The organism is Enterobacter cloacae complex sp. 6730903, from assembly GCF_048283985.1.
GTDB classification, from domain to species: Bacteria; Pseudomonadota; Gammaproteobacteria; order Enterobacterales; family Enterobacteriaceae; genus Enterobacter; species Enterobacter hormaechei_C.
Genome location: NZ_JBLVXX010000037.1, coordinates 1 through 55,790 on the forward strand (window position 1 = coordinate 1; position 55,790 = coordinate 55,790).

Below are 55,790 nucleotides of genomic sequence, written 5' to 3' on the forward strand. Positions count from 1 at the left end.
GCAGTAAAGCGACTCTTTTACTGCCGTCAAATATCACATTCCATTCTGGAGAACGGACGGGAACTCAGATACCAGCCACATATCTGACTCTTCAAACATTTCTTCAAGCATGCGGTTCAGCTTTTCACGATCACTTTTGCTGGCGTTGCTGTTTAAGGCGTTCGCCTGCATCGGCTTAACCTTCACTTCTGCGTCAGGGAAAATCTGGTGCACCCGTTTCGTCAGTTCTGCCAGAATAATCTCTCTGGCGCCTACCAAACCATCAACATTACGCTTGTCATAGACCAGCTCAACGAACATAAAGACCTCCGGAAACGACTGTATTTTTAAAGAGAATTTATACTGGTTATTTATACAGTGTCAACGGTTAGGTATATAGCATTTCAGAAGAGAGCTATGGGGCATGGGTGGGGCATAAAGTTACCGCGAAACGACGTTAGTACATTGCACATGACAAATCGTATCGCGGCAACATAGCAGAAGTTACCGCACATCAATCCAACATCAAGCCACTTCATTAAAAGACTTAATAGTCTCCAGATGAAGATCGCCTGAAGTACCGGATTTCCGAGGAAAGGGATCAGGGTAATGACGTCATGGCTGCTTAACGAGCTGCCGATCCCCAGCATGATCCCGCAAAAAGAGAGAAGCGCCACGGGCAGCATAAAGGTTTTACCCAGTTGCTGGAAAAACTCCCACAGCGATATTTTTTGTGCTGCTTTCGTCGTCATAAAACGACTCCTTAAATGGTAGAAAGAGATTTAACGACCTCGATGGGGCGAGAAGATAAAACGTTTTATCAAACTTTAGTGCGCGCTAAATCACATTCTCAGGCTTTTACTGGTAGTATAAAGATAACGTATTGATAAAACGTTTTAGCGATCTCATTATCAAGGAGTCACGCCACCACATGGCTGTAGCGAAAAAGATCACCATCAACGATGTCGCGCTGGCGGCGGGGGTTTCCGTCAGCACCGTTTCGCTGGTATTGAGCGGGAAGGGGCGCATCTCTCCTGCAACGGGTCAGCGCGTCAACGAGGCCGTTGAGCAGTTAGGCTTTGTGCGTAATCGCCAGGCGTCGGCGCTGCGCGGTGGGCAAAGCGGGGTGATAGGGCTGATCGTTCGCGACCTCGCGTCGCCGTTTTATGCGGAACTGACCGCCGGGCTTACCGAGGCGCTTGAAGCGCAGGGGCGAATGGTTTTCCTGCTCCACGGTGGGCGCGAACCGGAGCAACTGCTCTCCAGGCTGGATATGCTGCTGACGCAAGGGGTGGATGGGGTGATCGTGGCCGGCGCGTCCGGCGTGGGCAGTGAATTGTGTGAGCGCGCGGCGCAGAAAGGCGTACCGCTGGTGTTTGCGTCGCGCGCCAGCTATCTCGACGAAGCCGATACCCTTCGGCCGGATAACATGCAGGCCGCGCAAATGCTGACCGAGCATCTTATTCATCGCGGCCATCAGCGCATCGCCTGGCTCGGCGGTAAAAGCTCGTCCCTGACGCGTGCCGAGCGGGTGGGCGGTTACTGCTCCACGCTCATCAAATACGGCCTGCCGTTTCACAGCGAATGGGTGGTGGAGTGTGAATCCAGCCAGAAAAAAGCCGCAGAAGCCATCGGCACGTTGCTCCGCAACAGCCCGACCATCAGCGCGGTGATTTGCTATAACGACGTCATTGCGATGGGGGCGTGGTTCGGTTTGATCCGCGCAGGACGCCAGAGTGGTGAGGGCGGGGTAGAAACGTTCTTCGGCCATCAGGTGGCGCTGGGGGCGTTTGCGGATGTCGGTGAAAATGCGTTAGACGATCTCCCCATCGTCTGGGCGACGACGCCGGCTCGTGAAATGGGGTACACCCTGGCAGACAGGATCATGCAGCGCATTGAAAATACGGACGTGCAGGCCGGGCATCAGATAGTGGCTGCGCGGTTAGTGACGGTGAAGTAAACGCTTTGCTTGCACGGGCCTACAACGGCTCAGGATCGTAGCCCGGGCAAGCGTCAGCGCCACCCGGCAATAAAAAACCCCTCATGCGAGGGGTTTTTCGTTTACTGCTGCGGTACTGCTGGCGGCGCTGCCGGTTCAGCCGGTTCCGGCATGCCCAGCGTCGGCATACCAAACATACCGACAAACTCTTCCAGCGGCATTTTGTCGCCGTTGAGCGTCACCTGACCATTAGCATATTGCAGGCTGGTGGAAATGGTGTTGTCTTCCACCTTCGTGATGCGGAACATCTGGCCCATCGCCGCCAGGCCTTTCACCTGTTGGTTCGCCAGTTTGCCTGCATCTTCTTCACCATACCCTTCAAGTTTCGCAATCTGGGTCATGAACTCGGTTGCCATATCCATCGGGATGGTCAGCTTGCTGTCGAGCGATTTCACGCTGCGGTCAACTTCCTGCGCCAGGGTCTGCGGTTCGCCGGTCGCGGCGGCCGGATCCTTCAGGAACAGCGACAGGTTGAAGTTGGTTTCGCCTTTGCCGTTTTTCCAGCTCAGTGGCGCAACGGTAATCACCGGCTCGCCCTTCAGCAGGATCGGCAGGTTATTAAACAGCACCGTCATCGCCTGTTGCTGGTACGCCTGCGGGTTCTGTTGCAGGGCGGCATCGGTCAGCAGAGCCTGGCTCTCTTTGCTGTATTTCTGACTGAATTCGTGCCACGCCTGGCCGTCAATGTTGCCGATTTTCAGCGACAGCTTACCGGTACCCAGATCCTGATTCTGTACTTTCAGGCTTTTCAGGCTGTAATCCAGCTGGGTATTGATGCTTTTACCGTCTTTGGACACGTCCGACTTGCCGTCCAGATCCATGCCTTCCAGCACCGCCATCTCTTTGCCTTCGATCGCAATGGCAATCTTATCGAGGCTCAGTTTCTGGTCGCCGATACGCTCATCAAAATCGGTCATACGGCTATTGCCGCTGGCTTTCAGATTGTTGAAGGTAAGCTGCACCTTCTGGTTATATTCATTGACTGAATTCACCAGGCCGCTGGCGGCATCGCCGGTCAGGGAGACATTCTTGCCGTCGCGATCGGCATCAAGCTGGAAATTACCGCCGCTGAAAGCGACTTTATCGGTGCCTTGTTCGTAATTCAGGGCTTTCAGGTCGATGTCGGAATGCGTATCACCGGCATAGCTGATGCGGGTATTGATCTCAAACGGCGACTCATTTTTCGCCATATCGAAGATCGGCTTCGTCACCTCGTTATTCACCAGTACGGTCCTGGCGGATGCCATAGAGGGGATCAGGTTAAACTTTTTCAACTGCGCCAACGGGAACGGACCGTGGCTGACCACTTCATCCAGCACCACGCTCTGGCCCGGTTTCAGCCAGGCGTTCTGATTACCCGCAACCGGCTTCACCACCACCTGCATATGGCTGGTAAACACGCCACGCTGGTAGTTCTGGTAGCTCAGCTCCAGACCTGCTTCAGGCGCGCTGCGCTTAATCTCGCTGTTTGCCTGCGCCATCATCTCTGCCAGACGGCTTTCCAGCTGTTTCCCGGTATACCAGGATGCACCCGTCCAGATCACGCCTAAAGCAACAATCACTCCTACCGCTACGACCGATTTTTTCATTGCGATTATCCCTAAAATGAAACCAGGCGGTTAAAACCGCCTGGTGTTACAACGCCTGTTACTAGCTTAGCAAGAGTTGTTAAAAAATTCAGTAAGTCCCTAAAGCTTATTAAAAACACGCGCCAGGCGACCGGTGCCGCTCACCCGGACAGGCGACTCGTTTGCCGCGACAAAGGCGGATTCACCCGGTTTAAGCACCAGACGCTCGCTATCTTTGTGCAACGTCGCTTCGCCTTCCACACAGAACAGGATCGCGGCGCTCTCCTGTGCAATGGCGGTTTCGTCTGCGCTGAGGTCGTGCAGCGAGAAGGCAAAATCGTCAACCGGAATCGGGAAGTCCAGCTCTGCGCCGTTTTTCACCGGCTGCGTAAGCAGCTCCGCAGCAGGTTTCGCCACGAACTTCACGTTGGCAACCAGCTCAGGGATGTCGATGTATTTTGGCGTCAGGCCCGCGCGCAGTACGTTATCGGAGTTAGCCATCACCTCCAGCGCCACGCCGTTCAGGTAGGCGTGCGGTGTTTCAGCGAACAGGAACATCGCTTCGCCCGGGTTGAGCTTCACCACGTTCAGCAGCAGCGGAGAGAAAAGGCCGCTGTCGTCCGGATAAAACGCGGAAATTACGCGAATGGTGTCCCATGGCTCACCCTGCTGGCTGTTCAGCGCGGCTTTCAGCACCGCCAGCGCGTGGGATTTTTCCTCGCCCTGCATATTCAGCAGGCTGGCAAACAGTTCGCTCAAGGCCTCTGCGTTCGGGTTTTCCAGGAAGTGGGCGATCGCGTTGTGAGCCCCGGCGACCGGTTGCAGCAGGGAGATGATCTCGGAAAACTCGCGGAAGGCATTCATCGCCAGGAAAGGGGTAAGGGCGAAAACCAGTTCCGGCTTGTGGTTAGGATCTTTGTAGTTACGCTCTGCGGCGTCTAACGGAATACCGGCGGCATTTTCTTTGGCAAAGCCCAGCTCAGAGGCTTTTTTGTTCGGGTGGACCTGAATAGAGAGCGGCTGGTCGGCGCACAATACCTTGAACAGAAACGGCAGCTCACCAAAACGATTCGCCACTTTATCGCCGAGCAGTGCGGCTTTGTCGGCGTCGATGACGTCACGCAGGCTGCGAACCTGGCCGCTGGCATCTTCAATTTTTGAGCTGCTCTTCGGGTGCGCGCCCATCCACAGCTCTGCCATCGGCAGGTTGTCCGGGTTGGCGATACCGTAGAGATCCGTTAACGCAGTTTTACTTCCCCAGGCGTAGTTTTGCACTGAGTTGATGAGTTTTTGCATTATCAAGCCCTGATTCATATGTGGAATTAACTCCGCGTATTAAAGCAATAAACCGAATGGAAGTAACCTGCGGATGTAAAAAGTCGTACTAGTCTCAGTTTTTGTTAAAAAATTGTGTAGGATAAGCTGACTCGCTTTTAAGCCGGGCAGCGGAACATCTGCCCTGAATAAACAGACCGAAGCAGTAAGTGAGAGAACAATGTCGAATAAACCCTTCCATTATCAGGATCCTTTCCCCCTCAGTCAGGATCAGACCGAGTATTACCTGTTAACCCGCGATTACGTTTCTGTCTCTGAGTTTGAAGGGCAGGAGATCCTCAAAGTTGACCCGCAGGCGCTGACGCTGCTGGCGCAGCAAGCCTTCCACGATGCTTCCTTTATGCTCCGTCCGGCGCATCAGCAGCAGGTTGCCGATATTCTGAGCGACCCGGAAGCCAGCGAGAACGACAAATACGTCGCGCTGCAATTCCTGCGTAACTCTGATATCGCGGCGAAAGGTATTCTGCCGACCTGCCAGGACACCGGCACGGCGATTATCACCGGTAAAAAAGGCCAGCGCGTCTGGACCGGCGGCGGTGACGAAGCGGCGCTGGCGCGCGGCGTTTACAACACCTACACCGAAGACAACCTGCGCTATTCGCAAAACGCGGCGCTGGATATGTATAAAGAGGTGAACACCGGCACCAACCTGCCTGCGCAGATTGACCTCTACAGCGTCGACGGTGACGAGTACAAATTCCTCTGCATCGCCAAAGGCGGCGGTTCAGCCAACAAAACCTATCTTTACCAGGAAACCAAAGCGCTGCTTACCCCGGGCAAGCTGAAGAATTATCTGGTCGAGAAGATGCGCACCCTCGGCACCGCGGCCTGCCCGCCGTACCATATCGCGTTTGTGATTGGCGGTACGTCTGCTGAAAGCACGCTGAAAACCGTTAAGCTGGCCTCAACCAAATACTACGATGGCCTGCCAACGGAAGGTAACGAACATGGTCAGGCGTTCCGGGACGTGCAGCTTGAGCAGGAACTGCTGGCCGAAGCGCAGAATCTGGGCCTGGGCGCGCAGTTTGGCGGCAAATACTTCGCGCATGACATTCGCGTGATCCGCCTGCCGCGCCACGGTGCTTCCTGTCCGGTGGGGATGGGCGTTTCCTGTTCAGCGGACCGTAACATCAAAGCTAAGATCAACCGCGACGGCATCTGGATCGAAAAGCTGGAGAACAACCCGGGCAAATACATCCCTGAAGAACTGCGTAAAGCGGGCGAGGGGGAAGCGGTTCGCGTTGACCTGAATCGTCCGATGAAAGAGATCCTCGCGCAGCTTTCGCAGTATCCGGTTTCAACGCGCCTTTCCCTGAACGGGACGATTATCGTGGGCCGCGACATCGCCCATGCGAAGCTGAAAGAGCGCTTGGACAACGGCGAAGGGCTGCCGCAGTACATTAAAGATCACCCGATCTACTACGCTGGCCCGGCAAAAACGCCTGATGGATATGCTTCCGGCTCGTTAGGCCCAACCACGGCGGGCCGTATGGACTCCTACGTCGACCAGTTGCAGGCCAACGGCGGCAGCATGATCATGCTGGCGAAAGGCAACCGCAGCCAGCAGGTGACGGACGCGTGCCACAAGCATGGCGGCTTCTACCTCGGCAGCATCGGTGGCCCGGCGGCGGTGCTGGCGCAGGGCAGTATCAAGAGCCTGGAGTGCGTGGAGTACCCGGAACTGGGTATGGAAGCGATCTGGAAAATTGAAGTGGAAGACTTCCCTGCGTTCATCCTCGTGGATGACAAAGGTAACGACTTCTTCAAACAGATCCAGTCTTCCCAGTGTTCGGCGTGTGTGAAGTAAGTCTGTAAATTGCCGGGTGGCGCTGACGCTTACCCGGCCTGCATTCTCGCAGGTCGGGTAAGGCGCAGCCGCCACCCGACATCAAAAAGAGCGCACAAAGCGCCATAACGTTTCTCAGAAGTCATCAATACTTATCTCTTAAGCATGTGAGCAATCCCATCTTTGTTATCAAGGAGTAAGTAATGACAATGCATCGCCGCGAGAAAGACTCCATGGGCGCCATCGACGTCCCGGCCGACAAGCTATGGGGCGCACAAACCCAGTGTTCGCTGGATCATTTCCGCATTTCTACAGAGAAAATGCCCGTCTCGCTAATCCAGGCGCTGGCGTTGACCAAACGCGCTGCCGCCAAAGTCAATCAGGATCTGGGCCTGCTGGATGCCGATAAAGCCACCGCCATCATCAATGCCGCCGACGAAGTGCTGGCGGGCAAACATCCCGACGAATTCCCCCTTGCCATCTGGCAGACCGGCTCAGGCACCCAGAGCAACATGAACATGAACGAGGTGCTGGCGAACCGTGCAAGCGAGCTGCTTGGCGGCGTGCGCGGCATGGAGCGCAAGATCCACCCGAACGATGACGTGAACAAAAGCCAGAGTTCCAACGACGTGTTCCCGACGGCCATGCACGTGGCGGCCGTCATCGCTATCCGCGAGCAGCTTATCCCGCAGCTCAACGTGCTTAAATCTACGCTTAACGAGAAAGCGCAGGCCTTCCGCGACATCGTTAAAATTGGTCGTACGCACCTTCAGGACGCCACACCGCTGACGCTCGGCCAGGAGATCTCCGGCTGGGTGGCAATGCTGGAGCACAACCTTAAGCATATCGACAATAGCCTGCCGCATCTGGCGGAGCTGGCGCTCGGCGGGACGGCGGTAGGCACTGGCTTAAACACCCATCCCGAGTACGCGGTGCGCGTGGCCGAAGAGCTGGCGAAGATCACCGGGCAGCCGTTTGTTACCGCGCCGAATAAATTCGAAGCGCTGGCGACCTGTGATGCCCTGGTGCATACCCATGGCGCGCTGAAAGGGCTGGCGGCCTCGCTGATGAAAATTGCCAACGATGTGCGCTGGCTGGCCTCCGGCCCGCGCTGCGGCATCGGCGAAATCAGCATTCCGGAAAACGAGCCGGGCAGCTCCATTATGCCGGGTAAAGTGAACCCGACTCAGTGCGAAGCCATGACCATGCTGTGCTGTCAGGTGATGGGTAATGACGTGGCGGTTAACATGGGCGGCGCGTCGGGTAACTTCGAGCTTAACGTCTATCGCCCGATGGTGATCCACAACGTACTGCAATCGATTCGTCTGCTGGCCGATGGCATGGAGAGCTTTAACGAGCACTGCGCGGTGGGCATTGAGCCTAATCGCGAGCGAATCAGCCAGCTGCTGAATGAGTCTCTGATGCTGGTAACGGCGCTGAATACCCATATTGGTTATGACAAAGCGGCCGAAATCGCTAAAAAAGCGCACAAAGAGGGGCTTACCCTGAAAGCCTCTGCGCTGGCGCTGGGCTACCTGACGGACGCCGAGTTTGATGCCTGGGTCCGCCCGGAAGCGATGGTGGGCAGCCTCAGGTAATCACTGCGCCACATACAGGTGCAGCCGCGGAATAATCAGCTGTAGCGGCTGCGCCTGGGGTTTATAGCGATGCTGAACGTTTTCAGCATCGTAGTTCAGCAGTTCCCCGATATCCGGCACCACCGCACCCTGATCGGCATCATAGAGCGCAATCAGCGGCGTCGGGCAGGCGTATTGCACCTGCTTTTGTTGCCCGGCGTACCAGACGCGGGCGATAGGCTGCACCTTCACCGGACGCTTTATTTTAAGACGGGTATCAGCTGGCAGGGAGGCAATGCTGTGGTATTCCTGCTCCAGCCGTTCAATCCACTGTTCCCGCGACCACGGGGCGACCGTTCGCGGCGATTTCAGGCTTTTCTCCAGCTGAGCCAGGATCTCATCGCGCGTGAAATTTTTAATGATGTGCTTGTTGGCCCAGCCGAAGCGCAGCGTGGCGGGGTGGCGCAGTACCGTCAGCGTGCGGTAAGCATTCAGGGTGATCAGCCCCGGAAGCTGGCGATGCACCCATTCAAAACGGGCAGCCGGCGCCAGCCCGGACTCAACGGTTACAATCTTCTCGAAGGCGGCTTTCAGGGTATTGATATGCGTAATCTGCGCCTCAATTCCTTCACGCGTTGCGGCATCCGTTTGCAGACAGATGACGCCGGGCAGGCGAACGGCGGCCTTACTGCTGCGATTTTCGGACTGCTGCTGGATGAAAAGGCGACGATAGTGCTGCAACGTCAGTTCCAGCGCTGCCTTGCCAATATGCTGCGTCACCTCAATGGTGTTCAGCGGGTCGTGCTCGGCGCCTTTCGCTACCTCGGGCAGGGAAAAGACGCGGGCGGCCAGCAGTCGGCAGTCCTGAAGTTGCCCCGTCAGGGTCAGTAACGCCTGCTCTATTTCCCGAAATGTGGTGTTAAGCCTTTCAATGAGATCGTAAGTTGCCATGGTAGCCCCTAATTAGTTACAACATACTACTGATATAGCACAACACGCCGGGTCAGGCCAGCGTGCGGTTTAGGTCAGGCAGGTACGGGAAGGGGAATATTGTGATAGATCGGCCAGCTAAAGACGAAACGGGCCCCACCCAGCTCGCTCGCTTCGCAGCGAACCGTACCACCCATCGCCTGGGCAATAGAACGGACAATAGCCAGCCCCAGACCACAGCCGCCGGTAGCCCGATCGCGGCTGGGATCGAGGCGCACAAACGGCTCGAAAACTTTTTCACGCTCCGCCGGCTCAATGCCGGGGCCATCGTCTTCTACACACAGAATCGCCTGGCTTCCCTGCAAATCTAAACCTATGCGCAGCGTCGTTTCGCTGTAGCGCATGGCGTTGTTCATCAGATTATCCAGCACGCGTTCCATCAGGCGCATGTCCAGTGCGCCGTACGCGCCGGGGGTAATGGCTGCCAGCAGTTTTCGCTGAGGGTTAACGCTCTGCACATCGTTAATATGCGTCTGTAGCCAGACGGGGAGATCCGGTGTACTGAGGTGCAACTCCGTCTGAGGCCGATCGAGGCGGGCATAGGTCAGCAGCTCTTCAATCAGCGCTTCAAGCTGGCCAATATCCCGATTGAGCGCCTGCGATTCCGCCCCGGTGAGGTTCTCGCTCATCTCCAGGCGATAACGTAGGCGTACCAGCGGCGTGCGCAGTTCATGCGCAATGCCGTCGATCAGCTGCTTCTTGCTGGCAATCAGGGCGTTGATATTATCGGCCATCTGGTTGAAGGCAATACCGAGACGGTCAAAACTGGAACCGCTGTCGAAATGGATGCGTTCAGTTAAATGACCCTCGCCAAAACGCTGTGCGGCGGATTCCAGTTTCAGCATGTCCTGCCAGTGCGGTCGCATCCAGATGAACACAGGGAAAGCGAGCGAGATGGCAATAAAGCCCAGCAGGGCGAGATCCAGCAGGCGCATCTGGTGCAGGTAATAGAGATAGGGCACCGGCCCGACGGCAAGGACATAATGGCTGCGTGGAATACGCTGAATGAAGGTATATTTCTCGTCCAGTGCGACGATGTCTCCGTCGCGCAGACGCTGCATCGCAGGCGGCGCCAAATCAAAATCCTTCATGGGTTCGATACGCAGATCAAACGACAGATTCAGATCCAGCTCTTTTAACGTGCGCGCCCAGTCATGAGGAGGAATTTCTCGCAGCTCGCTACGCATCAGGTAGAGCGAGCTTTTCATCAGATCGTCCAGGGATTGCCTGCCCGCGCGCTCTGCGGTGAATTTGTAGACCAGCCCGACCAGCATGGTCATCACCAGAAAGCAGACAAACAGCAGGAGATAAAACTGCACAAACAGCTTTTTCATTGGATAGCACCGCTAAATCAATCAATTAAGAACCTGGCTTTACTTCGTCAGCCCTGCGTGGACAACCATATCACCACAGGAGCGAAGAAGGTTGATGATACACTTTCTTCGAAAACAGAGGGAGCAAAGTGAATAGCACGATTATGCGGAATAGTTACATTTAAAGAGCAATGTTGTAAAAAAGCCTGCATTAAGCAGGCAATAATAATGATGGAGAGTATTTTTTATCATTCTGAGTGAAATAAATGCTGTGTTATAAACCGGACGCGTGTCAGAAAATATTATAAATATTGTTTGGCAACATCAGATATGTCCTGAGAGGTAAGTTCTCTGTCTGAAGCAACATAGAGAGAATCATGATCGCCGGTCAACGATGGAAAGCTTGCAGTCATGATCTGAAGATTAATTTCTTCGCCATTCGGATAAGTCTGGCGTACAGACGTTATGCCCTTAAGCACGATAATGACTTTGCTGGGATTGGCATTAAAAAAAACGATCACCTTTTTCATATATCACTCTGCATCTCTTTGTGATTGGGCAAGGTATGAATGTTCCAGAAGTGAGACTACCTTCCATTTTTTGCGCGCTTTGGGAAATAAAAGCAAGCAATATCCTGCCTTAACGTGTATGGTGGCACTCCTTTTCATTCAGGAGCAGCCTATGTCGGGACGTAAAAACTCGCAACTCCGTCGCAATTATTTAGTCAAATGTTCATGTCCAAACTGCGCTAAAGAGTCAGAGCACAGTTTCACTCGCATACAAAAGGGGGCCCAACTTGTCTGTCCCTACTGTAGCGCTTTGTTTAAATCCTCCCAGCGTCTCTGAAGAAATACGTATACAATAAGTGGAAGAGATGATGCTTTTGAGATCGCCTGACCTCATTAACAAGGCCCGGTCTGGTCAGGGAAAACTATCATCGTTATCGCAGGTCCTTGTTAATATCATTTATCGCAAAGCGTTACATTCGCAGCAGCAGGGCCTTTATCGCCGCTTACGATGATAAATTCGACTTTCTGACCTTCAAAAAGTGTTTTGAAGTTCTCTCCCTGAAGGGCAGAGAAATGCACGAAAACATCTTTGCTGCCATCTACAGGGGAGATAAAACCAAAGCCTTTATCTTCCTTAAACCACTTAACCAGACCTAAAATTTTTGATGACATAAAGACCCCATTTGAACATTTTCGAAGTGATAGAAAAGCTAATAAACATATAATGCTAAGGTATGGACTCAAAAGGAGGGGATATCAGCGATAGCGCCTGGTTATGAGAATTGTCATGCAAGGTGTCAAACTATTATTGGATCGGACTAACGAGACCATTAATGCACGGGCAGGGTTAATTAGCAATTTTTATTTTGGCCTTCCGGATGGCTTTCTTAAAAGTGCACGATAAAAATTAATTTCGTACACGAAGCCAGAGTTGCCAGGCGTGACTACAGCCCAAATGTCCCTACAGGAGCATTTGGGCTGTAGTCACGGAGATTTATCCGGACAAAGGCAGCGCAGCAGAAATATTAATTATCATGAACTCAATATTTCCGATTTTCGCTAATGTCTGGATTTACCTGTGCTGACAATCAGTGGGTTGGTGGCAAACCCATGCGGGCATTTCCGCGCGTTGCAATGCACCGCGTATGTGCATATCTCCTCTTGCTGGTTTCGATTGTATGGGCAGGCCATCTTGTTTTTAATTTCACTCCACAACATTTCGTTGTAAGGGGATATGTTGTATATCGATATAGGCTTGAAAACACCATTAATGAAGACGCCATTTTTTGTCGGATATATCCTGTCGCCGGGGTACAAATAGACATCGCTTTCATACCAAATGATGAGTTTCAAGAACTTGAGTCCCAAGATGCTTGAATAAACGATTCCCGTGTTAGGACAAATTACCGAGCTAATGACTCTCCATGACATTGCTATACCTCTTTCATTAAATAATTGAGAGAGTATAAGGTTTAGCATGAGAATTAGATTTCTGCAAACGCGTAAGCCATTGAAAAAGATCGATATTATTTATATGGTTGCCATTATCCCCTTTGTTTTCATAAGGATAAGATAATGATTAAGTCAATTGTAAAGATTATTTTTAGCTCAATGTGCATTTAAGTGACGGATTTTTGATCGATGATAGTGCCCGATCTGCTGAATATATATTGTACTATAGCAATCAAATACATTAGGACTACTTTTGTTTAGGCGAAAAATGCCCATCAAAATAGAACTGGAGAGAGGAAGCAGACCAGGGGATATTTCATAACTGACGATGCATATAATCGATAACTTTCGACGAATACCGATAACAATTCCGATGCATCGTGAGTTATTTTTCGAATATTCCTGTTTGCACCTTTTTCAGGTTTCCCAGGCGTGCGGTGCAAACAGATAGCCCTTATTGCGTACGGTTTTAATGCGGTAAGGTTCCGTGGCGTTATCCAGCAGTTTTTTACGCAGACGCGAAATCGCCACATCAACGCTACGATCCATTCCGTCGTAACTTACGCCGCGCAGATTTTTCAGCAATGCATCCCGGTCCATAATTTGCCCGGCATGGGTTGCCAGCTCCCACAGCAGGTCAAAATCTGCGGTTGAGAGCGCAATCAACTCTCCGGAAAGCATAACCTGTCGGTTGACCGGATCGATAGAAAGCGTGCCGAAGCGCATCGCTTTATGCGGCGTTAAAGACGGGGCAGGCGCTTCACGCTCAGCGCTGGCACGCTGACGCAGATGCAGGCGCAAACGGGCAAGCAGAACCGCCGGCGGCGTGGTTTTCAGGATGTAGTCATTCGCACCCATCTCAAGCGACAGAATATGGTTCATATCGCTGTCGAGAGAGGTCAGCAGCACGATCGGGCCGTCCCACTTCGTGCGCAGATCCCGGCAGAGCGTCATACCATCTTTCCCGGGCAGCATGATGTCCAGCAACACCAGGTCCGGATTTTCGCGGGTGACGACGTCTTCAGCGCGATCGCCACGAGGCTCGACAACCACTTCCATATCATGTTTACCCAGATAAGCGGCGATCAATTGTCCCACTTCGGGTTCATCTTCAACATAAACAATCTTATTCATACAACGTCTGTCATCGCGAAAAACGTCAACATACACCGCGCAACCTTAACCTTCCATTAATCTTTCAAAATTAGCCGGAGTTCCGTTATCCTGCACGGGAATGTTATTTGATTGTTAAGGGAAAAGAATGGGGCTGGTGATAAAAGCCGCGCTGGGTGCGCTGGTCGTGCTGCTGATTGGGGTGCTGGCTAAAACGAAGAACTACTACATTGCCGGGCTGATCCCGTTGTTTCCCACCTTTGCGCTAATCGCGCATTATATTGTGGCCTCTGAGCGGGGTATTGAGGCGCTGCGCGCCACCATTGTGTTCGGGATGTGGTCGATCATCCCGTATTTTATCTATCTGCTGTCGCTGTGGTACTTCACCGGTTTTCTGCATTTGCCCCTGGCGCTGGGCGGGGCGGTGGTCTGCTGGAGCCTCAGCGCCTGGGTGCTCATCTTCTTCTGGAGCCGCTTTCACTAGCGCAGCGGGCGGCCACCGTCCACGGCAAACGTTCGGCCCGTGACGTAACAGCTGGTCAGCAGATAATCGACCAGGTCGATCACCTCTTTCTCGCCGGGCGCAATTTTCATCAACGACTTGTTGAGCGCCTGCTGACGATACTCGGCATCATCGCCTTCGTTAAATAAAATCATCGCCGGAGCAATCGCGTTGACCTTTACCTCGGGCGCCAGCTTGCGCGCGAACGAGCGGGTCATATTATCCAGCGCGGCTTTGCTGGCGGCGTAGGCGATGTGTTTGTCGCTTCCTCGCTCTACCACGTAATCGGTGAAATGGATAATGTCGCCTGCGGCATGGCCGTGTCCGCGCAGCAGATCCTGTAGGGCGTGGTTGAGCAGATAAGGCGCATTAACGTGGATCTGCATCATGCAGGCGAGCGTTTCGCTGAGCGAATGTCCTGCTTTTTCGGGAAGCCAGGTACTGGCGTTGTGAATAACCGCCCGCAGCCCGTGGGTGGTCGATTTCACTTTGTCCGCGAAGGCGAGAATACCTTCATCCGTGGAGAAATCCGCCTGAATGCAGACTGCTCCGGCATTTCGTAGCCCTTCAATGGAGGGATATTCCGTGCGGTAACTGACGATAACCGGATGGCGAAGGTTGAGAAAGTGATGGGCGAGGGCGAGGCCGATGCGACGGCCTGCGCCAGTGATCAATATTGGGCGTTGCTGCGTGTGTCCCATCGTAATCTCCTTTTCAGTTCAACAATGGGACAGGCGACGCTATCCCATTAACATCCACGTTGCCGGTACGGCAGCGACTAACAGCAAACCTATCAACGCCATTTCGCGGCGCTTAAGGGCATTATCAAGCTGATGCGTACGGCGAGCGTAGATAAACACCAGCAGGCCTGGGGCGTAGAGCACCACGGACAGCAGCAGATGCATCGGGCCGGAAGCATACAACAACCATAGACCGTAAATACAGGCGCCGACGCCTACCGCATAGTGTGCCGGGCGGGTCGCAATTTTTAACAGATATGCGCCCACTAAGAAATAGGGTACCAGAATCATCTCGGAGGCGATGGTCAGCAGCGTGTTATAGTCCGATCCTGTGAGCCAGATCAGCACCAGACAGACCTGCACGCTGATGTTGGTCAGCCACAGAGAGGCCGATGGCGCACTGTTTTTGTTCTGACGGGCAAACAGGCGCGGGAACGCTTTATGCGTGGCGGCCAGGAACGGGACTTCCGCTGCCATAATGGTCCAGCTCAGATAGGCGCCGCAAACGGAGACAATCAGACCCGCTGCGATAATCACGTCCCCCCAGGGACCCAACATTTTCACCATCAGCCCGGCCATGGACGGGTTACGCATTTCCGCCAGTTCAGGGCGGGCCACCACGCCGAGCGACAGCAGCGTCACCAGCAAATAAACGCCCAGCGCCGCCAGTACGGCCAGCAGCGTGGCGCGTCCCACGTCGCGCTTGTTACGCGCGCGGGCAGAGACCACGACGGCACCTTCAACGCCGATGAACACCCACAGGGTGATCAGCATGGTATTTTTCACCTGTTCCCAGACGGGAACGCCCAGCGCAATGCCGCTGAAATCGAGCGTAAAGACATCGAGACGGAAGGCGAGGAAGGCCAGCACGACGAACAGGCCAAGCGGCACCAGCTTGGCCAGCGTCGCCACCAGGTTAATGCTGGCCGCGGTCTGGACGCCGCGCAAAATCAGCCAGTGAACAATCCACAGCAGCACCGAGGCGCCGACGATAGACTGCCAGGTATTGCCGTCGCCAAACAGGCGCAGTTCGGGCGTGTCGGTAAAGAAGCTGAGCGCCGAGAAGACGATAACCAGATAGGAGACGTTGGCGATCACCGCGCACAGCCAGTAACCCCAGGCGGAGCAGAAGCCGATCAGCTCGCCGAAACCTTCCCGGGCGTAAGTGAATATTCCGCCGTCCAGATCCGGTCGGATACGGGTCAGCAGCAGCATGGCGAACGCCAGCAGCAAAATCCCGACACCGGTAATGCCCCAGCCAATCAGTAATGCGGCCGGGCTGGCGACGGCCGCCATGTTCTGCGGCAAACTGAATACGCCCGCGCCCAGCATTGAGCTCAATACAAGTGCAGTTAAAGCACTCAGGCCAAGTTTCTTTTCCATTGGCTTCCTGTTATGAAAAGTCCAAATCCAGAATAATTATTTCGCTAAGGCGCATAAAAATGGTGGATCACGCTAAGGCGCGGGATTTTACGGAGTGTGAAGGATGCATGCAATGACGTGTGGCAGAAATCAGAAAAAAAGTAACAAAAAAGGCGGCACTGCGCCGCCTTTATGAAACCGTTTTGTTACTTGTACAGATCGGCGCTGATGGTCAGGTTGTTACCACGTTCCTGCCACTGGCGGGTGATGTGGTAATACTTCGCGCCTTTCTTCGCAGCACGCTTCGCCACCTGATAGGAGATTTCCGTCATGTTGCCATAGTTGCCCGTAAACTTGATGCTGTCGAACGGCACCATCTGCGCGGCAGTGGCTTTGTTCAGCTCTTCAATTTTCGTGCCGTCTGGTAACGTAACGGTATAACGACCGCCTTTAGTGGATTGGGTTTCAAAGAAACGACCCACTTCAGCGCTTGGTGCCGCAGACGTTGCTACGCCCGGGATTTCCACTTTCTTCGCTTCTTCACCGCCTTTCGCTAACGCGGCACGACCCGCATCTGAATCCGCTGGAATGGCATCCGGGCTTTGCACGACGCGTTTTTTCGCATCTTGCTTATAGATGAAGGCGGTAATGCGCTGGTTTCCGCCCTGGTTGGCATCAACCTGACGCACGATATAGAACGCGTAAGCGCCTTTTTCTCTCGCGGCTTTGGTGATGGCATCGTTAACTTCAGGCTGGCTGCGGTAGAAGCCCTGAACGGTCACGGTGTCATACGGTTCCAGCTGAACAGCCTGATCTTTCGGCAGTTCAACAATGCCGTTAATCACGCGGTTTTTCTGTTCATCTGCTTTTGGGGCATTCTCTTTGTACAGCGCAATCGTCACGCGCTGGTTGCCGCTGTTGCCCTGATCGGACTGGTCAACAACGTAAAACGAGGCAGCGCCGTTTTTATCGGCGGCTTTTGATGCAGCGGCGACGGCATCGCCAATTGAGTTATAGCGACCCACAATGACCGTATGGTCAAAAGGTTTTAACGCTGCCGCTTGCTCCGGCGTCAACTCTGTCGCGGCATTCGCAGACAGGGCGGTCGCGGAAAGAAGTGCGGACGCCAGGAGTGTGTTCTTAAGCTTCATAAAAATAATCCTTCGCCTTGCGCAAACCATGTACTGGTGTTGTTGTTAATTTGAGACGGTCCCGATTATGGCATTTAACACCCGTCGCTGTCTGCGGCATTTTTCACAGCCTGTGCTCACCAAAGGACCTGATTCGATAACATTTTGTGATATGTGGAAAAAACAGGCGTTTCACAAGCAAAACTGATTAAGCATATGACTTTTACAAGTTAATTTAATGTTAATGAGTTGTTCTTTTATGGCGCTATATCATGTTTTTACCGCTTCGCTTGCGCGATTTATCGGTCCTGAAGGCGAATTTAAGGTAAATATCTCTGTCAGTGACCCCGATCGCTTATTTTTCACAGATAAAGTAAGAAATAGTGTTTTCTGGCGGTAGATCACGGGCGCTATTTTCAGTAGGTTATAGAAAGTTTGTTACTGTTTTATTTTCCGGGGTTAATCATTCTCCGTCGTTATCTCGATGGTGAAAATTGATACAAACCGCGGGCAATTATCGACAAACCATCATCAAAAACCGATGGAAGGGAAAACTATGCGTATTGGGGTACCAAAAGAACGGTTAGCCAATGAAACCCGCGTAGCGGCAACACCAAAAACGGTGGAGCAACTGCTTAAACTGGGTTTTACCGTCGCGATTGAAAGCGGCGCGGGCAAACTGGCGAGTTTCGATGACGAGGTCTTTACTCAGGCTGGCGCGGACGTAGTGGACGGTGCTGAGGTCTGGCAATCACCCATCATTCTGAAGGTCAACGCACCGGAAGAGAGTGAAATTGAACTGTTGAACGCGGGCACGACGCTGGTGAGCTTTGTCTGGCCAGCCCAAAACCCGGAGCTGATGGAGAAGCTGGCAGCACGCGGTGTCACCGTGATGGCGATGGACTCCGTGCCGCGTATTTCGCGCGCGCAGTCTCTGGATGCGCTGAGCTCCATGGCGAACATTGCCGGCTATCGCGCCATTGTCGAAGCTGCGCATGAGTTTGGTCGCTTCTTTACCGGTCAGATTACGGCGGCAGGTAAAGTACCACCCGCGAAGGTGATGGTGATTGGTGCCGGTGTGGCAGGTCTTGCCGCTATCGGGGCCGCAAACAGCCTGGGCGCTATTGTTCGCGCGTTTGATACCCGGCCGGAAGTGAAGGAGCAGGTGCAGAGTATGGGCGCCGAATTCCTTGAGCTGGACTTCAAGGAAGAAGCGGGCAGCGGTGATGGTTACGCGAAGGTCATGTCTGAAGCCTTTATTAAGGCGGAAATGGCGCTCTTTGCGGCGCAGGCAAAAGAGGTGGACATCATTGTCACCACCGCGCTTATTCCGGGTAAACCGGCGCCGAAGCTGATCACCCGTGAGATGGTGGATTCCATGCAGCCGGGCAGCGTTATTGTCGATCTGGCGGCGCAAAACGGCGGTAACTGTGAGTATACCGTGCCAAACCAGGTCACGACGACCGCGAACGGCGTGAAGGTGATCGGTTATACCGACCTGCCAGGGCGTCTGCCAACCCAGTCCTCTCAGCTGTACGGCACGAACCTCGTTAACCTGCTGAAGCTGCTCTGCAAAGAGAAAGACGGCAACATTACCGTTGATTTTGATGATGTAGTGGTGCGTGGCGTTACCGTGGTGCGTGAAGGGGAAATCACCTGGCCTGCACCGCCGATTCAGGTTTCCGCTCAGCCTCAGGCTGCGCCGAAAGCGGTGCCAGAGCCCGCGGAGCCCGCAAAACCTGCGTCGCCGTGGCGCAAGTACGCCATCATGGCGCTGGTCATTATCCTGTTTGGCTGGCTGGCGGACGTCGCGCCAAAAGAGTTCCTTGGCCACTTCACCGTCTTCGCGCTCTCCTGCGTGGTGGGTTACTACGTCGTGTGGAACGTCTCCCATGCGCTGCATACCCCGCTGATGTCGGTCACCAATGCCATCTCCGGGATTATCGTGGTCGGGGCATTGCTGCAAATTGGTCATGGCGGCTGGATCAGCTTCCTGAGCTTCATCGCAGTGCTGATCGCCAGTATCAATATTTTCGGTGGTTTCACCGTGACTCAGCGCATGCTGAAAATGTTTCGTAAAGGCTAAGGGGTAGCATATGTCTGGAGGATTAGTTACAGCCGCATACATTGTTGCTGCAATCCTGTTTATTTTCAGTCTGGCGGGGCTTTCCAAACACGAAACGTCTCAGCAGGGAAATAACTTTGGTATCGCCGGGATGGCGATTGCGCTGATTGCCACCATCTTTGGGCCGGACACCGGCAACGTGGCGTGGATCCTGGTGGCGATGATCATCGGCGGCGCGATTGGTATTCGTCTGGCGAAACGCGTTGAAATGACCGAGATGCCGGAGCTGGTTGCCATTCTGCACAGCTTCGTGGGTCTGGCGGCGGTGCTGGTGGGCTTCAACAGCTACCTGTACCACGAACCGGGCCTGGAGCCGATTCTGGTGAACATCCACCTGACGGAAGTGTTCCTCGGCATCTTCATCGGTGCGGTAACCTTCACCGGGTCGATTGTGGCGTTCGGCAAGCTGCGCGGGAAGATCTCTTCCAAACCGCTGATGCTGCCTAACCGCCATAAGCTGAACCTGGCGGCGCTGGTCGTTTCCTTTGTGCTGCTGGTGGTCTTCGTGCGTACCGAAAGCGTAGGCTTGCAGGTGCTGGCGTTACTGGTGATGACCATCATCGCGCTGGCCTTCGGCTGGCATCTGGTGGCGTCTATCGGCGGGGCAGATATGCCGGTGGTGGTTTCCATGCTGAACTCCTACTCCGGTTGGGCGGCGGCGGCGGCAGGCTTTATGCTGAGCAACGACCTGCTGATTGTCACCGGTGCGCTGGTCGGTTCTTCCGGTGCGATCCTGTCTTACATCATGTGTAAGGCGATGAACCGTTCGTTTATCAGCGTCATCGCGGGTGGCTTCGGTTCTGACGGCTCATCAACCGGTTCTGATGAGGAAGTGGGTGAACACCGTGAAATCAGCGCGGAAGACACCGCAGAGATGCTGAAAAACTTGCATTCCGTCATCATCACCCCAGGCTATGGCATGGCGGTGGCGCAGGCGCAGTACCCGGTGGCGGAAATCACCGAGAAACTCCGCGCGCGCGGCATCAAGGTTCGCTTTGGTATTCACCCGGTGGCGGGGCGTCTGCCAGGCCACATGAACGTGCTGCTGGCGGAAGCGAAGGTGCCTTACGACATCGTGCTGGAAATGGACGAGATCAACGATGATTTCGCCGACACCGACACCGTGCTGGTGATTGGCGCCAACGACACTGTTAACCCGGCGGCGCAGGACGACCCGCGTAGTCCGATTGCGGGTATGCCTGTTCTGGAAGTGTGGAAGGCGCAGAACGTCATTGTCTTCAAACGCTCTATGAACACCGGCTATGCTGGCGTGCAGAACCCGCTGTTCTTTAAAGATAACACCCACATGCTGTTTGGCGACGCCAAGGCCAGCGTGGATGCGATCCTGAAAGCGCTGTAATTGCGCTTCATCCTGAAAAACCGCCCCCTGGGGCGGTTTTCTTATTTCTGCGGCCAGCTTTTCTCCTCTGTCTATACTTTACCCTTTGTGTAATACGAGGAGGTGTAATGCGATTTTTGTCCCGCTTCGACATCATCGAGCTGATGATGACGCCATCTTTCTGGATCGGCGTCGCCACGGTGGTCTTTGTGACTCTGCTGGTGTACTGGCTGCTGACGCGCCTGATCGCCTTCGTTAAGAAAGGGATCACCACCTGGGGCGACAAGCACCCCAGCACCAACCGGATGCGCTTTATCCTGACGGATATGCTTAACCGCACCAGCCGCGTCCTGCTTTTTATCGTGGCACTGTTATTCAGCCTGCGTTTCGTCGACTTACCGGATCATCTCTTTGGTACCGTGAGCCACGCCTGGTTCCTGGTCTTCGCTATCCAGGTGGCGCTGTGGATGGATCAGGGGGTGGTGTCGTGGCTTCGTCACGTCATGCTGGCGCCGGGAAGCCATAAAAACCCGGTGACGCTGGTGATCACGGGGCTTATCCTCCGTGCCATTGTCTGGTCAGTGATGCTGCTGTCTATTCTTGCTAACGCGGGCGTCAACATCACTGCTCTGGTTGCCAGCCTTGGGGTAGGGGGTATTGCAATCGCCCTCGCGGTGCAAACGATCCTGAGCGACGTATTTGCATCGCTTTCCATCGGTTTTGATAAGCCGTTCGAAATCGGCGATTTTGTGGTGTTTAACGATGTCGCCGGGACGGTAGAGCACATTGGCCTGAAAACCACCCGTATCCGCAGCCTGAGCGGGGAGCAGATTGTCTGCGGGAACGCCATCCTGCTGCAACAGACGCTGCATAACTACAAGCGGATGCAAACGCGCCGGATTGTTTTTACTTTCGGGGTCGCCAGCGACACGGCGCCGGAAAAACTGCGTTCAGTGGGTGAGATGGTCAAACAGATCATTACCGACGTCGGGGAAACGAAGTTTGACCGCGCCCATTTCCTGGGCTTCGATCGCGATCGCCTGACCTTCGAGGTGGTCCATATTGTTAATACGGCGGACTACAACAAGTACATGGATATTCAGCAGGAGATCAATATTCGTATTCTGGAGGGGCTGAACCAGCAGGAGATCAAGCTGGCGCTGCCGAGCATGGTTCTGCACGCGCCCTGGATGAATGCCGGCGACGAGGCACCGACGCAGCGGTTGAGCGAAGCGCAATAAAAAAAGCCCGCCGTTACCGGCGGGCTTTCATTTTGGGGTCAATCGTCTTCCTCATCGTCCAGCTCAACCGGCGTCTGATACTGATCCGGTTTGATGACCAGAAGATCGCAGCGCAGATGGTCGATCACCTGCTCGGCGGTATTTCCCAGGAACGCGGCAGAAATACCGGTCCGGCCAATGGTGCCCAGAACCACAATCCCGGCCTGCAAATGCTCCGCCAGATCCGGAATAACCTCTTCCGGTAACCCTTTTTCTACGTGCGTCATATTCTCATCGATACTGAATTTCTGGCGCAGCGCTTTCATGGCCAGCAGATGCTGACCGCGAATCGCGTCGTTATACACGCTCGGGTCAAATTCAGGCAGCTCGATGGCGATATTGATTGGCGTAACCGGATAGGCGCCCACCAGATGGACTTCGGTGTGGTTAACCTGGTCGGCAAGCTGAAGCGTCTCCTTCACCAGCTTCTCGTTCAGCGAATTGTGATAATCCTCTTCGCTGGCCAGATTCACCGCCACGACGGCTTTCCCGCCCTCAGGCCACGGCTGATCTTTCACCATCCATACCGGGCAAGGGCATTTGCGCAGCAGATGCCAGTCGGTCGGGGTGAAAATCACGGATTCCAGTTTGTCATGCTGGTGCGCCATTTTCAGCAGCAGGTCATGCCCACCGGCCACCACTTCCTGAATAATGGCTTCGAAAGGTCGGTTGTGCCAGACCACTTTGATATCAATCGGTACGCCCGCTTCCAGGTAATATTTCGCCTGCTCGCGGATCCACGCGGTACGCTGGCTGATCACTCCCTGACGCATAGCGGTGCGCTCGTCAGGCGACAGAAGGGTGGTCATCTCGTATGAGAAGTCATAAATCGGCAAAAAGGCTTTAATTTTGCCACCAATCCGTTGATGTAAATACACAGCACGTCGTAATGCCGGCTGATCGTCCTGATTAGGATCGATAGCTACCAGCATGTTTTGATACTTTGCCATACAGGTCTCCTTACTACTGTCACCACAGTCTGTAAGTAAAAGAGTAACCTATATATCTTGAATGAAACAGGGGGGAAGTTTTTGCCAGATCAATAATCATGAAAATTTATCGACCTGGCATAAGATATCCGGGAGAGTTATGCCACGTTACGTGAGTGACCCGCCAGAATGGCCAGCGCCTCACCGTTTTCGATGGTGATGTACTTACCTTTAACCGCCAGCATTCCGCTCTTCTGGAAGCGACCCAGCAGACGGCTGATGGTTTCCACGGTCAGGCCCAGATAGTTACCAATATCGCCGCGCGTCATGGTCAGACGGAATTCACGCGGGGAGAAGCCACGCTCCGCGAAACGGCGGGAGAGGTTATAGATAAAGGCGGCCAGACGCTCTTCGGCATTCTTTTTGGAAAGCAGCAGGATCATATCCTGATCGCCTTTAATCTCACCGCTCATCAGACGCATCATCTGCTGACGCAGGTTCGGCATCTTACCGGACAGATCGTCCAGCGTCTCAAACGGAATTTCGCAGACCATAGAGGTTTCCAGCGCCTGAGCAAAGCTCGGGTGATGGCCACTGCCGATGGCGTCAAAGCCGACTAAATCGCCTGCCAGATGGAAGCCGGTGATCTGCTCGTCGCCCTGTTCGGTAATGGTGTAGCTTTTGATGGTGCCAGAACGGATAGCATAGAGCGATTTCAGTTCGTCTCCCGCCTTAAACAGCGTCTGCCCTTTCTGAATAGGCTTTTTGCGCTCGATGATATTGTCAAGCTGATCGAGTTCATGCTCATTCAGAGTAAACGGGATACAGAGCTGGCTGATGCTGCAATCCTGGCAATGGATAGCACAACCGCCAGACTGAATGCGTCGTATAATTCGCTTTTCCGGGATCATAGGTTTGCTCAAGCCTTAATTGATATTGGTCAATTTTAACATCTTTTTGGTAAGGACGTAAGTCTGGCAAACCTCCAATAAAGACAAGAGACGGCAGCGTGTTGCCATCTCCTTGAAATTCCACAGAATGATTAAGGATTATGAACCTAACAGGAAGAAAATTAAGCACAAAAAGCCTGGGAATTACAGCAGAAAATACCCTTCGTGACGCAGCAGCCACTCTTTGCGCTGTACGCCCCCGGCATAGCCGGTGAGGGTGCCGTTGCGCCCGATCACGCGATGGCAAGGCACCACAATGCTGACGGGGTTAGAGCCATTTGCCGCACCGACCGCGCGCGCCGCGCCGGCACGGCCAAGCTGTTCTGCCAGCTGACCGTAGTGCATCACCTGCCCGCAGGGAATATTACGCAGCGCCTGCCACACCTCGCGCTGGAAAGGGGTGCCCGCCGTGGCGGTTGGCAGGGTATTAATAATGCTGAGATCGCCCTCGAAGTAGGCCGTCAGCTTATCGCTCAGCCCGCCAGGATTACGGGCAGTAATACGCTCGTAACCCTCGGCGCGATAATGGATGTTGAGCAGCTCTACCATCCGGTCGCTGTGCTCTTCCCATTCAACCGCGCGCAGATTGAACGCTTCATCCGCGATAACCCACAGCGGCCCCAGCGGCGTCGCAATCTTATCTTCGAGTAATCTCAGCATCAGTACTCCTTAGTTCAGCCTCGGGTAAACACCCGGTCCAATCGGCAGGCCGACAAGATACCACGCCACCAGCATCACCAGCCATACCCCTAAGAAGATAAGCGGATAGGGCAGAACCAGCGAATAGTAGGTACCCAGCTTAGCCTCCGGCCTGTAGCGTTGCAGGAAGCCTAAAACAGCGGAACGAAGGGTGACACGGGCGCCAGCGGGATCACCGAGGAATCGGCGACACGGAACAGGATCTGGGCGAACGCAGGATGGAAGCCGAGCATCATAAACATGGGGACAAAGATGGGCGCCAGAATCGACCAGATGGCCGACCCGCTGGCAATAAACATGCACAGCAGGGACGACAGCAGCGCCAGGCCGACAAACGCCGGAACACCGCTCAACCCCGCCGCCTCCAGCGCGTCCGTCAGGCTCACGGCCATAAACTTGCCCATGTTGCTCCAGTTAAACATGGCGACAAACTGCGCCAGCGGGAACACCATCACGATAAAACCCGCCATCTCCTTCATCGGCTCGATCATCAGGTGCGGCAGATCTCCCTGACGGCGGATTTTGCCGGTGGCGATGCCGAACGCGAGCGAAACGACGAAGAAGAAGAGAATTATCAGCGGCACAATGCCCTGAATAAACGGCGAGGGCAGTACGGTGTGTTTGATCGGATCGCGCAGCACGCCATTCTCCGGCACCACCATCAGCGCCACCACCGCAATGAACGCCAGCGAGACGATCCCGGCTACGCGCAGGCCGAACTGCTGCTCTTTGCTCAGCGTCTCCAGCTTTTCATCGCTCCGGCCTTCCCATTTACCCAGGCGCGGCTCAATGATCTTATCGGTAATCAGCCCCCCGACAATTGTCAGGACAATCACCGAACTGGCCATAAAGTACCAGTTGTCGATCACGCTGACGTGCATAGTCGCATCGATGGTGCTGGCTGCCTCTGTGCTGATGCCGGAGAGCAGCACATCGGTGGTCACGATCAGCAGGTTAGCGGTAAACCCACAGCCGACGCCCGCAATCGCCGACAGCAGGCCCGCAACAGGATGACGGCCAACGGCGAGGAAAATCAGCGCCCCCATCGGCGGCATGATCACCAGCGCCGCGTCGGACGAGATATGGCTGAAGAAGGCAATAAACAGCACCATATAGCTGGCATAACGCGCGCTGACGTGCGAGGCCATTTTCACCATCAGCGCAGGTAGCAGACCCACGCGTTCGGCCAGTCCCGCGCCTAACACCAGCGCCAGGATGGCGCCCAGCGGCGCAAAACCGCTGAAGTTTTTAATCACGTTCGGCAAAAACCAGTGCAACCCTTCAACGCTGAGCAGGTTTTTCACTGCCACCATGCTGCCGTCGGCCGGGCTGCGCACGCTCACCTCAAAGGCGGACAGCACGGCCGTCGCGGCCATCAGGATGACAATTAAATAGATAAAAAGCAGGAAAGGGTGCGGCACTTTATTGCCGATCCTTTCAACCCAGCCATAGAGCTTACCGGATGGGGAATGCGAAGGTATGGAAGACATACTCATGGGCGTTCCTCGGGACTGTTGTTGTGTTGTGTTTTTTTATTTTAAAGGTGACGGTGTCACGCCCTGCGGGATCGGACACTCGTACGGTTTTTCTGTTATGTGTTGTTCGAACTCTTCCCGGCATTTTCGCAGCAGGTCGGCATCCTGAAGCAGATGCAGCGCGGTCGCGCCCATCACTTTTCCGGCCAGCAACATGCCTTTGTGGGCAATTGAGGTACGCCCCTGCGCCACTAATTGCCAGGTATGCAGCGGGGTGCCCACGGTAAAACAGGGGCTAAAGCACTGTGCAACAGGCATCTTCCAGCTGACATCCCCCACATCGGTGGAGCCTGCCAGCACGTTATCGGTGATGGCGTAAGGGGCAACTTCATCCACCAGCAGCGTCTCCTGATGGCGTCGGGCAAACGCTTTTCCTTCTTCGGCCCCCGTTGCGGCAATGTTTTTCAGGCTGTTTTGCAGGTCGTTTGCCGTGAGCGTGGCGCGGATTTCACGGGCGAATTCGCGTTCCTCTTGCGTCCAGGCTGGCGTGCCGTAATGCTGCAATGCGCGGTACATCGCCGCTTCGAGCGTACGGTTCGGCAGATAGCTGGAGCAGGCTTTATCAAAGCGGCACTCGACGGTGGTTTCGGTCATCATCGCCGCGCCCTGGGCGATTTTCTCGATGCGCGCGTAGATCTGCTGCGCATCGGCCATCTCCGGGGCGCGGATCAGGTACAGCACCTCGGCCTGGGCCTGTACAACGTTGGGCGAAATCCCGCCGGTATCGGTGATGGCGTAATGAACGCGCGCTTTTTCTATGATGTGTTCGTTGAGGAAGTTTGTACCGGTGGTCATCAGCGTCACGGCATCCAGCGCGCTGCGCCCCAGATGTGGGGAGTTTGCGGCATGAGCGGCGATCCCCTTAAACCGCCAGGCGGCCTGAATATTGGCCAGCGTGCTGACGTTAAACATCCCGGCAAAGGCTTCCGGGTGCCATGTCACGGCAGCGTCCACGTCGTCAAACAGACCTTCACGTACCATAAAGGTTTTACCGGAGCCGCCTTCCTCGCCGGGGCAGCCGTAAAAACGCACCGTTCCGCTGCCGTCGTGCTGTTCCAGCCAGCTTTTCACCGCCACCGCACCGGCGAAGGCAGCCGTGCCTAACAGGTTATGCCCGCAGCCGTGGCCGTTCGCCCCCGGGGTGGCGGATTGCGCCGTCGCGCAGTGCGCCTGCTGGCTTAGCCCGGCCAGGGCATCGTATTCGCCCAGAAGGGCGATAACGGGCTTGCCGCTGCCGTAGCTGGCAATAAAGGCGTTGGGAATGCCTCCGGCTTCCCGCGTCAGGGTAAAGCCCTCGGCTTCCAGCGCGCTGGCGAGCCGTTCGGCGGACCAGAACTCTTCGAAGCGCGTTTCGGGATGATCCCAGATGTCGTCGGCAATATCGGTAAACGTCTGACATCGCGTGTCGATGGCATCGGCGATAAAAGCGTAGTTCTCCTGCATTACACACCTCGCGTCCACGGGAAATTAAGCGCAGTTCGCGCCAGCGTTTCGATGGCAACGTTCATCACCTGCTCATCAAAATCGAATTTTTCGTTGTGATGTCCGGCGCTCAGTTCCGTGCCGAAGACCATATACGAGGCCATGCCGCCGTTCTGCTGTACGCGGGCCATCATTAGCGTGGCATCTTCGGAGCCCGCAGGCGCTTTGACCTTATCAATGGCATGAGTCACGCCGGGCACCTGGCTTGCCTGTTCGCGCAGATAATCGACCCAGGCCGGGGAAGGGGCGCTGGAGGTCGCCGCCCCCATCAGGTTTACCCCGGCTGTTACGCCGTAGAGCGCCGCCGCGCCGGTAATTACCGCCTGCGCGCGTTCAAAGACATACTGATTAATGGCCTCGCTTTCGCCGCGGGTTTCAACCTTCAGCAACGCATCAGCCGGAACCACGTTACGTCCGCTGCCCGCCTGCATGACCCCGACGTTAACCCGGGACGCGCCTTCGCTGTGTGGCGCGATGCCATGCAGTGCAATAGCGGCCTGGGCAGCCGCGAGCAGGGCGTTACGGCCCTCTTCCGGTTTACCGCCAGCGTGTGCGGCGACCCCGGTAAAGCGCACGTCAAATTTGGTGGTCGCCATGAAGTTATCGCTGCCGCAGATCACCGTCCCTTCCGGCACGCCGGTCCCAATATGAATGGCGGTAAAGTAGTCCACGCCGTCCAGCGCGCCTGCGGCGACCATAGCCCGCGCGCCGCGCGTACCCTCTTCGGCAGGCTGGAAGATCAGTTTGATGATGCCGTTGAGCTGCGCTTCATGCTGCTTAAGCACCTGCGCGAGCCCCAGACCAATGGTGGTATGCCCGTCGTGGCCACAGGCGTGCATCATGCCCGGGTTGCAGGAGGCAAAACCGTCGCGGAAGGGGCGATGACTTTCGTCAAGCGCTTCGCTTAAATCAAGTGCATCCATGTCTACCCGAAACGCCAGCGTTGGGCCTGGACGTCCGGTATTCAGGGTCGCCACAATGCCGGTAAATCCGCCCTCAAACGGCGCCAGCCATTTCTCCGGCGCACCCTGCGCCCGGGCGCGGGCAAACTCTCGTGAAAGGGTGGCGTCATCGGGCAGTCCCATACGGCTTTCGGCATCGACCACGTCGCGGCCCATCGCCAGTTCGTAGCCCAGCGAGTCGAGGATCTCCGCGACTTTCGCGGCTGTTCGAAACTCCACCCAGCCGGATTCCGCGAAATGGTGGAAATCGCGACGCCATGCGCTCAGTTGTGGGGCTAATGTCTGGATGTACTGCGCCAGTGCGTTCATATCTTTTCCTGTCATCATTAAAATATGTGAACTGCTTCACGCTGTGATAGTTTTTACTTATCACTAATCGTTTTTTCACAGTTTTAACCGTTCAGGAATTACCCTCGCACATCCGTTTCCATTAAAGTAGATGACAGTTTCTTTACTCTGATAAACAACGGTTATCGGTCGCGTTATGTCATTTCAGATTAAATTTCATCAAATCAGGGCGTTTGTCGAAGTGGCGCGTCAGGGCAGTATTCGCGGCGCCAGCCGGACGCTTAATCTTTCGCAGCCCGCGCTGACCAAATCCATTAAAGAGCTGGAAGAAGGTATGGCGGCCCAGCTGTTTGTGCGCCGGAGTAAAGGCGTCGCGCTGACCGAGTGCGGAGAAGGGTTTTATCACCGCGCTAATTTGATTCTGGAAGAGCTACGTGCGGCGCAGGATGACATCCGCCAGCGGCAGGGCGAACTTGCCGGGCAGATCAATATTGGGATGGGGGCCAGTATTTCACGCAGCCTGATGCCAGCCGTTATTACGCGTTTTCATGCGCAGCATCCTCAGGTCAACGTCCGGATTATGGAAGGCCAGCTGGTGTCGATGATTAATGAATTACGTCAGGGTGAGCTGGACTTTACCATCAATACCTATTATCAGGGGCCGTACGATCACGAATTTACGTTTGAAAAGTTGTTCGAAAAGCCTTTTGCCGTATTTTGTCGGGCAGGGCATCCGGCGACAGGGGCGACCTCAATTAATGAGCTTCTGCAATATAACTGGACGATGCCTACGCCCCGGGGAAGTTATTATAAACAGTTGCAGGATACTTTTAACCACCGCTCTCAAATACCGCGAATTGGCGTTGTCTGTGAGACCTTTTCCTCCTGTATTAGCCTCGTCGCACAAAGCGATTTCATCAGCATTTTACCGCAGGAGCTGGGCTGCGATCCGCTTCTGGCGCACCGTCTGATAATGCTGCCGGTTGTCGAAACCCTGCCTAAAGCAGCATATTATTTAATTCAGCGTCGTGATTCTCGCCAGACACCGCTTGCCGAATCATTAATCACGCAGTTTCGAAGGGAAGCCAGAAAATTAATTTAATCAAAATAACAACAATAAAAAAATAGAGTCTGCCCGACATCAGACAGACTCCACAGTACACACAGTCGTGCATCCTTTCGCGGATCCTACATGCATTATCCATTGGGCAGGTTTATTAAGTTATAACAGCTTTTTCTTAAAAGAGAAGGACGTTGAGTGATTGATTTCACGATTTTTTAACGTAAATTATTTAATTAATTACGGCTGAAATTTAAGTTAAGGTTGGATTAAATTTATTGCGTCTGCGATTATCCGTTCCTTAAGCCATTATTTGAACCCGTGCCCGGATGATTGAGACCCGCAACGGGCGCAGGTATAGTACATCACTCAGATGTAGCCGGAGGATTTCCATGAACCCTGACGACAAATCACTTTTTCTTGACGCCATGGAGGATGTCCAGCCGCTCAAACGCTGCGCGGATATTCACTGGCAGCAGAGCCGCAACACGCGGGCGCGTCAGGAAATAGATACTGAGCAGCTCGATAACTTTCTGACGCTGGGGTTTCTGGAACTGTTGCCCCTTGACGAGCCGCTGATGTTCCAGCGCGAAGGGGTACAGCAGGGGGTATTTGATAAGCTGCGTTCCGGCAAATATTCCCGTCAGGCCAGCTTAACGCTGTTACGCCAGCCTGCGGAGCAATGCCGCCAGCTGGTCTATTCCTTTATTCGCCAGGCCGGACGTGACGGGCTACGCAACCTGATCATCGTGCATGGTAAAGGGCGTGAACAGCAGTCGCATCCTAACGTGGTGCGCAGCTATCTTGCGCGCTGGCTGACCGAGTTCGACGAAGTACAGGCCTTTTGCGAAGCGCAGCCCCATCACGGCGGCAGCGGAGCATGCTATGTCTCGTTGCGTAAGTCAGAGGATGCGAAGCGTGATAACTGGGAGCGCCACGCCAAGCGCAGCCGCTAATCAGGCAGGCGGGCGAGATGCCCGCCTGTCACTCAGAAGGTTTCCCAGTTCGCGTCAGCTGTATTCGCGCCTGCCACTGACGGGCGCAGCAGTACGGGCGTTTTCACGTTTTTAGGGCGAGCCGCCAGCGATGCCTGAGCGTTCAGCCGGAATGCCGCCACGGCCTGACGCAGCTGTTCAGACTGATCTTCCAGCGCTGCCGCCGCCGTTGCCGACTCCTGTACCAGCGCGGCGTTTTGCTGCGTGACGCTGTCCATCTGCGAGACCGCCAGGCTGACCTGCTCTATACCGCGGCTCTGCTCGTCAGACGCCGAGGAAATCTCAGCCATAATATCGGTCACGCGCGTCACGGCCGCGACGATCTCTTTCATGGTCGCACCCGCCTCGCTTACCTGTTCCGAGCCGGTATTCACCCGGCTGACAGAGTTCTCGATAAGCCCTTTGATCTCTTTTGCCGCCTGCGCGCTGCGGCTGGCCAGCGTCCGTACTTCACCTGCCACGACCGCAAAGCCGCGACCTTGTTCCCCGGCACGGGCGGCTTCAACCGCCGCGTTGAGCGCCAGAATGTTGGTCTGGAAGGCAATGCTATCGATAACGCCGGTGATATGCGCAATTTGCTGAGAACTGTCGGCAATGTCATTCATGGTACGCACCACGTTATCCACCACCTGACCGCCGCGTGCGGCGGTTTCAGACGCATTCTTCGCCAGCAGCGTCGCCTGGCGGGCGTTATCCGAGTTCTGTTTCACCGTGGCAGTCAGCTCTTCCATACTGGCGGCGGTCTCTTCCAGCGAGGCTGCCTGCTGCTCGGTTCGCGCGGAAAGGTCGTTACTCCCGGCGGCAATTTCTCCTGCGCCCGTGTAGATCGAATCGGTGCTGCCGCGCACGGCGCTGACGGTGCTCACCAGCGACTGCTGCATCTCGTGCAGACCAGCAGCCAGCTGGCCCATCTCGTTGCGCCCGGTAATCGCGACGTTTTGCGTCAGATCGCCGCTCGCGATGGTGCGAATATGGTTCATGATGGCGTTGAGCGGTTTCAGGAGCAGGTGCTGTAAACCCTGCCAGATCACCACCAGCACGGCGATAACGGTCAGGAAGATCGCCGCCAGCGTCCACTGCATCTGGGTAAAGCTGCTCTGATTCTCTTCGGCGGCGGCTTTCAGCAGCACGTTGTTTTCAGCGCGCCAGCGGGTATAGACCGCCTCCATCTCATCCTGCGCCTGCTGGGCGTCCAGGTCGCCATAGGCCTGATACTTATCGGCGCGCAGATACTCAATGGACAAGCGCATCACCTCGTGCATTTGCTTCCAGGCTTTCTGCATCTCTTCGGTGAGCGCGGCATTCTGGCCCTTCACCTGCGGAATCGCCTGCCAGTTTTTGTAATAGTCTTCGGCTTTGGTCAGCGAACCGTTCGCGGTGCCCAGCAGCGTGTTAATTGCTGCGAGAGAGGCCGGATCGCGCTGGTTTTTCAGGTAGCGGATCGCCACGCGGGTGACGGTAACGCGCGTTTTCACCAGCGTGTTCACGCTGTCGCTCAGGCTCTCCTGTTGGGCATTGAGTAACCCGGAGTTCTGAAAGTTGTGACGATCGTTGTTAACGGCAGAGTAGAACAACCCTCCCGTGACAACTTGCAGCAGACAGAATATGGTGAGGGCAAAGATAATACCGGTAATCACGTGCAGATTTTTCAGCATGGCGGTCATCCGTAAGAGAAGAGGCAGGGTTACATCAATACTATCGTCGTAGCGAATTTAAACTTTAATTTTACTATTGCTTAACTAATGGTTTCGTTGCGGAACCTGTTGTAAACCCGGATCATTTTTTATGAGGAAGGTCAGCATGAGCAGCATAGATAAAAGCGGAACGTTCACGCTCGGAACGCGTACGGTTAAACGATTTGGCTATGGCGCGATGCAGCTTGCCGGGCCTGGCGTTTTTGGTCCGCCAAAAGACAAAAATGCGGCGCTGGCGGTGCTGCGTGAAGCGGTGGCGTCGGGTGTGAATCACATTGATACCAGCGATTTTTACGGCCCTCATGTGACCAACCAGCTTATCTGCGAGGCGCTTCATCCGTACCGGGACGACCTTACGATTGTGACCAAGATCGGCGCCCGACGCGGCGAGGATGCCTCCTGGCTGCCGGCGTTTTCCGCGCAGGAGCTGACGCAGGCGGTGCATGACAACCTGCGTAACCTGAAGCGGGATGTGCTGGACGTGGTTAACCTGCGGATCATGTTTAGCACCCACGGACCGGCGGAAGGTTCGATTGCCGCGCCGCTGAGCACCCTTGCGGAGCTGCAACAGCAGGGGCTGGTTCGTCATATTGGGCTGAGCAACGTCACCGCTTCGCAGGTTGCTGAAGCGCAGAAGATGGTTTCCGTGGTGTGCGTACAGAACATGTACAACGTTGTGAATCGCGGTGACGATGCGCTGGTCGATTCACTGGCGCAGCAGGGGATTGCCTGGGTGCCGTTCTTCCCGCTGGGTGGTTTCACGCCACTGCAATCTTCCGGACTACAGGCGGTGGCGGATTCGCTGGGCGCGACGCCGATGCAGGTGGCGCTGGCATGGCTGCTGCAACGCTCGCCAAATATCCTCTTGATCCCGGGAACCTCATCGGTGGCGCATCTGCGTGAAAACCTGGCGGCAGCCGATCTGGTTTTGCCGCCTGAGGCGCTGGAGACGTTAAATTCGCTGGTGGGGTAATCCCGATGGCAGCAAAAGCCCGGAGGATTTTTCGGGCTTTTGCTGTTTATGATCCAATCTGACTTCTTTGGCGGTGAAGCGCTAATGCTTCCGCCACGATTTCCTGCTTACTTTTCCGTGTTTCATACGCAGTAATGCGGATGTACTCCATCAGCGCAGGATCGATGCGCGCGCTTAACATCCTGAGTTCGGCCTCCTTTGCGACACCGCGAGCAACACGCTTATCGGGATAATCACGGGCGGGCATAGAAAACGTCCTCCAAAAATTGTCTTGTTAATTTGTGCTGTAAAATATGCGCCAGTCTAAATAGAAAGTCAACGGATAGTGATTATGCAGTGATGCTAAGTTGTCTTTTCTGTATTTGGAAGTCATTAGTAAGTGATTTGATAGTGATGTTTTATGACGCGTTAAGCTTGCCCATGCGTAAAAATTTACAAAACAAATAATCTTCATTGCTATAGAGGGTTATAAGCGAAGCGGTTAAGGCGTAGCCAGCCGCTTACGCTGACATGGCTTGATCGATACCTCAGTTAAAACTACTGTATATAAAAACAGTATGGAGGTGTTTATTATGATCTTTTTCAGACCCGCAGACTTGCGTGAAATCGTTGCTATTCCACTTTTCAGCGACTTAGTACAGTGCGGCTTCCCCAGCCCGGCAGCGGATTATGTAGAGCGGCGTATCGATTTAAACGAGTTATTAGTCGCCCATCCCAGCTCCACTTACTTTGTCAAAGCCGCCGGTGACTCGATGATAGAAGGGGGGATCAATAACGGTGATTTGCTGGTGGTGGACAGTTCCCGCAAGCCTGAGCATGGCGATATCGTGATTGCGGCGGTAGAGGGCGAATTTACCGTGAAGCGCCTCCAGTTGCGTCCCAATATTCAACTCAACCCCATGAACAGCGCCTATTCACCGATTATTGTCGGCAGCGACGATACGCTCGATATCTTTGGTGTAGTGACGTATATCGTGAAATCCGCGAGCTGATCGTGTTTGTGAAGCTTAATTAATAGGCAATAAGTTAATTCTCATCATGCAAAAATCTTACGTTATCCGGGCTGTCTTGTCGGCAAACCTGATATTCATCGCATAAGCCGGAACTGACTGGTCAAATATTCTGGTATTGGCGAATTACAGAGTGATATCCCATTTTTTTATTTTGTTATGTTCCTGCACTTTAGTGAGTTTTCTTTTCTTCCGACAGAATACATTTTGTCTACATTATAATTTTAATTTATGATTCGCACACGAACAATTGATGTTGTGCGGGGTTTTAGCATCGTGGCAGTCAATAAAACCCTGCTGTTATAAAGTAATCAGGAGATTCATTTTTATGTCAGACAATAATCCCCGCCCATCCGGCTGGTTAGGCCCGTGGTGCCTGCTGGTGGGTGTGATACTTCTTGTAACGGGGCTCTTTTTTGCCATCGGCGGTTTTAAACTGGTTTCCCTGGGGGGGAGTTGGTATTTTCTCATCGCCGGGGTTATCACTCTGCTCTCTGCGATTCAGTTCTTCCGCCGCAAGTCCTCTGCCGTGGGGCTGTTTGCCCTGGTGTTTCTTGGCACCCTGATTTGGGCATTTTTCGATGCCGGGCTCGACTTCTGGCCGCTGGTTTCCCGTTTAATGGTACCCGCCGGGCTGATGGTGCTGGCAGCCGCTACCTGGCCTGCATTGCGTAAACGTGAAGGAAAACCGTCCTGCGCAAAAGGAGCCGTGGGGGTCTGCGCGGTCCTTATTATCGCCATGGGCGTCACCTTTGTTCAGATGTTTCAACCCCATCCGACCGTGCCGTTTAGCGGTGAAAAACGCCCGCTGGTGCCGGTAAAAGATGATGCGAAACAGCAGAACTGGGATCACTACGGTAATACGGCTGGCGGTAGTCGCTTTGTGGCGCTGGACCAGATAACCCGTGACAACGTGAAAAACCTGAAACCGGTCTGGACCTACCATACCGGTGACGTACCGGAAAGTCCGGACGGCAATGGCGCAGAAGATCAGCAAACGCCGCTACAGGTTGGCGATCGTGTGTTCCTCTGTACGCCGCATAACAACGTGATCGCCGTGGATGCCGATAGCGGGAAAGAGATCTGGAAAGCGGAAATCAACGCCAAGTCTGCAATCTGGATGCGCTGCCGTGGCCTGGCGTACTTTGATGCCACCAAACCGCTGGCACAGCCAACGGTAGCTGGCTCCACGCCGGTTCTGCCAGCGCAGGTCGCACCGGGCGCTGCATGCCAGCGCCGTATCCTGATGAATACCATCGACGGTAAGCTGATCGCGTTAGACGCCGATAACGGCAAGTTCTGCCCGGACTTCGGCACTAACGGCAGCGTTAACCTGCATGAAGGGATGGGCGACGCGTCAGATCCCACCTACGTGCTGACGTCGGCCCCGACGCTGGCGGGTACGACGGTTGTCGTTGGCGGCCGCGTTGCGGATAACGTCAGCACCGATATGCCGGGAGGCGTTATACGTGGTTATGACGTGATCACCGGCCAGCTGCGCTGGGCGTTCGACCCGCGTAATCCGGATCCGAACTATGTTCTGAAGCCGGGCGAACACTACAAACGTAGCTCTGCAAACTCCTGGGCCCCTATGTCCTGGGATGCGTCGATGAATACCGTGTTTATCCCGATGGGAAGTTCCTCTGTCGACCTGTGGGGCGCTGACCGTATTCCGGAAGATCATAAATACGCCACCTCAATCCTCGCGCTGGATGCGACTACCGGGAAAGAGAAGTGGGTATACCAGACCGTGCATAACGACCTCTGGGATTTCGATATCCCGATGCAGCCGAGCCTGGTTGATTTCCCGACGAAAGAGGGCAACAAGCCCGCGGTGGTGGTGGGCACCAAAGCGGGGCAAATTTATGTTCTTGATCGCCTGACGGGTAAACCGCTCACTGAAGTGAAAGAGGTTCCGGTAAAACCAGCGGATATTCCACGTGAACAGTACCCGGCAACGCAGCCGCGTTCTGTGGGAATGCCGCAGATTGGCGCGGAAACCCTGAAAGAATCGGATATGTGGGGGGCGACGCCGTTTGACCAGCTGGCCTGTCGTATCAGCTTCAAATCAATGCGTTATGACGGTCTGTACACGATGCCGGGAACCGATATTTCCCTGAGCTTCCCGGGCTCGCTGGGGGGAATGAACTGGGGTAGTCTGTCCACCGATCCGAACAACCAGTACATCTTCGTCAACGACATGCGTCTGGGTCTGTGGGTCCAGCTGATTAAACAAGATCCGCAGAGCGCGGTGGCAAACACGGGCGGTGAAGCCGTGAACGCCGGGATGGGCGCCGTTCCGATGAAAGGAACGCCGTATTCGGTCAACAAAAACCGTTTCATGTCACCGCTGGGCATTCCGTGTCAGAAACCACCGTTTGGCTCCCTCTCCGCGATTGACCTGAAAACGCAGAAAATCGTCTGGCAGGTGCCGGTCGGTACCGTTCAGGATACCGGTCCGTTTGGGGTAAAAATGCGTATGCAGATGCCTGTCGGTATGCCGACGCTGGGCGGTACGCTGGCCACGCAGGGCGGTCTGGTCTTCATTGCGGGAACCCAGGATTACTACCTGCGCGCCTTTGATTCCTCTACGGGGGAAGAAGTGTGGAAAGCGCGTCTCCCGGTGGGGAGCCAGGGCGGACCTATCAGCTATGTATCACCGAAAACCGGCAAACAGTACATTCTGATCTCTGCCGGCGGTGCACGCCAGTCGCCGGATCGTGGTGACTACGTGATTGCCTACGCGCTGGATAAATAACAGCGAAATAAGCAGCCCGGCCCCGTCGTAGTACGGGGCTTTTTTTTGACTAAAAACTACGCACAGGAAGAAAGCGCCGGTTCCGGTCAGCCCGTGAAAAGCACCCGCCAGCGTCGGCGACGGCGAGTCATCTCGCGCCATAGCGCGACTATCTCGTCAGGTTGCAGGGCATCAATAGCCTGCGGCGTTAACACCGGCAAACCATAGCGCTGGCGCAGGGCGGCCACTGCCGTGGCGCTGGCATCCATCGGTGAGCGGATCTGCGTCGCCAGCTGCTGTCGCAATACGCTGAACGCTGCCTCATCGCACGGCGTCAGCTCACGCAAAAATCGTTTGCAGCAACCCAACAGGTTCACGGGAGAACGGTCAGGCGACTGTAACGCCAGCAGCAGGCCATCGCGATCGGCAATACGCTGATAACGACAGCTGACCACGTAGCCAATCTGCTGTTCCACACGCAGGCGCTGGAAAAATTGCGGTTCGCAGCATAACGCCAGCAGCCGCAGCGCGGCGAGCGACGCGCCCGGCGGCAGGGGAATAAACACCAGCAGCGCCGAATCCGCGCTGGCGTGCGGAATGTGTTCGATCCCGCCGGGACAACCGCTTAACGGCAACGGCGTAGCGTTAACCGGTGTCCGGAGCAGGCCAAGCTGCCGGGCTAACCCGTGCGCGTGCCCGGCGCTGCCGCCAACTAACGCCGCCAGCCAGCCGTCCCGTGGCGGATCCGATGCCAGACGTTCAGGCAATTGCTGGAGCAGCTCACGGATGGCGATGCCTTCTGGCGCTGGCGTAAGAGCCGGAGCGGGGTGGGAGAGGCGATCGATTATCGCCCCGATGATGGGTTCCGCCGTCACCACGGCGTCAGGAAGCCGCAGGGTGAGCTGCCAGCTACCGTCAACCGTCTGCCACTCGCCGCTGCCGTCGATATGGCGCAGTTCAGCAAGAAGAGGGCGTAACTGTTTGCCCATCGCCACCCCGTGCGCCCGTTCCACGCGCGAATAAAAAGGCCTGCGCAGTATCAGCGTCGGCGGTTGTGTCTGCGCCGACAAATGCAGCAGTGGAGCGGCTTCTGACGTCGGGGCTGGCGCAGCATACCTGGCAGTCTGCGGGTAGAAGGAAAACGCGATGGGGCTATCATCTGCAACCGGCTGGCGACGCCAATGGCTAAGCGGCAGGGCAAAACCCTGGCTGGCGATAATTTCAGCGGTTTCCATTTTTTTGCAGGCCAGATACGAGGTGGGCGCCGTCAGTAAATCGGCACAAAAGGCGGAAAAACCCACGGGCGTCGCGCCGGGCGCAAAACCAAACGCCCGCTGGCGCAGCTGCTCCAGCGTCGGCAGGGCGCTGAAACGCTGCTGTGCCAGCCGATAATAATGCCGCTGCTGCTCATCCGTCGTTTGCTGTAGCGCCCGTAGCCAGTGGGTAATGTGCGGGTCAATGTCCTCGGGCCGTTCGCTATCAACCGTTAGCGCCAGCCAGCCGTAATCATCATCCTGATAAAGCCAGTTCAGGGCGACTTCTTCTGCCAGCCCGCGCGCCCGTAGCCCGGCAATCAGGCTTCCGGGGGCGTCGTCCAGTAAAAACTCCCGAAATAAAGTGACGTTGTCACTTTTTCGAATGAGCGGACAACGCCACAGTGCGGGTCGCTCCGTCACCGCCAGCTGATAATCTGCTTCAGCGCTAAGACGCAACGGGGGAACGGTTTCAGGCATGCCTCCTGACGCAAAACCAGACGCAAACGTATGGGCAAGCTCGGCCAGCGCATCCAGCGTTTGCGGCCCTTGCAGCCACAATTGCAGGTGTCCGGCCACATAATAGCGACGATGAAAGTCGCGCAACGCGGCTTGCAGCGATACCGGGTCCTGCCCGAGAGACTCCTTGCTACCCACCTGAAAACGGCGAAAAAACGCGGGTTCTTCCATCGCGTGGCGCGCCGCCGCTTCGCGCCGGGCGGAATCATGTTGCTGGATGAGCCGGTTTTCCGCATCAATGACCGCCACTTCGCGCTGTATGTCATGCGATGAAAGCAGCGGCGCCTGCAACATATCCCGCAGCCGCGCGACGCCGTCGGACAGGTTATCGGCGGCGACATCGAAGAAAAAAGCGCTGTGGCGAGCCAGCGTGGTGGCATTGACGCTGCCGCCCTGGCGCTGGACCCAGGCCATAAGTCGATCATCGCCCTGATAGCGCTGGCTACCGCGGAACAGCAGGTGCTCAAGTAAATGCGCAAGACCGGCGAAGCGCGGTGGTTCGTGATGGCTTCCGGCACTCACGCGCGCCAGCGCCGCCGCGCGTGTCGCCTGCGGCTGATGCACCAGCGTTGCGCGCAAACCGCCTGCCAGTTCCACGATGCGGGTGGTCATTATCGTTACAGTTCCCGGGTTTTATAGATAAGCTGAGAGCGGGTACGGTTGCGGAACTGAAGCTGACCGATCTTCATATCACTACAGGCTGCTTCGCGGCGCGCCTCGAGAATTTTATGATGATGCGGCGATTTGCTGCACACCGGATCGGCGTTATCCGCATTCCCGGTGAGCATAAAGGCCTGGCAGCGGCAGCCGCCGAAGTCCTTCTCCTTTTCATCGCAGGAGCGGCACGGCTCCGGCATCCAGTCAAACCCGCGATAGCGGTTGAAGCCGAAAGAGTCATACCAGATGGATTCCAGGCTCTGCTCAAGCACCGACGGGAAATCCACCGGCAGCTGGCGCGCGCTGTGGCAGGGCAGCGCCGTGCCTTCCGGGGTCACGCTGAGGAATATCGACCCCCAGCCGCCCATACAGCCTTTTGGCCGCTCTTCGTAATAATCGGGGGTGACGAACAGCAGGTTGGTCAGATTGCCGCTGGCGGCCATTTTTTGCCGATATTCGGCAACCACGCGTTCCGCGCGGGCGATCTGTTCCCGCGTCGGCAGAAGCCCCTGACGGTTAAGGAACGCCCAACCGTAGAACTGGCAGGTGGCAAGTTCGACGTCGTCGGCGTCCAGTTCGATGCACAGCTCGATGATTTTATCGATCTGATCGATATTATGTCGGTGCAGGACGAAATTCAGCACCATCGGGTAATCGCGGGCTTTGACCGCTCTGGCCATCGCCAGCTTCTGCTGGAAGGCTTTTTTATTTCCCGCCAGCGCAGCGTTGAGCACTTCATCGCTGGCCTGGAAGCTAATCTGGATATGGTCCAGACCGGCCTCGCTGAACGCGTCGAGCTTGCTTTCCGTCAGGCCAATTCCCGAGGTGATCAGGTTGGTATAAAAACCGAGATCGCGGGCGGCGCGGATCAGCTCCGGCAGATCTTTACGCGTCAACGGTTCGCCGCCGGAAAAACCTATCTGCACGCTGCCCATCGCCCGCGCCTGGCGGAAAACCTCAATCCACTGTTCGGTGGTCAGCTCCTGATCCTGCCGGGCAAAGTCCAGCGGGTTAGAGCAGTAAGGACACTGTAGCGGACAGCGATAGGTCAGCTCCGCCAGCAGCCACAGCGGTGGATTGACGGCGGGTTTATTCTGGCTCACGGAAAATAATCCACTTCTGTTGATAAGCGATTTGCAGGAATTCTACGACGTCGTCATCCACGCCGCCGGCTTCCGGGAACCGTTCGTTGAGTATGGCAATGATGGCCGCCGCGTCGCGTTGGCCATCGACCAGTTCGAGGATCGCGGCCGCGGCCTCATTAAGTTTAGCCATGCCTTCCGGATAGAGGATGACATGGCTGTCCTGAGCGGCTTCCCATTGCAGGCGATAGCCGCGACGAAAGGCGACGATGGAGTTTTTTTGCATGCTTATACCAGTCGGGTTGTGTGCCAGGCCGCTTTGTCGGTGACCGTGTGATAAGGCGGACGCTGTAGCGCGTAGGCCATGGTCATCGCGTCGAGCATCGACCACAGGATATCGAGTTTGAACTGAAGGATCTCCAGCATCCGATTCTGCTTTTCTGCGCTATCGCAGTAACGCTTCGCCAGCTCCAGACCGTGTTCAACGTCGCGGCTGGCCTGGCTGAGGCGGCTGCGGAAATAAAAATAGCCTTCCTCTTTGATCCACGGGTAGTGCTGTGGCCAGCTGTCGAGACGCGACTGATGGATTTGCGGGGCGAACAGTTCGGTGAGCGAGCTGCATGCCGCCTCCTGCCAGTTGGCGCGGCGGGCGAAGTTAACGTAAGCGTCGACGGCGAAACGGACGCCGGGCAGCACGTGGCGTTCGCTGATTAAGTCCTCGCGGCTGAGCCCCACGGCTTCGCCCAGCTGTAGCCAGGCTTCGATACCGCCGTCATGACCGTTGCTGCCGTCGTGATCGAGGATCCGCTGCACCCATTTGCGACGCGTGTGCGGATCCGGGCAGTTCGCCATAATTGCCGCGTCTTTCAGCGGGATCGTCGTCTGGTAGTAAAACCGGTTCGCCACCCAGCCCTGGATCTGCTCGCGGCTGGCCTCGCCGTTATGCATCGCGATATGGTACGGATGGTGAATATGATAGTAGGCGCCTTTCGCCCGGAGGGCGTGCTCAAACTCTTGCGGCGAGAGCGTTTCGCGAATGTGCATAGTTAGTCCTGAAGCGTGATGTTCATCCCGTCCCAGCTCACTTCTATTCCCTGCTGCGCAAGGGCGTGACGCTGCGGCGACTGCTCGTTAAGGATCGGGTTGGTGTTATTAATGTGGATCAGAATCTTGCGCTTTGCCGGCAGCGAGGCCAGCAGCGCCATCATGCCGTGTTCATCGCCGAGCGCCAGATGGCCCATGTCGCGGCCGGTATTGCGTCCGACGCCGGTGGCCTGGAGTTCATCGTCCTGCCAGACGGTGCCGTCAATCAGCAGGCAGTCCGCTTTTTTAAGCCACGGCAGGATGGCGTCATCGGGTTCACCGAGACCCGGCGCGTAGAACAGCGTCTGACCGTTGCGGCGGTTTTCGATAAACAGCGCCACGTTATGCCCCGGCAGCGGGCGGTCGCGCCACGGCGAATAGGGCGGCGCGTTACTGGCGATGGGGACAGCGGTAAACTGCAAATCAGGGCAGGCTTCCACGCTAAAGGCGGTGAGCGGCGCGATCGGGTGATGAATCAGGCCGCCGTTCCAGTGCCGGAGCATGGTAAAAATCGGGAATCCGCTGGAAAGATCTTCATGCACCTCCGGCGTACACCATACCTGATGTGGGCACCCCTCGCGCAGGCTGAGCAGCCCGGTGGTGTGGTCAATCTGGCTATCGGTGAGAATAATGCCGCCAATATGCGTGCCGCGCAGAACCTCTTTCTTATTCAGTTCTGGCGTATGGGCAATCTGCTGGCTGATATCGGGGGAGGCGTTACACAGCACCCACTCTTTGCCGTTATCGCTGACGATGATCGACGACTGGGTGCGAGGGGTCGCCTGAAGGGTACCGTCGCGCAAACCCTGACAGTTGGCGCAGTTACAGTTCCACTGGGGGAAACCACCGCCAGCGGCGGAACCGAGGACTTTAATAAACATGAAGATGGGCCAGGTAGTCAAACAAAAATGCCCGCACGGATGGCGGGCAGAGCGATTAGCGGTTGGAAATGTACAGGGTCACTTCCAGGCCAAGACGTAAATCAATAAAAGCAGGTTTCTTCCACATCGTTTTTTCCTCTTTAAAAAAGCAGCACCAACGCCATTGTTTGTGCCAGTTTTGTGATGGTCATCAAATAATGCGTCACAGGAGGGCAAAGCTCAACCCGAAAGATGTAAGGAATTAACTTAATGTTTACAACGTAACCTATTGTTGCCAAACATTTTGCAATACCTTTTGCCAGTTGCCCCACAGCAGCTTATTCAGCACAAATTGATCATAGCCGCTGTCACGCAATGCGCTGATTAGCCGTGGTAAACCACTCACATCGTGTAAATCATCAGGCAACGTAATGCCGTCAAAATCGGAGCCCAGCGCGACATGATCGTCACCCATGATGTTAATAAGATAGTCGATATGACGAACGATTGTGCTCAGCGGGGTATCGCTATCGCGTTTACCGTCGGCGCGCAAAAACGCGTTGCCGAAATTGACGCCTGCCACGCCGCCGCTGTCGCGGATAGCCAGCAGCTGCCGATCGGTCAGATTGCGCGGTTGCGGGCACAGCGTATGGGCGTTGGAATGGGTGGCGACCAGCGGTGAAGAGGAATGACGAGCGGTATCCCAGAACGCTTTTTCATTCATATGCGAAACGTCAATCAGCATGTTCAGGGCGTTAGCGTGCTTAATGAGGGCGATACCCTCAGCGGTAAGCCCTGGGCCGCTGTCCGGGCTGCCGGGAAACGCCCCGTTAACGCCGGTGCCAAAACGGTTAGCAATGTTCCAGAAAGGCCCAATGCTGCGCACCCCGGCGGCATAAAAAGCCTGTAGATCGCCTCCCTCGCCGTCAAAACCGCCCGCGCCCTCAATATGCGCCACCATCGCCAGCACTTTATCCTGACGGCAGCGTTCGATATCCGCCGCGCTCAGGCACAATCGCGCCCGGCCATCGGAGTGGGCGACAAGCTGCTTAAGGATCGTCAGCTGCTGCCAGAGAATGTCGACCGGCTGCCACGGCTCGCTGGCGTATTGTGGCGCCATGCGGGCGATATACTCCTGCGGCGGCACGAACAGCGCGAACAGCCCGCCGGAAAATCCGCCTTGCTGCATGCGTGGATAATCGAGGTGTCCCTTCTCAATGCCGGAGAAGAAGGCCGTTACCGGATCCTGGCGATGGTGAAGCCATAAATTAAGCAACAGGTCATTGTGACCATCAAAAATCGCCATAGCGCATCCCACTGTCTTTTATTGCTGCGAAAGTTGCCTGGCACGATAACCGATTTGTCCGGTCCGGCAAGGGGAAAATTACAACTTAGCAGCAATTGTTAATATCACTTAACAGTGAGGAGATCCTCAAAGCGGGTGGTGTAGCGGGGTGAAAGCATTTCCCGTTTCATCTGCCACGGCTGCTGAATACCCTGTCCCGCGAAGTAAAGCGTGCCACGGCCATTTTCAGCATTCAGATGGTCTAATACATCCATTAACTTTTGGCTGTTTTTCCTGGGTGCGTTGTCGTCAAACAGATTAAGTTGCGCGACGCCCTGGCTATAAAAATCTCCCAGCATCACTCCGGCTTTCTGGTACCGATGGCCGTTCTTCCAGACCGCATCCAGACAACGAACTGATGCGCTGATAATATCCCGGCTATCCTGGGTTGGGGTGAGCAGTTTTACCGACGCGCTATTGCCATAATATGGCTCGTTAAGCGCGAAGGGCGAGGTTTTAACAAATACGGTGATAAAGCGGCAATGCTGATGCTCATTGCGAAGTTTTTCTGCTGCCCGGGCGGCATAACTACAGATGGCCTGGCGTACATCGTCATATTCCGTGATGCGTTCGCCAAACGAGCGCGAACAGACGATTTCTTGCTTTACCGGGGCAAACTCTTCCAGTTCAAGACACGATTCGCCCCGTAATTCACGCACCGTTCTCTCCAGCACGACATTGAAATGTTTTCTTATGAACCGGATATCGGTGTCTGCCAGTTGCAGGACGGTCTTAATCCCCATCATCTCAAGCTTCTTCGCTATGCGACGTCCTACACCCCAAACGTCTTCGACGGGTAGCGCCGCCATCAGCTTTCTCTGACGATCCACATTGGATAAATCAACAACGCCTCTCGTCTGGCGCTGCCAGCGTTTCGCCGCGTGATTTGCCAGTTTCGCCAGCGTCTTTGTGGGTGCGATGCCCACCCCGACGGTCAGATGGGTGTGTTGCAGTACGGTCGCTCTCATTTCATGCCCAAAATCGGAAAGATCGCGACAATTACGCACGCCGGTAAGATCGCAAAAGATCTCATCAATTGAGTATATTTCGCTACGAGGCGACATCGCTTCAAGCGTGTTCATTACCCGGTTGGACATATCCGCGTAAAGTTCATAATTACTGCTGAAACAAACCACGCCATGATGCCTGAAGAGATCTTTCTGTTTGAAGTACGGTTCACCCATTTTCACAAAGGGTTTGGCTTCAGCGGAGCGAGAGATGACGCACCCATCGTTATTGGACAATACGACCACCGGTCGTCCCTTCAGGTCCGGGCGAAAAACCGTTTCACAGGAAGCATAGAAAGCGTTCACATCACACAGTGCAAACATGGTCAGCTCGCTCTGGTATCGCCAGGTGGGGTGAAAAACTGCATTATGATCACCGTTAATCAATACTGTATTTATATACAGTATTGTATATTGATAGCAAAGATCAAGGGGGAACGAGGAGTGACGTCGTACGGGTGCAGGAGGGCGAGGGTTATGTCCAGAATGGTGGCGAGGCAAATCTGGCGGAAAGGGTATTTAATGAAATATTTAAGGAATATAAGTGCCCATACGGCAGGTATGGGCAGTGAAGCCGTCGATATTACTTCTTCTTGTTCATCATCGCCTTGAGATCGGCAAAGGGGTTAAACGTGGCGACACCCACGTCTTTTTGCGCATCCTCACCCGCGACAACGGTGGTGCCGTACTGATCCGCTTCGGTGTACTTAGAGTGTTCGTGGTCGTGACAAAACAGGCACAACAGCTCCCAGTTACTGCCATCTTCCGGGTTATTGGTGTGATCGTGGTCGATATGGTGAACCGTGAGTTCACGAAGATTTGAATAAACAAACTCACGCGAGCAGCGTCCACAAACCCAGGGGTAGATTTTTAGCGCTTTTTCACGGTAGCCGCTTTCCAGCCGTGCGTAGTTTTTGGGGATCAGAGCCATTGCTGATGTTACCTGTTAAAAAGAGAATAGTTCACACTATATCCCATTATGAGATGTCAGGAGAATGTCTCCTCTGCGGGAAGGCAGCGTGCGATTTGCGTATTTCTGTCAGTTTATTTGAAGCATTCCGTTAAATAATCACCATTTATTCTCATCCGTTAATGCGTAGAGTAGGGATAACGCAATGCTTTATCAGGATACTCCACTATGAAAAAGATCGGATTTTTGTCGTTTGGTCACTGGACGCCGTCACCCCAGTCCGGCACGCGAACCGCGGCTGACACGCTGTTACAGTCCATCGATCTGGCGGTCGCCGCCGAAGAGCTGGGCGCGGACGGGGCTTATTTCCGTGTGCATCACTTTGCCCGCCAGCTCAGTTCGCCATTCCCCTTGCTGGCGGCAATAGGCGCGAAAACCAAACGCATCGAAATCGGGACGGGCGTGATCGACATGCGGTATGAAAATCCGCTGTATATGGCGGAAGATGCTGGCGCGGCAGATCTCATCTCCGGCGGGCGATTACAGCTTGGTATCAGCCGGGGTTCCCCGGAGCAGGTGATTGATGGCTGGCGTTATTTTGGTTACGTGCCGCAGGAAGGGGAAAACGAATCTGATATGGCGCGCCGCCACACTGAGGTACTGCTTGATGTATTACGCGGTGAAGGGTTTGCGAAGCCTAACCCACAGCCGATGTTCCCAAACCCGCCGGGATTGTTGCGTCTGGAGCCGCATTCAGAAGGCTTACGCGATCGTATCTGGTGGGGGGCTGGCTCTAATGCAACGGCAGTATGGGCGGCAACACTGGGGATGAACCTGCAAAGCTCAACGCTGAAAGATGATGAAACCGGCGAGCCGTTCCATATTCAGCAGGCAAAACAGATCCGTGCCTACCGACAGGCCTGGGCTGAGGCAGGGCATACCCGTCAGCCACGCGTTTCGGTCAGCCGCAGTATTTTTGCCCTGATGGACGATCGCGACCGGATGTATTTCGGCTCAAGCCGCAATGAGAGCGACAGCGTGGGCTATCTGGATGAGAAAACGCGGGCTATTTTCGGACGCAGCTATGCCGCAGAGCCAGACAAGCTGATTGAACAGTTGAAAAAGGATGAAGCGATCGCGGAAGCAGATACGCTGTTGCTTACCGTGCCGAATCAGCTGGGCGTGGAATACAACGCACATGTGATCGAGTCCATCCTGAAACATGTCGCACCGGAAATGGGATGGCGCGATCGCAATGCGTAATCTGGCCCTCTGGTATCGCCGGTTTGGTGAGCCTGAATCGGTACTGCAAGCGGAAACCGCACCATTGTCGCCGCGACAGCCGGGAGAGATACGCGTGCGCATGCTTTTTTCTCCGGTGAACGCCTCCGATCTCATCCCCATCACCGGGGCATACCGCCATCGCACGCCGCTGCCTGCGATAGCCGGTTATGAAGGGGTCGGAATAGTGACCGATACGCCCGCCGCTTATCCGGCGCTGCTGGGCAAGCGGGTCCTGCCGTTACGGGGGCAGGGAACCTGGCAGCGCTATGTCGACTGCCCGGCGGCGTATGCGGTTCCCGTCCCGGACGACGTCGACTCGCTACTTGCCGCGCGGGCGTATATCAACCCGCTTGCCGCACAGATGATGCTGGACCGCTATCCTCCGGTCGGGAAAACGGTGCTGCTCACCGCTGCCGGTTCTGACTGCGCCGTCCTGCTCGGGCAATGGGCACGCCAGGCGGGTGCAGAGGCGGTTTACGGGATCCATCGCTCGCCCGTGCACGCTCAACGTCTGGCTGAAATGGGGATCGTCCCGATTGCGCAACATGATACGGCCGCCGTCAACGCTGCCGCCGCGCAAGCGGAGGTGGTGTACGACGCCACGGGCGGCAGCCTGGCGGAGACGATCCTGAGCGTGATGCCCGAAACCGGCACCTTTGTCTGCTACGGATTACTCTCCGGGCAGACTTTCCGGCAGCAGCGGCCGTTGCCGCGCGTGGCGTGGTTTCACATTCGTAACTATCTGGACGCGCTGAACGCTGAGGCGTGGCAGGCGGAGTTTCGGCGCATCTGGCCTAAACTGCGCGCCAGCCAGTGCAGCGATGTCACCCTCTACCCGCTGTCGGAATGGCAGCGGGCAGTAGGCAACTATCGCGAAGCGGGAAGAACGGGCAAGCCCATGCTGTCGATGGACAATTAGTCGGCCTTATGGCTCATGTCGCTCAGCAGTACAGCGATACTTTGTCCACCGGCAGTCTGCTCCAGGCCAATTTTGACAATAATTGTCAGTGGAACTGAGAGCAGCATGCCGACAGGCCCGAGCAGCCAGCCCCAGAAAATCAGGGACAGGAACACAACAAGGGTTGAAAGCCCCAGCCCGCGTCCCATTATCCGTGGTTCGAGAATGTTCCCGAAGACAAGGTTAATCACCAGATAGCCTGCCAGCAGGATCAGGGCATCATACAAACCGCTGAAAACCAGCACCTGAAGGATAGGGGGGATCGCCGCCAGCACGGAGCCGATGTTAGGAATATAGTTGAGCGCAAAGGCCAGCAGCCCCCAGACAAAGGCAAAACGCACATCCAGCGCGGCGAGCATCCCCCAGACCACGAATCCCGTCACCAGGCTGATGGCCGTTTTCAGCACCAGATAGCGTGAAACGCTGTCGAGCGCACGCTGAATGGCGCCCATTCCCTCTACCGGACGCACCATGATGTGCTGGAGCTTTGCAGGCAGCTGTGGGACTTCCAGCAACATAAACACAACCGTCAGGAACAGCAGGAAAATGGAGGTCATGGCGTTGGAGAGTTGTGCCAGCAGGCTGGTGACAATCGTCATGGCGGCATTCGGATCGATGTATTTAAGCAGTTCCTCAACCGAGACTTCGATACCCGCGCGTTGCAGCCAGGGTTCAATTTGCAGCAGCGGGGTCGCCAGGGAAGAGCGGTATGTCGGCAGCGTCCGCGCCAGCTCGTTCAGGGAGGTTCCCAGATAGGCGACTAACAGCACCATCGCAACGATAATAATACTGATAAGCAGGCTTATCGCCAGCACACGCGGGATGCGCAGCCGCACCATTCGCTGCACCAGCGGATTGAGGATCACCGCGATAAAAAGCGCCAGGATAAAAGGCACGATGATATCGGCCGCAAAACGAACGCCGGTCAGAATGATCACCAGCATGCCCAGCATGATGACGATCTTAAGCCCGTTGAGGGTGATAATAGGTTTGGCCATGGACGTTCCTGAACAGTTTTTTATTTATAATAGAGGGGAAAGCGGATTAAAAAAACTAACCAAAATCAAACAGACTGGGTAAAGAAATGAAAAGGCTTTGAGTAAATTCCTGGCTTATGATACAAATCAGGCGTGTTCAACTACCGAGGACAATTTTCATCCGCAAAGACGAGAAGCAACACCGCGGATAATTGTAATTTTATGGACAATTTGTTCAGGACGTATTTTTCAAACAACTCTGCTCTGTTTTCAACCTCCCTCTGCCTGCTTTCTGGTGAGCAACACTGGCGTTCCGCGCTATAGTCACGTCTTCTGCCTGAGCTGGCGCTATGCGCTTAGCTAACTGATTTAATTCCCAATTTTTTGGTTTGCTGTCCGCAGCGAGCCTCAATGGATTATATTCTCAAGCAGGAGAAAAACATGTTTTACTGGATTTTATTAGCTCTGGCGATCGTCGCTGAAATTACCGGCACCTTGTCGATGAAATGGGCAAGCGTGAGTGATGGCAGCACCGGTTTTATTTTGATGCTGGTCATGATTACGCTTTCCTATATTTTCCTCTCATTCGCGGTTAAAAAAATCGCGCTGGGCGTGGCATACGCATTGTGGGAAGGTATTGGTATTTTATTGATTACGCTGTTTAGCGTCATGTTATTTGATGAAACCCTGACGACAATGAAAATTGCCGGGCTGACGACCCTGGTCGCAGGTATCGTGCTGATTAAATCGGGTACACGCAAACCGGCAAAACAGCAGAAGGAGCAGACCCATGCAGCAGTTTGAATGGATCCACGCGGCCTGGCTGGCTTTCGCCATCGTTCTGGAAATTATTGCCAACGTCTTTCTGAAGTTCTCCGACGGTTTTCGTCGCAAAGCCTACGGCCTGTTATCGATTGCCGCGGTTCTGGGGGCGTTTAGCGCCCTGTCGCAGGCGGTGAAAGGCATCGATCTGTCCGTGGCCTATGCGCTGTGGGGGGGCTTCGGTATTGCCGCCACCCTGGCGGCAGGCTGGATTATGTTCGGGCAGCGTTTAAACAATAAAGGCTGGATAGGGCTGGTATTACTGCTCGCCGGCATGATCATGATTAAACTGGCCTGAGTGATCTACTGCTGCGCCAGGGCTTCAAGCCTGTCGCGAAAACCGGTCACCGACAACGCCCGGTTATCGGCGCGCCAGCGGTCTTTCGCCGCTGGCGCAGAACTCTGAACGCCAATCAGCTGCCAGCCGTTATCGGTTTTTAACATCAGGGGCGATCCGCTATCACCCGGTAGCGTATCGCACTGATGCGACAGCACGCTGTTTTGCGCCCAGCCCGTCACCACGCAGTCCGTATGGGTGTACAGCGAATCGAGGTGATCAACAGGGTAGCCTGACTGTGTCACTTTTCGATCGGCAGCTTTGAGGGCGGCGGTGAGTGCGGCTTTATCGCCATCAAAGAGCGGCAGCGGGGTGATCCCGGACGGCGGATAACGTAAAACGATCAGCCCGAAATCCCAGGAGGCCGCCCCGGGCGGCACAATCCAGCCATCGCCATCCGGTTTCAGGCGTTTGCCAAGCGACGGATCCACACGCCCCTCAATACCGTGAATTTCGTAGCGCCATATTCCTTTTTGCGACACAAAGCGCAGGGCGATTGCTTTATCCGGTTTGCCTTCAGGCGGCATTAACAGGCAATGTCCCGCCGTCAGCGCAAGGCGTGGCGTAATGAGGGTCGCGGTACATAAATTGCCGCTGGCGGTTTCCAGTTGCCCGATGGCATCCCAGGGCGATTCGGTAGGATCGGTGACACGCGTACGATCGTCATGACCAAAAAACAGCGTCTTTACCTCTTTGGCGCTAATGGCGTCATCGTCGCCATCATCCGCATGTGAAAAGCCAGCAAAAAGGCTAAACGTTCCCAGTAACAACACAACAGATTTACGCATATCACACTCTGGTGGGGGTAATTATGATTATTAAAAGTGAACCCTATGAAAATACTATAGACGCGACGGCGAGAAAGTGGGAGTAAAATCAGCGTGCTACATTCAGGAAAGATAAAAGTGGCTGGCGATGAGCGCGCATAAAATTAGCAGGATAAGAATGAACTCAAACCGATAGCGCCGCAGCATACGCCCTCCGGATATAAAAACGGCGCTGACCGCAAACCCGTTCAGCGCCGGTTTACCAACGTGCCCCGAAGGGCACGGTTAAGCTTGTACTCTTACGCTGCTGGCTGTGCAGCAGGTTTAGCCGCTTCGTGTTTTGCCGCTTTTTTGTGATGCTTTTTAGCCGCCTGGGCTTTCTGCTCTACCGCAGGTTTTGCCGCTTTTTTGTGGTGCTTTTTCGCGGCCTGCGCTTTCTGTTCTGCCGCTGGTTTAGCCGCTTTGTGATGTTTTTTATGGTGAACCGTTTTGGCCGGAGCAGCGGTGGATGCCGCAGGCGCTGCGGTGGCGGTAGTTTCAGCCGCGAATGCAGCGGAAGACAGACCCATAGTAGCGGCAACAACCAGAGCTAATACTTTTTTCATTTTCATACCCTCGAATTTGGTTTTTCATTTAACCCCACTGCGGGGCCGTTGAAATAACTATATCCCTGTAAATTCGGGGTTTCCGTGAGTGATTGGTATCGGCGTGTAACCATATGTACAACGCCGGGGCGGCCCCCCGGCGCGTTCGGTTACAGGTAGCGGGACGTCAGATGTTCGCGGAAGTAGCGGATATTCAGATCTTCACCCGTGGCCTGGGTGATGAGCTGCGACGTGCTGAAACGGCTGCCGTGCTGCCAGATATTCTGACGCAGCCAGTCAAACAGCGCCGAGAAATCGCCCCCGGCGATGGATGCCTGCAACCCGGGCAGCGCAGTTTTGGCGGCATGGAACAGCTGTGCCGCATACATTGCCCCCAGCGTGTAAGACGGGAAGTAGCCAAAACCGCCGTCGGTCCAGTGGATATCCTGCATACAGCCGTTGCGGTAGTTATCTTTGGTGGATAACCCAAGCCAGGCCTGCATTTTCTCATCCCATAACGCGGGAATATCATCGACTTCAATTTCGCCGTTGATTAGCGCGCGCTCGATCTCATAGCGCAGCACCACATGCGCCGGATAGCTCACTTCATCCGCATCAACGCGGATGTAGCCCGGCTTCACGCGCTGGTTCCAGGCAATAAAATTCTCTTCGCTGAATGCCGCCTGGCTGCCGAAACGGGCATGAACCGCCGGAAGCAGATGCTTCAGGAAAGCGTCGCTGCGGCCCAGCTGCATTTCAAAGAACAAGCTCTGGGATTCATGGATCGCCGTAGAGCGCGCCAGCGCAACGGGCTGACCGGCCCACGCTCGCGGAAGGTTTTGCTCGTAGCGGGCATGTCCGGTTTCGTGGATCACGCCGAAAAGCGCGCTGAGCAGTTCATCTTCATCGTAACGCGTGGTGATACGCACATCTTCCGGTACGCCGCCGCAGAACGGGTGGGCGCTAACGTCCAGACGACCGCCATTAAAATCGAAGCCAAGCATTTTCATCGCTTCCAGGCCCAGCTCGCGCTGCGTGGCGGTCGGGAAGGGACCCTGTGGCGGAACGAACGATCGTTGAGCCTGTTTTTCCACAACCTTTGCCAGCAGCTCCGGCAGCCAGGACTTCAGATCGCCGAACAGCACATCCAGGCGAGCGCTGGTCATGTCGGGTTCAAAGATATCCAGCAGCGCGTCGTAAGGCGTGCAGCCTTTAGCCTCAGCGCGCAGGCGGGCCTCTTCACGACTGAGTTTCACCACCTCTTTCAGGTTGGCTGAAAAGCCCTGCCAGTCGTTGGCCGGACGCTGAGTGCGCCACGCGTGTTCACACCTGCTGCCCGCTAGCGATTTGGCCTCCACCAGCGATTCCGGCAGTAAAGTGGCCTGCTGGTAGTGGCGTGTCATTTCACGCAGGTTGGCTTGCTCAACGTCGTTCAGATCTTCGTCTGCCGCCGCCGCCAGCCATTCACCCACTTTTTTATCGGTCAGGATCTGATGTTGCAGGACGCTCATCTCCGCCAGCGCTTCACCGCGCGCGGCACTGCCACCTGGCGGCATCATGGTGAACATGTCCCAGCTGGCGATGGAGGAGAGGTGCGAGAAGCGGGAGAGGCGCTGGAAGGTTTTGGTAAGAGATTGATAAAAATGGTTATTTTTCATTCTGTGCTCTCGTTGTGTTTGAATGTCATAACGAGCATACAGAGGTTCATATCTGATTAAAACATATGTTACTTATTCAAATGACGTTGATATTCTATGTTATCGAATAACCTGCGCAAATAAATAATGTTGTTTATATTGATTGGGTGAATTATTTGGATGTTGAAAATAGCTCTCATAGTCAAATATAGAAGAGTGTATAGGAATATTCTTATCTGGCGCGATATTCAATGCGTCAAAGTCAATTAATAGGCAACTCTTATAATGAATAAATTTATTTTCTGCGCGATTGCAGCGCCTTTGCTAAGTGGCTGCGCGATGCAACCCGTTCCTTCTCAGTATAGAAATGCCACAATTACCCTTATTGGGCATAGTAAGGCAGAAGCAATGACTGATTTAGGGATACCAACACGTACAATGCCCATCAATGGCAGTCAGACGATGTATCAGTGGGACAGTAATCAGGGGACAACGTCTGTCGGTTCTTTTAGTACTGATACTAATGCTGTGGCGGTGAGTGGTTCCAGTTATCAGGGATATGGTAACGGTTTTTCTGGTGGGGCGGTTGGAACATCTGACACCACTGGAAATTATGGCAGTGCTACGGCAACTCATATTTGTGCATTGTCATTATCAATAGATAATAAAACTGATAAAGTACTTTCGGGCACCTTCAATGGAACTGTTGATGAAGCTTGCATGAATCATTTTAGCAATGTTATTACATTGGACCCTAACGCGGTTAATGCTAATAAAGCAGCAATAATGCATAACCAGCATGTAAAAGAGGCTAAAGCAGTGGTGGGTGTATTGGCTATTGTTGGCGCAGGTATTGCCGCTTACAATACTCGTTGATTTAAGTCTTTTAAAACGAAAGGCCATCAAATTTGGCCTTTCGTAATATGCAATATCGTCAGTTCAATTAAATTTAATGCAGTCGTTTATGCAGGCTCGCGCCCACCAGCAGCGCCGCGCACAGCATCAGCGCGATAAATCCGCCCACGCCGTTCCAGCCGTAGTTGTGCCAGAACACCCCGCCGAGCGTACCGGCTATGCTGGAACCAAGATAGTAACTGAACAGATACAGTGACGAAGCCTGACCTTTGGCGCGGCGCGCGCGTGGGCCAATCCAGCTGCTGGCAACGGAATGCGCGGCAAAGAAGCCCGCAGAGAAGAGCAGCATTCCGGCAAAAATCAGCCACAGGGAAGAGAAAAGCGTCATCAGCAGTCCGAACAACATCACGGCGGTGGAAACCAGCATCACCGGACCACGACCGAAGCGCGCGGTCATGGCGCCCGCTTTTGGCGAACTCCATGTCCCGGTGAGATATGCCACAGAGAGCAAACCCACCAATGCCTGACTAAGATGCCACGGTGAAAGCATCAGACGATAGCCGATGTAATTAAACAGCGTCACGAACGAGCCCATCAGCAGGAAACCGGTCAGGAACAAACGGGGCAGCCCTTGATCGCGCCAGTGCAGACGAAAGTTGATAAATAACGTTTTCGGACGCAGGGAGGTCGGGCGGAAATGGCGCGATTCCGGCAGGATTTTCCAGAACATCAGCGCCGAAGCGAGGGCGAAGCAGCCGATAACGGCCAGCGCAATGCGCCAGTTAAAGAAATCAGTAAACACACCGCTGAGCAGGCGTCCGCTCATCCCGCCGATAGAGTTCCCGCTAATGTACAGCCCCATGGAGAAGGCCACGAAGCTCGGGTGGATCTCCTCGCTGAGATAGGTCATCCCGACCGCCGCCACGCCGCTGAGGGATAACCCAATCAGCGCGCGCATGACCAGAATGCCGTGCCAGCTGGTCATCATGGTGGACAGCAAGGTACACACGGAGGCCAGCATTAACGCCGTTACCATGACCTGCTTACGCCCGATGGCATCCGAAAGTGGCCCGGTGAACAGCAGACCGATCGCCAGCATCCCGGTTGAAATGGAGAGCGAAATACTGCTGCTGGCTGGCGACACGCCAAATTCATGCGACAGGACCGGCAGGATCGGCTGAACGCAGTAGAGCAGGGCGAAAGTGGCGAGACCCGCTGAGAAGAGCGCCAGCGTGACGCGCATAAACTGGGGGGTACCACGTTTAATAAACTGAACCGGCTGCGGTGCTGCGGGTAAATCATCAATGTCGCTGGCCGGCGCGATATCAACGGTCGTTGTACGGCTCACACATAATCCTTGCTTAAACATCCCCGTGGTTTCTGGTGACGGGTATGACCACAAGATTAGGGTAGGAAAATGTAAAATATTCTGTCTAATAT

At 55.0% G+C, this 55,790-nt stretch carries 52 protein-coding genes and 2 pseudogenes; 18 read left to right on the forward strand and 36 right to left on the reverse strand.

What is annotated here, in order from left to right; genetic code table 11:
* Window positions 1-33 precede the first annotated feature (33 nt).
* Window positions 34-300 (reverse strand): DinI family protein, encoded by a 267-nt coding sequence (locus tag ACNQ0W_RS17775; RefSeq protein WP_063613879.1) that lies wholly within the window; start codon window positions 298-300, stop codon window positions 34-36.
* A 236-nt stretch (window positions 301-536) separates the two neighbouring features.
* A pseudogene (locus ACNQ0W_RS17780) lies at window positions 537-731 on the reverse strand (PTS sugar transporter subunit IIBC); the annotation flags it as partial.
* A 179-nt stretch (window positions 732-910) separates the two neighbouring features.
* On the opposite strand from ACNQ0W_RS17780, the gene ACNQ0W_RS17785 reads away from it, so the two are divergent.
* A complete protein-coding gene (locus ACNQ0W_RS17785; RefSeq protein ID WP_022647925.1) occupies window positions 911-1,939 on the forward strand; it encodes a Mal regulon transcriptional regulator MalI in 1,029 nt (342 codons plus the stop codon).
* Between the two features lie 101 nt (window positions 1,940-2,040).
* Here ACNQ0W_RS17785 and ACNQ0W_RS17790 read toward each other — a convergent pair whose 3' ends face one another.
* Window positions 2,041-3,567: a YdgA family protein gene (locus tag ACNQ0W_RS17790; RefSeq protein WP_047051873.1), complete on the reverse strand. Its 1,527-nt coding sequence runs from the start codon at window positions 3,565-3,567 to the stop codon at window positions 2,041-2,043.
* Window positions 3,568-3,666: 99 nt separating this feature from the next.
* Entirely contained in the window at window positions 3,667-4,842 is a 1,176-nt protein-coding gene (gene manA / locus ACNQ0W_RS17795) for a mannose-6-phosphate isomerase (RefSeq protein ID WP_003857564.1), read from the reverse strand.
* Between the two features lie 199 nt (window positions 4,843-5,041).
* On the opposite strand from manA, the gene fumA reads away from it, so the two are divergent.
* Both fumA and fumC read left to right on the forward strand, forming a co-directional pair.
* The gene (gene fumA, locus ACNQ0W_RS17800; RefSeq protein ID WP_015570656.1) at window positions 5,042-6,688 is read left to right on the forward strand and encodes a class I fumarate hydratase FumA; all 1,647 of its coding nucleotides are present in this window, start codon (window positions 5,042-5,044) and stop codon (window positions 6,686-6,688) included.
* Window positions 6,689-6,870: 182 nt separating this feature from the next.
* A complete protein-coding gene (gene fumC, locus ACNQ0W_RS17805; RefSeq protein WP_116329886.1) occupies window positions 6,871-8,265 on the forward strand; it encodes a class II fumarate hydratase in 1,395 nt (464 codons plus the stop codon).
* Here the strand turns inward: fumC and tus are convergent, their stop codons facing one another.
* From tus to ACNQ0W_RS17820, 3 genes are all read right to left on the reverse strand, one after another.
* Window positions 8,266-9,195, reverse strand: coding sequence for a DNA replication terminus site-binding protein (tus, locus tag ACNQ0W_RS17810; RefSeq protein WP_062932602.1), 930 nt, complete (start codon window positions 9,193-9,195; stop codon window positions 8,266-8,268).
* Window positions 9,196-9,269: 74 nt separating this feature from the next.
* A complete protein-coding gene (gene rstB / locus ACNQ0W_RS17815) occupies window positions 9,270-10,568 on the reverse strand; it encodes a two-component system sensor histidine kinase RstB (RefSeq protein ID WP_039270888.1) in 1,299 nt (432 codons plus the stop codon).
* Window positions 10,569-10,849: 281 nt separating this feature from the next.
* Window positions 10,850-11,077: a hypothetical protein gene (locus ACNQ0W_RS17820; RefSeq protein WP_006808923.1), complete on the reverse strand. Its 228-nt coding sequence runs from the start codon at window positions 11,075-11,077 to the stop codon at window positions 10,850-10,852.
* Window positions 11,078-11,228: 151 nt separating this feature from the next.
* Here ACNQ0W_RS17820 and ACNQ0W_RS17825 point away from each other — a divergent pair, with 151 nt between their 5' ends.
* The gene (locus ACNQ0W_RS17825; RefSeq protein ID WP_213083756.1) at window positions 11,229-11,393 is read left to right on the forward strand and encodes a YnfU family zinc-binding protein; all 165 of its coding nucleotides are present in this window, start codon (window positions 11,229-11,231) and stop codon (window positions 11,391-11,393) included.
* Window positions 11,394-11,509: 116 nt separating this feature from the next.
* Here ACNQ0W_RS17825 and ACNQ0W_RS17830 read toward each other — a convergent pair whose 3' ends face one another.
* From ACNQ0W_RS17830 to rstA, 3 genes are all read right to left on the reverse strand, one after another.
* A complete protein-coding gene (locus ACNQ0W_RS17830; protein ID WP_017384577.1) occupies window positions 11,510-11,728 on the reverse strand; it encodes a cold shock domain-containing protein in 219 nt (72 codons plus the stop codon).
* Between the two features lie 387 nt (window positions 11,729-12,115).
* Window positions 12,116-12,535: an anti-adapter protein IraM gene (gene iraM, locus ACNQ0W_RS17835; RefSeq protein ID WP_048981886.1), complete on the reverse strand. Its 420-nt coding sequence runs from the start codon at window positions 12,533-12,535 to the stop codon at window positions 12,116-12,118.
* A gap of 390 nt (window positions 12,536-12,925) precedes the next feature.
* Window positions 12,926-13,642 (reverse strand): two-component system response regulator RstA, encoded by a 717-nt coding sequence (gene rstA, locus ACNQ0W_RS17840; RefSeq protein WP_062932603.1) that lies wholly within the window; start codon window positions 13,640-13,642, stop codon window positions 12,926-12,928.
* Between the two features lie 127 nt (window positions 13,643-13,769).
* Between rstA and ACNQ0W_RS17845 the strand changes: the two genes are divergently transcribed.
* Window positions 13,770-14,105: a GlpM family protein gene (locus tag ACNQ0W_RS17845; RefSeq protein ID WP_417933222.1), complete on the forward strand. Its 336-nt coding sequence runs from the start codon at window positions 13,770-13,772 to the stop codon at window positions 14,103-14,105.
* Here ACNQ0W_RS17845 and folM read toward each other — a convergent pair.
* From folM to ydgH, 3 genes are all read right to left on the reverse strand, one after another.
* Window positions 14,102-14,824, reverse strand: a complete 723-nt coding sequence (gene folM, locus ACNQ0W_RS17850; RefSeq protein WP_062932604.1) for a dihydromonapterin reductase — start codon at window positions 14,822-14,824, stop codon at window positions 14,102-14,104. The genes ACNQ0W_RS17845 and folM overlap by 4 nt on opposite strands.
* 39 nt (window positions 14,825-14,863) lie before the next feature.
* Window positions 14,864-16,246: an amino acid permease gene (locus ACNQ0W_RS17855; RefSeq protein WP_003857548.1), complete on the reverse strand. Its 1,383-nt coding sequence runs from the start codon at window positions 16,244-16,246 to the stop codon at window positions 14,864-14,866.
* 185 nt (window positions 16,247-16,431) lie between these two features.
* Entirely contained in the window at window positions 16,432-17,376 is a 945-nt protein-coding gene (gene ydgH / locus ACNQ0W_RS17860) for a DUF1471 family protein YdgH (RefSeq protein ID WP_000769339.1), read from the reverse strand.
* 535 nt (window positions 17,377-17,911) lie between these two features.
* Between ydgH and pntA the strand changes: the two genes are divergently transcribed.
* The 3 genes from pntA to ACNQ0W_RS17875 all read left to right on the forward strand — a co-directional run bounded on the left by pntA (window position 17,912) and on the right by ACNQ0W_RS17875 (window position 22,060).
* Window positions 17,912-19,441, forward strand: a complete 1,530-nt coding sequence (gene pntA / locus ACNQ0W_RS17865; RefSeq protein ID WP_062932605.1) for a Re/Si-specific NAD(P)(+) transhydrogenase subunit alpha — start codon at window positions 17,912-17,914, stop codon at window positions 19,439-19,441.
* Window positions 19,442-19,451: 10 nt separating this feature from the next.
* Window positions 19,452-20,840 (forward strand): Re/Si-specific NAD(P)(+) transhydrogenase subunit beta, encoded by a 1,389-nt coding sequence (pntB, locus tag ACNQ0W_RS17870; RefSeq protein ID WP_417933223.1) that lies wholly within the window; start codon window positions 19,452-19,454, stop codon window positions 20,838-20,840.
* Between the two features lie 107 nt (window positions 20,841-20,947).
* Window positions 20,948-22,060: a mechanosensitive ion channel family protein gene (locus ACNQ0W_RS17875; RefSeq protein ID WP_062932606.1), complete on the forward strand. Its 1,113-nt coding sequence runs from the start codon at window positions 20,948-20,950 to the stop codon at window positions 22,058-22,060.
* A 38-nt stretch (window positions 22,061-22,098) separates the two neighbouring features.
* On the opposite strand, the gene uspE is transcribed toward ACNQ0W_RS17875, so the two are convergent.
* From uspE to ACNQ0W_RS17905, 6 genes and pseudogenes are all read right to left on the reverse strand, one after another.
* Entirely contained in the window at window positions 22,099-23,049 is a 951-nt protein-coding gene (gene uspE / locus ACNQ0W_RS17880) for a universal stress protein UspE (RefSeq protein ID WP_003857535.1), read from the reverse strand.
* 137 nt (window positions 23,050-23,186) lie between these two features.
* Complete coding sequence (gene fnr / locus ACNQ0W_RS17885) at window positions 23,187-23,939, reverse strand: fumarate/nitrate reduction transcriptional regulator Fnr (RefSeq protein ID WP_000611906.1); 753 nt, start codon at window positions 23,937-23,939, stop codon at window positions 23,187-23,189.
* Between the two features lie 183 nt (window positions 23,940-24,122).
* Window positions 24,123-24,638, reverse strand: a complete 516-nt coding sequence (ogt, locus tag ACNQ0W_RS17890; protein WP_015570643.1) for a methylated-DNA--[protein]-cysteine S-methyltransferase — start codon at window positions 24,636-24,638, stop codon at window positions 24,123-24,125.
* 9 nt (window positions 24,639-24,647) lie between these two features.
* Window positions 24,648-26,173, reverse strand: a pseudogene (gene abgT, locus ACNQ0W_RS17895) (p-aminobenzoyl-glutamate transporter).
* A gap of 36 nt (window positions 26,174-26,209) precedes the next feature.
* Window positions 26,210-27,655 (reverse strand): M20 family metallopeptidase, encoded by a 1,446-nt coding sequence (locus ACNQ0W_RS17900; protein ID WP_062932607.1) that lies wholly within the window; start codon window positions 27,653-27,655, stop codon window positions 26,210-26,212.
* Window positions 27,655-28,965, reverse strand: coding sequence for a M20 family metallo-hydrolase (locus ACNQ0W_RS17905; RefSeq protein WP_017384570.1), 1,311 nt, complete (start codon window positions 28,963-28,965; stop codon window positions 27,655-27,657). Before ACNQ0W_RS17905 ends, ACNQ0W_RS17900 begins: the two co-directional genes overlap by 1 nt.
* Before the next feature lie 175 nt (window positions 28,966-29,140).
* Here ACNQ0W_RS17905 and ACNQ0W_RS17910 point away from each other — a divergent pair, with 175 nt between their 5' ends.
* Entirely contained in the window at window positions 29,141-30,046 is a 906-nt protein-coding gene (locus ACNQ0W_RS17910; RefSeq protein ID WP_003857524.1) for a LysR family transcriptional regulator, read from the forward strand.
* A 350-nt stretch (window positions 30,047-30,396) separates the two neighbouring features.
* On the forward strand, window positions 30,397-30,960 hold the full coding sequence (gene smrA / locus ACNQ0W_RS17915) for a DNA endonuclease SmrA (RefSeq protein ID WP_003857522.1): 564 nt from the start codon (window positions 30,397-30,399) through the stop codon (window positions 30,958-30,960).
* A gap of 32 nt (window positions 30,961-30,992) precedes the next feature.
* On the opposite strand, the gene tcp is transcribed toward smrA, so the two are convergent.
* A complete protein-coding gene (tcp, locus tag ACNQ0W_RS17920; RefSeq protein WP_116329885.1) occupies window positions 30,993-32,654 on the reverse strand; it encodes a methyl-accepting chemotaxis citrate transducer in 1,662 nt (553 codons plus the stop codon).
* A gap of 145 nt (window positions 32,655-32,799) precedes the next feature.
* Here tcp and ACNQ0W_RS17925 point away from each other — a divergent pair, with 145 nt between their 5' ends.
* On the forward strand, window positions 32,800-33,666 hold the full coding sequence (locus ACNQ0W_RS17925) for an aldo/keto reductase family oxidoreductase (RefSeq protein ID WP_023296516.1): 867 nt from the start codon (window positions 32,800-32,802) through the stop codon (window positions 33,664-33,666).
* 46 nt (window positions 33,667-33,712) lie between these two features.
* Here the strand turns inward: ACNQ0W_RS17925 and ACNQ0W_RS17930 are convergent, their stop codons facing one another.
* On the reverse strand, window positions 33,713-33,913 hold the full coding sequence (locus ACNQ0W_RS17930; RefSeq protein ID WP_003857516.1) for a hypothetical protein: 201 nt from the start codon (window positions 33,911-33,913) through the stop codon (window positions 33,713-33,715).
* A 325-nt stretch (window positions 33,914-34,238) separates the two neighbouring features.
* Between ACNQ0W_RS17930 and ACNQ0W_RS17935 the strand changes: the two genes are divergently transcribed.
* Both ACNQ0W_RS17935 and ACNQ0W_RS17940 read left to right on the forward strand, forming a co-directional pair.
* Complete coding sequence (locus tag ACNQ0W_RS17935) at window positions 34,239-34,658, forward strand: translesion error-prone DNA polymerase V autoproteolytic subunit (protein ID WP_062932609.1); 420 nt, start codon at window positions 34,239-34,241, stop codon at window positions 34,656-34,658.
* Window positions 34,659-35,004: 346 nt separating this feature from the next.
* A complete protein-coding gene (locus ACNQ0W_RS17940) occupies window positions 35,005-37,434 on the forward strand; it encodes a glucose/quinate/shikimate family membrane-bound PQQ-dependent dehydrogenase (protein WP_048982624.1) in 2,430 nt (809 codons plus the stop codon).
* A gap of 86 nt (window positions 37,435-37,520) precedes the next feature.
* Here ACNQ0W_RS17940 and pqqF read toward each other — a convergent pair whose 3' ends face one another.
* The 9 genes from pqqF to yajD all read right to left on the reverse strand — a co-directional run bounded on the left by pqqF (window position 37,521) and on the right by yajD (window position 46,150).
* Window positions 37,521-39,797, reverse strand: a complete 2,277-nt coding sequence (gene pqqF / locus ACNQ0W_RS17945; RefSeq protein WP_062932610.1) for a pyrroloquinoline quinone biosynthesis protein PqqF — start codon at window positions 39,795-39,797, stop codon at window positions 37,521-37,523.
* 5 nt (window positions 39,798-39,802) lie between these two features.
* Entirely contained in the window at window positions 39,803-40,945 is a 1,143-nt protein-coding gene (gene pqqE, locus ACNQ0W_RS17950) for a pyrroloquinoline quinone biosynthesis protein PqqE (RefSeq protein ID WP_023296519.1), read from the reverse strand.
* The gene (gene pqqD, locus ACNQ0W_RS17955) at window positions 40,932-41,210 is read right to left on the reverse strand and encodes a pyrroloquinoline quinone biosynthesis peptide chaperone PqqD (RefSeq protein ID WP_062932611.1); all 279 of its coding nucleotides are present in this window, start codon (window positions 41,208-41,210) and stop codon (window positions 40,932-40,934) included. Before pqqD ends, pqqE begins: the two co-directional genes overlap by 14 nt.
* A gap of 2 nt (window positions 41,211-41,212) precedes the next feature.
* Window positions 41,213-41,968 (reverse strand): pyrroloquinoline-quinone synthase PqqC, encoded by a 756-nt coding sequence (gene pqqC / locus ACNQ0W_RS17960; RefSeq protein ID WP_003857506.1) that lies wholly within the window; start codon window positions 41,966-41,968, stop codon window positions 41,213-41,215.
* Window positions 41,969-41,970: 2 nt separating this feature from the next.
* Entirely contained in the window at window positions 41,971-42,888 is a 918-nt protein-coding gene (pqqB, locus tag ACNQ0W_RS17965; protein ID WP_003857504.1) for a pyrroloquinoline quinone biosynthesis protein PqqB, read from the reverse strand.
* A 55-nt stretch (window positions 42,889-42,943) separates the two neighbouring features.
* A complete protein-coding gene (gene pqqA / locus ACNQ0W_RS17970) occupies window positions 42,944-43,015 on the reverse strand; it encodes a pyrroloquinoline quinone precursor peptide PqqA (protein ID WP_002905689.1) in 72 nt (23 codons plus the stop codon).
* Window positions 43,016-43,153: 138 nt separating this feature from the next.
* Window positions 43,154-44,173 (reverse strand): dipeptidase, encoded by a 1,020-nt coding sequence (locus ACNQ0W_RS17975; RefSeq protein WP_047365582.1) that lies wholly within the window; start codon window positions 44,171-44,173, stop codon window positions 43,154-43,156.
* A 104-nt stretch (window positions 44,174-44,277) separates the two neighbouring features.
* Window positions 44,278-45,543, reverse strand: a complete 1,266-nt coding sequence (locus tag ACNQ0W_RS17980) for a Y-family DNA polymerase (RefSeq protein WP_062932612.1) — start codon at window positions 45,541-45,543, stop codon at window positions 44,278-44,280.
* Between the two features lie 259 nt (window positions 45,544-45,802).
* Complete coding sequence (gene yajD, locus ACNQ0W_RS17985) at window positions 45,803-46,150, reverse strand: HNH nuclease YajD (protein WP_006808895.1); 348 nt, start codon at window positions 46,148-46,150, stop codon at window positions 45,803-45,805.
* Between the two features lie 207 nt (window positions 46,151-46,357).
* Between yajD and ACNQ0W_RS17990 the strand changes: the two genes are divergently transcribed.
* Window positions 46,358-47,392 carry an LLM class flavin-dependent oxidoreductase gene (locus tag ACNQ0W_RS17990; RefSeq protein ID WP_017384559.1) on the forward strand — a complete coding sequence of 345 codons (1,035 nt, stop codon included), beginning with the start codon at window positions 46,358-46,360 and terminating at the stop codon, window positions 47,390-47,392.
* Window positions 47,385-48,332 carry a zinc-dependent alcohol dehydrogenase family protein gene (locus ACNQ0W_RS17995; RefSeq protein WP_062932614.1) on the forward strand — a complete coding sequence of 316 codons (948 nt, stop codon included), beginning with the start codon at window positions 47,385-47,387 and terminating at the stop codon, window positions 48,330-48,332. Before ACNQ0W_RS17990 ends, ACNQ0W_RS17995 begins: the two co-directional genes overlap by 8 nt.
* Here the strand turns inward: ACNQ0W_RS17995 and ACNQ0W_RS18000 are convergent.
* Window positions 48,329-49,369, reverse strand: coding sequence for an AI-2E family transporter (locus ACNQ0W_RS18000; RefSeq protein WP_062932615.1), 1,041 nt, complete (start codon window positions 49,367-49,369; stop codon window positions 48,329-48,331). The two genes, ACNQ0W_RS17995 and ACNQ0W_RS18000, sit on opposite strands and share 4 nt — an antisense overlap.
* 420 nt (window positions 49,370-49,789) lie before the next feature.
* Between ACNQ0W_RS18000 and mdtJ the strand changes: the two genes are divergently transcribed.
* Together mdtJ and mdtI are read left to right on the forward strand one after the other, a co-directional pair.
* Window positions 49,790-50,152, forward strand: coding sequence for a multidrug/spermidine efflux SMR transporter subunit MdtJ (gene mdtJ, locus ACNQ0W_RS18005; RefSeq protein WP_015570633.1), 363 nt, complete (start codon window positions 49,790-49,792; stop codon window positions 50,150-50,152).
* Window positions 50,139-50,468: a multidrug/spermidine efflux SMR transporter subunit MdtI gene (mdtI, locus tag ACNQ0W_RS18010; protein WP_003857463.1), complete on the forward strand. Its 330-nt coding sequence runs from the start codon at window positions 50,139-50,141 to the stop codon at window positions 50,466-50,468. The genes mdtJ and mdtI overlap by 14 nt, the downstream gene beginning before the upstream one ends.
* Window positions 50,469-50,473: 5 nt before the next feature.
* Here mdtI and ACNQ0W_RS18015 read toward each other — a convergent pair whose 3' ends face one another.
* The 4 genes from ACNQ0W_RS18015 to ACNQ0W_RS18030 all read right to left on the reverse strand — a co-directional run bounded on the left by ACNQ0W_RS18015 (window position 50,474) and on the right by ACNQ0W_RS18030 (window position 53,516).
* Window positions 50,474-51,295 (reverse strand): trypsin-like serine peptidase, encoded by an 822-nt coding sequence (locus ACNQ0W_RS18015; protein ID WP_003857461.1) that lies wholly within the window; start codon window positions 51,293-51,295, stop codon window positions 50,474-50,476.
* Between the two features lie 102 nt (window positions 51,296-51,397).
* Window positions 51,398-51,481, reverse strand: a complete 84-nt coding sequence (locus ACNQ0W_RS18020; protein ID WP_057979992.1) for a hypothetical protein — start codon at window positions 51,479-51,481, stop codon at window positions 51,398-51,400.
* 92 nt (window positions 51,482-51,573) lie between these two features.
* A complete protein-coding gene (asr, locus tag ACNQ0W_RS18025) occupies window positions 51,574-51,879 on the reverse strand; it encodes an acid resistance repetitive basic protein Asr (RefSeq protein WP_062932616.1) in 306 nt (101 codons plus the stop codon).
* A gap of 149 nt (window positions 51,880-52,028) precedes the next feature.
* A complete protein-coding gene (locus ACNQ0W_RS18030; RefSeq protein ID WP_033487066.1) occupies window positions 52,029-53,516 on the reverse strand; it encodes a carboxypeptidase M32 in 1,488 nt (495 codons plus the stop codon).
* A 264-nt stretch (window positions 53,517-53,780) separates the two neighbouring features.
* Here ACNQ0W_RS18030 and ACNQ0W_RS18035 point away from each other — a divergent pair, with 264 nt between their 5' ends.
* Window positions 53,781-54,371 carry a hypothetical protein gene (locus ACNQ0W_RS18035; RefSeq protein ID WP_128755764.1) on the forward strand — a complete coding sequence of 197 codons (591 nt, stop codon included), beginning with the start codon at window positions 53,781-53,783 and terminating at the stop codon, window positions 54,369-54,371.
* 73 nt (window positions 54,372-54,444) lie between these two features.
* On the opposite strand, the gene ACNQ0W_RS18040 is transcribed toward ACNQ0W_RS18035, so the two are convergent.
* Entirely contained in the window at window positions 54,445-55,698 is a 1,254-nt protein-coding gene (locus tag ACNQ0W_RS18040) for an MFS transporter (RefSeq protein ID WP_017384556.1), read from the reverse strand.
* Window positions 55,699-55,790: the final 92 nt, after the last annotated feature.

What these genes read in the sequence shown, in the direction of transcription:
- ACNQ0W_RS17775 (WP_063613879.1), bottom strand. Translation starts at nt 300, where the DNA reads ATGTTCGTTGAGCTGGTCTATGACAAGCGTAATGTTGATGGTTTGGTA.
- ACNQ0W_RS17785 (WP_022647925.1), top strand. Translation starts at nt 911, where the DNA reads ATGGCTGTAGCGAAAAAGATCACCATCAACGATGTCGCGCTGGCGGCG.
- ACNQ0W_RS17790 (WP_047051873.1), bottom strand. Translation starts at nt 3,567, where the DNA reads ATGAAAAAATCGGTCGTAGCGGTAGGAGTGATTGTTGCTTTAGGCGTG.
- manA (WP_003857564.1), bottom strand. Translation starts at nt 4,842, where the DNA reads ATGCAAAAACTCATCAACTCAGTGCAAAACTACGCCTGGGGAAGTAAA.
- fumA (WP_015570656.1), top strand. Translation starts at nt 5,042, where the DNA reads ATGTCGAATAAACCCTTCCATTATCAGGATCCTTTCCCCCTCAGTCAG.
- fumC (WP_116329886.1), top strand. Translation starts at nt 6,871, where the DNA reads ATGACAATGCATCGCCGCGAGAAAGACTCCATGGGCGCCATCGACGTC.
- tus (WP_062932602.1), bottom strand. Translation starts at nt 9,195, where the DNA reads ATGGCAACTTACGATCTCATTGAAAGGCTTAACACCACATTTCGGGAA.
- rstB (WP_039270888.1), bottom strand. Translation starts at nt 10,568, where the DNA reads ATGAAAAAGCTGTTTGTGCAGTTTTATCTCCTGCTGTTTGTCTGCTTT.
- ACNQ0W_RS17820 (WP_006808923.1), bottom strand. Translation starts at nt 11,077, where the DNA reads ATGAAAAAGGTGATCGTTTTTTTTAATGCCAATCCCAGCAAAGTCATT.
- ACNQ0W_RS17825 (WP_213083756.1), top strand. Translation starts at nt 11,229, where the DNA reads ATGTCGGGACGTAAAAACTCGCAACTCCGTCGCAATTATTTAGTCAAA.
- ACNQ0W_RS17830 (WP_017384577.1), bottom strand. Translation starts at nt 11,728, where the DNA reads ATGTCATCAAAAATTTTAGGTCTGGTTAAGTGGTTTAAGGAAGATAAA.
- iraM (WP_048981886.1), bottom strand. Translation starts at nt 12,535, where the DNA reads ATGCTAAACCTTATACTCTCTCAATTATTTAATGAAAGAGGTATAGCA.
- rstA (WP_062932603.1), bottom strand. Translation starts at nt 13,642, where the DNA reads ATGAATAAGATTGTTTATGTTGAAGATGAACCCGAAGTGGGACAATTG.
- ACNQ0W_RS17845 (WP_417933222.1), top strand. Translation starts at nt 13,770, where the DNA reads ATGGGGCTGGTGATAAAAGCCGCGCTGGGTGCGCTGGTCGTGCTGCTG.
- folM (WP_062932604.1), bottom strand. Translation starts at nt 14,824, where the DNA reads ATGGGACACACGCAGCAACGCCCAATATTGATCACTGGCGCAGGCCGT.
- ACNQ0W_RS17855 (WP_003857548.1), bottom strand. Translation starts at nt 16,246, where the DNA reads ATGGAAAAGAAACTTGGCCTGAGTGCTTTAACTGCACTTGTATTGAGC.
- ydgH (WP_000769339.1), bottom strand. Translation starts at nt 17,376, where the DNA reads ATGAAGCTTAAGAACACACTCCTGGCGTCCGCACTTCTTTCCGCGACC.
- pntA (WP_062932605.1), top strand. Translation starts at nt 17,912, where the DNA reads ATGCGTATTGGGGTACCAAAAGAACGGTTAGCCAATGAAACCCGCGTA.
- pntB (WP_417933223.1), top strand. Translation starts at nt 19,452, where the DNA reads ATGTCTGGAGGATTAGTTACAGCCGCATACATTGTTGCTGCAATCCTG.
- ACNQ0W_RS17875 (WP_062932606.1), top strand. Translation starts at nt 20,948, where the DNA reads ATGCGATTTTTGTCCCGCTTCGACATCATCGAGCTGATGATGACGCCA.
- uspE (WP_003857535.1), bottom strand. Translation starts at nt 23,049, where the DNA reads ATGGCAAAGTATCAAAACATGCTGGTAGCTATCGATCCTAATCAGGAC.
- fnr (WP_000611906.1), bottom strand. Translation starts at nt 23,939, where the DNA reads ATGATCCCGGAAAAGCGAATTATACGACGCATTCAGTCTGGCGGTTGT.
- ogt (WP_015570643.1), bottom strand. Translation starts at nt 24,638, where the DNA reads ATGCTGAGATTACTCGAAGATAAGATTGCGACGCCGCTGGGGCCGCTG.
- ACNQ0W_RS17900 (WP_062932607.1), bottom strand. Translation starts at nt 27,655, where the DNA reads ATGCAGGAGAACTACGCTTTTATCGCCGATGCCATCGACACGCGATGT.
- ACNQ0W_RS17905 (WP_017384570.1), bottom strand. Translation starts at nt 28,965, where the DNA reads ATGAACGCACTGGCGCAGTACATCCAGACATTAGCCCCACAACTGAGC.
- ACNQ0W_RS17910 (WP_003857524.1), top strand. Translation starts at nt 29,141, where the DNA reads ATGTCATTTCAGATTAAATTTCATCAAATCAGGGCGTTTGTCGAAGTG.
- smrA (WP_003857522.1), top strand. Translation starts at nt 30,397, where the DNA reads ATGAACCCTGACGACAAATCACTTTTTCTTGACGCCATGGAGGATGTC.
- tcp (WP_116329885.1), bottom strand. Translation starts at nt 32,654, where the DNA reads ATGCTGAAAAATCTGCACGTGATTACCGGTATTATCTTTGCCCTCACC.
- ACNQ0W_RS17925 (WP_023296516.1), top strand. Translation starts at nt 32,800, where the DNA reads ATGAGCAGCATAGATAAAAGCGGAACGTTCACGCTCGGAACGCGTACG.
- ACNQ0W_RS17930 (WP_003857516.1), bottom strand. Translation starts at nt 33,913, where the DNA reads ATGCCCGCCCGTGATTATCCCGATAAGCGTGTTGCTCGCGGTGTCGCA.
- ACNQ0W_RS17935 (WP_062932609.1), top strand. Translation starts at nt 34,239, where the DNA reads ATGATCTTTTTCAGACCCGCAGACTTGCGTGAAATCGTTGCTATTCCA.
- ACNQ0W_RS17940 (WP_048982624.1), top strand. Translation starts at nt 35,005, where the DNA reads ATGTCAGACAATAATCCCCGCCCATCCGGCTGGTTAGGCCCGTGGTGC.
- pqqF (WP_062932610.1), bottom strand. Translation starts at nt 39,797, where the DNA reads ATGACCACCCGCATCGTGGAACTGGCAGGCGGTTTGCGCGCAACGCTG.
- pqqD (WP_062932611.1), bottom strand. Translation starts at nt 41,210, where the DNA reads ATGCAAAAAAACTCCATCGTCGCCTTTCGTCGCGGCTATCGCCTGCAA.
- pqqC (WP_003857506.1), bottom strand. Translation starts at nt 41,968, where the DNA reads ATGCACATTCGCGAAACGCTCTCGCCGCAAGAGTTTGAGCACGCCCTC.
- pqqB (WP_003857504.1), bottom strand. Translation starts at nt 42,888, where the DNA reads ATGTTTATTAAAGTCCTCGGTTCCGCCGCTGGCGGTGGTTTCCCCCAG.
- ACNQ0W_RS17975 (WP_047365582.1), bottom strand. Translation starts at nt 44,173, where the DNA reads ATGGCGATTTTTGATGGTCACAATGACCTGTTGCTTAATTTATGGCTT.
- ACNQ0W_RS17980 (WP_062932612.1), bottom strand. Translation starts at nt 45,543, where the DNA reads ATGTTTGCACTGTGTGATGTGAACGCTTTCTATGCTTCCTGTGAAACG.
- yajD (WP_006808895.1), bottom strand. Translation starts at nt 46,150, where the DNA reads ATGGCTCTGATCCCCAAAAACTACGCACGGCTGGAAAGCGGCTACCGT.
- ACNQ0W_RS17990 (WP_017384559.1), top strand. Translation starts at nt 46,358, where the DNA reads ATGAAAAAGATCGGATTTTTGTCGTTTGGTCACTGGACGCCGTCACCC.
- ACNQ0W_RS17995 (WP_062932614.1), top strand. Translation starts at nt 47,385, where the DNA reads ATGCGTAATCTGGCCCTCTGGTATCGCCGGTTTGGTGAGCCTGAATCG.
- ACNQ0W_RS18000 (WP_062932615.1), bottom strand. Translation starts at nt 49,369, where the DNA reads ATGGCCAAACCTATTATCACCCTCAACGGGCTTAAGATCGTCATCATG.
- mdtJ (WP_015570633.1), top strand. Translation starts at nt 49,790, where the DNA reads ATGTTTTACTGGATTTTATTAGCTCTGGCGATCGTCGCTGAAATTACC.
- mdtI (WP_003857463.1), top strand. Translation starts at nt 50,139, where the DNA reads ATGCAGCAGTTTGAATGGATCCACGCGGCCTGGCTGGCTTTCGCCATC.
- ACNQ0W_RS18015 (WP_003857461.1), bottom strand. Translation starts at nt 51,295, where the DNA reads ATGCGTAAATCTGTTGTGTTGTTACTGGGAACGTTTAGCCTTTTTGCT.
- ACNQ0W_RS18020 (WP_057979992.1), bottom strand. Translation starts at nt 51,481, where the DNA reads ATGCTGCGGCGCTATCGGTTTGAGTTCATTCTTATCCTGCTAATTTTA.
- asr (WP_062932616.1), bottom strand. Translation starts at nt 51,879, where the DNA reads ATGAAAAAAGTATTAGCTCTGGTTGTTGCCGCTACTATGGGTCTGTCT.
- ACNQ0W_RS18030 (WP_033487066.1), bottom strand. Translation starts at nt 53,516, where the DNA reads ATGAAAAATAACCATTTTTATCAATCTCTTACCAAAACCTTCCAGCGC.
- ACNQ0W_RS18035 (WP_128755764.1), top strand. Translation starts at nt 53,781, where the DNA reads ATGAATAAATTTATTTTCTGCGCGATTGCAGCGCCTTTGCTAAGTGGC.